The 57,671-nt window shown below is 66.0% G+C and carries 30 protein-coding genes (1 of these 30 running past the window's edge); 8 read left to right on the forward strand and 22 right to left on the reverse strand.

All coding sequences use genetic code 11. The annotated features are described in order from the left end of the window. The 6 genes from VM621_RS00375 to VM621_RS00400 all read right to left on the reverse strand — a co-directional run. A partial coding sequence (locus VM621_RS00375; protein WP_325467010.1) for an SDR family NAD(P)-dependent oxidoreductase occupies window positions 1-12,054 on the reverse strand: 12,054 nt, incomplete at its 3' end. 36 nt (window positions 12,055-12,090) lie between these two features. Continuing rightward, entirely contained in the window at window positions 12,091-15,339 is a 3,249-nt protein-coding gene (gene fabD, locus VM621_RS00380) for an ACP S-malonyltransferase (protein WP_325467011.1), read from the reverse strand. A gap of 119 nt (window positions 15,340-15,458) precedes the next feature. Continuing rightward, entirely contained in the window at window positions 15,459-15,680 is a 222-nt protein-coding gene (locus tag VM621_RS00385) for an MbtH family protein (RefSeq protein ID WP_325467012.1), read from the reverse strand. Between the two features lie 824 nt (window positions 15,681-16,504). After that, on the reverse strand, window positions 16,505-17,827 hold the full coding sequence (locus VM621_RS00390) for an epoxide hydrolase (protein ID WP_325467013.1): 1,323 nt from the start codon (window positions 17,825-17,827) through the stop codon (window positions 16,505-16,507). A 160-nt stretch (window positions 17,828-17,987) separates the two neighbouring features. Then, window positions 17,988-18,785, reverse strand: a complete 798-nt coding sequence (locus VM621_RS00395) for a family 1 encapsulin nanocompartment shell protein (protein WP_325467014.1) — start codon at window positions 18,783-18,785, stop codon at window positions 17,988-17,990. Next, window positions 18,778-19,821 (reverse strand): Dyp-type peroxidase, encoded by a 1,044-nt coding sequence (locus VM621_RS00400; protein WP_325467015.1) that lies wholly within the window; start codon window positions 19,819-19,821, stop codon window positions 18,778-18,780. The genes VM621_RS00395 and VM621_RS00400 overlap by 8 nt, the downstream gene beginning before the upstream one ends. 133 nt (window positions 19,822-19,954) lie before the next feature. Here VM621_RS00400 and VM621_RS00405 point away from each other — a divergent pair, with 133 nt between their 5' ends. Next, window positions 19,955-20,515 carry a DUF1003 domain-containing protein gene (locus tag VM621_RS00405; protein ID WP_325467016.1) on the forward strand — a complete coding sequence of 187 codons (561 nt, stop codon included), beginning with the start codon at window positions 19,955-19,957 and terminating at the stop codon, window positions 20,513-20,515. Between the two features lie 7 nt (window positions 20,516-20,522). Here VM621_RS00405 and VM621_RS00410 read toward each other — a convergent pair whose 3' ends face one another. The 7 genes from VM621_RS00410 to VM621_RS00440 all read right to left on the reverse strand — a co-directional run bounded on the left by VM621_RS00410 (window position 20,523) and on the right by VM621_RS00440 (window position 33,009). Further along, window positions 20,523-21,011, reverse strand: coding sequence for an OsmC family protein (locus VM621_RS00410; RefSeq protein ID WP_325467017.1), 489 nt, complete (start codon window positions 21,009-21,011; stop codon window positions 20,523-20,525). Further along, entirely contained in the window at window positions 21,008-22,735 is a 1,728-nt protein-coding gene (dhaL, locus tag VM621_RS00415; protein WP_325467018.1) for a dihydroxyacetone kinase subunit DhaL, read from the reverse strand. The genes VM621_RS00410 and dhaL overlap by 4 nt, the downstream gene beginning before the upstream one ends. A 21-nt stretch (window positions 22,736-22,756) precedes the next feature. Beyond that, window positions 22,757-23,866, reverse strand: a complete 1,110-nt coding sequence (locus VM621_RS00420) for a calcium:proton antiporter (protein WP_325467019.1) — start codon at window positions 23,864-23,866, stop codon at window positions 22,757-22,759. Between the two features lie 79 nt (window positions 23,867-23,945). Continuing rightward, a complete protein-coding gene (locus VM621_RS00425) occupies window positions 23,946-25,376 on the reverse strand; it encodes an efflux transporter outer membrane subunit (protein WP_325467020.1) in 1,431 nt (476 codons plus the stop codon). Then, window positions 25,373-28,678 carry an efflux RND transporter permease subunit gene (locus tag VM621_RS00430; protein WP_325467021.1) on the reverse strand — a complete coding sequence of 1,102 codons (3,306 nt, stop codon included), beginning with the start codon at window positions 28,676-28,678 and terminating at the stop codon, window positions 25,373-25,375. The genes VM621_RS00425 and VM621_RS00430 overlap by 4 nt, the downstream gene beginning before the upstream one ends. Then, window positions 28,675-31,785: an efflux RND transporter permease subunit gene (locus tag VM621_RS00435; RefSeq protein WP_325467022.1), complete on the reverse strand. Its 3,111-nt coding sequence runs from the start codon at window positions 31,783-31,785 to the stop codon at window positions 28,675-28,677. Before VM621_RS00435 ends, VM621_RS00430 begins: the two co-directional genes overlap by 4 nt. An 18-nt stretch (window positions 31,786-31,803) precedes the next feature. Then, complete coding sequence (locus tag VM621_RS00440; RefSeq protein ID WP_325467023.1) at window positions 31,804-33,009, reverse strand: efflux RND transporter periplasmic adaptor subunit; 1,206 nt, start codon at window positions 33,007-33,009, stop codon at window positions 31,804-31,806. 188 nt (window positions 33,010-33,197) lie between these two features. Here VM621_RS00440 and VM621_RS00445 point away from each other — a divergent pair, with 188 nt between their 5' ends. The 3 genes from VM621_RS00445 (at window position 33,198) to VM621_RS00455 (ending at window position 38,400) form a co-directional block, all read left to right on the forward strand. Then, window positions 33,198-33,641: a hypothetical protein gene (locus tag VM621_RS00445; protein ID WP_325467024.1), complete on the forward strand. Its 444-nt coding sequence runs from the start codon at window positions 33,198-33,200 to the stop codon at window positions 33,639-33,641. A gap of 80 nt (window positions 33,642-33,721) precedes the next feature. After that, entirely contained in the window at window positions 33,722-35,089 is a 1,368-nt protein-coding gene (locus VM621_RS00450) for a hypothetical protein (protein ID WP_325467025.1), read from the forward strand. A gap of 272 nt (window positions 35,090-35,361) precedes the next feature. Next, complete coding sequence (locus tag VM621_RS00455) at window positions 35,362-38,400, forward strand: TonB-dependent receptor (protein ID WP_325467026.1); 3,039 nt, start codon at window positions 35,362-35,364, stop codon at window positions 38,398-38,400. A gap of 7 nt (window positions 38,401-38,407) precedes the next feature. Here VM621_RS00455 and VM621_RS00460 read toward each other — a convergent pair whose 3' ends face one another. The 5 genes from VM621_RS00460 to VM621_RS00480 all read right to left on the reverse strand — a co-directional run bounded on the left by VM621_RS00460 (window position 38,408) and on the right by VM621_RS00480 (window position 48,944). After that, a complete protein-coding gene (locus VM621_RS00460) occupies window positions 38,408-38,608 on the reverse strand; it encodes a hypothetical protein (protein ID WP_325467027.1) in 201 nt (66 codons plus the stop codon). 22 nt (window positions 38,609-38,630) lie between these two features. Then, entirely contained in the window at window positions 38,631-38,867 is a 237-nt protein-coding gene (locus VM621_RS00465) for a hypothetical protein (protein WP_325467028.1), read from the reverse strand. Between the two features lie 74 nt (window positions 38,868-38,941). Beyond that, window positions 38,942-47,374, reverse strand: a complete 8,433-nt coding sequence (locus tag VM621_RS00470; RefSeq protein WP_325467029.1) for a GH36-type glycosyl hydrolase domain-containing protein — start codon at window positions 47,372-47,374, stop codon at window positions 38,942-38,944. Window positions 47,375-47,551: 177 nt separating this feature from the next. Beyond that, window positions 47,552-48,205 carry a DNA oxidative demethylase AlkB gene (gene alkB / locus VM621_RS00475; protein ID WP_325467030.1) on the reverse strand — a complete coding sequence of 218 codons (654 nt, stop codon included), beginning with the start codon at window positions 48,203-48,205 and terminating at the stop codon, window positions 47,552-47,554. A gap of 49 nt (window positions 48,206-48,254) precedes the next feature. Next, a complete protein-coding gene (locus tag VM621_RS00480) occupies window positions 48,255-48,944 on the reverse strand; it encodes a MarC family protein (RefSeq protein ID WP_325467031.1) in 690 nt (229 codons plus the stop codon). A gap of 191 nt (window positions 48,945-49,135) precedes the next feature. Between VM621_RS00480 and VM621_RS00485 the strand changes: the two genes are divergently transcribed. Together VM621_RS00485 and VM621_RS00490 are read left to right on the forward strand one after the other, a co-directional pair. Next, window positions 49,136-52,039 carry a TonB-dependent receptor gene (locus tag VM621_RS00485; protein ID WP_325467032.1) on the forward strand — a complete coding sequence of 968 codons (2,904 nt, stop codon included), beginning with the start codon at window positions 49,136-49,138 and terminating at the stop codon, window positions 52,037-52,039. A gap of 21 nt (window positions 52,040-52,060) precedes the next feature. Next, window positions 52,061-52,819: a TIGR02117 family protein gene (locus VM621_RS00490; RefSeq protein WP_325467033.1), complete on the forward strand. Its 759-nt coding sequence runs from the start codon at window positions 52,061-52,063 to the stop codon at window positions 52,817-52,819. Window positions 52,820-52,849: 30 nt separating this feature from the next. On the opposite strand, the gene VM621_RS00495 is transcribed toward VM621_RS00490, so the two are convergent. The 3 genes from VM621_RS00495 to VM621_RS00505 all read right to left on the reverse strand — a co-directional run bounded on the left by VM621_RS00495 (window position 52,850) and on the right by VM621_RS00505 (window position 55,015). Continuing rightward, window positions 52,850-53,317, reverse strand: coding sequence for a DUF1203 domain-containing protein (locus VM621_RS00495; protein ID WP_325467034.1), 468 nt, complete (start codon window positions 53,315-53,317; stop codon window positions 52,850-52,852). Between the two features lie 70 nt (window positions 53,318-53,387). After that, a complete protein-coding gene (locus tag VM621_RS00500) occupies window positions 53,388-54,308 on the reverse strand; it encodes an AraC family transcriptional regulator (protein WP_325467035.1) in 921 nt (306 codons plus the stop codon). Between the two features lie 89 nt (window positions 54,309-54,397). Beyond that, window positions 54,398-55,015 carry an OmpW/AlkL family protein gene (locus VM621_RS00505; RefSeq protein WP_325467036.1) on the reverse strand — a complete coding sequence of 206 codons (618 nt, stop codon included), beginning with the start codon at window positions 55,013-55,015 and terminating at the stop codon, window positions 54,398-54,400. A 245-nt stretch (window positions 55,016-55,260) separates the two neighbouring features. On the opposite strand from VM621_RS00505, the gene VM621_RS00510 reads away from it, so the two are divergent. Beyond that, complete coding sequence (locus VM621_RS00510) at window positions 55,261-55,602, forward strand: carboxymuconolactone decarboxylase family protein (protein WP_325467037.1); 342 nt, start codon at window positions 55,261-55,263, stop codon at window positions 55,600-55,602. Between the two features lie 101 nt (window positions 55,603-55,703). Here VM621_RS00510 and argS read toward each other — a convergent pair whose 3' ends face one another. Continuing rightward, a complete protein-coding gene (gene argS / locus VM621_RS00515) occupies window positions 55,704-57,467 on the reverse strand; it encodes an arginine--tRNA ligase (RefSeq protein WP_325467038.1) in 1,764 nt (587 codons plus the stop codon). A gap of 185 nt (window positions 57,468-57,652) precedes the next feature. On the opposite strand from argS, the gene VM621_RS00520 reads away from it, so the two are divergent. After that, window positions 57,653-57,671 carry the start of an NAD(P)/FAD-dependent oxidoreductase gene (locus tag VM621_RS00520; RefSeq protein ID WP_325467039.1) on the forward strand. The gene runs 1,286 nt beyond the window's last position, so 19 of the gene's 1,305 nt are visible here — the first part of the coding sequence; the start codon lies at window positions 57,653-57,655; its stop codon lies off the right edge, out of view.

Here is a 57,671-nt window from a genome sequence, read left to right on the forward strand (position 1 = left end):
CTTGCTGCGGTCTTCGTCGAAGTAGAGGGTGTGGTCCCAGCGCTCGGACGGAATCTCCGTGATGCTGTCCTTGCCCTGGCTGAGGTTCGCCCAGAATTCCTCGAGGTTCCGCGCCTGCGGATAGCGGCCGGCCACGCCGACGATCGCGATCTCACCGATCTCGGCCCTGACCTGGCCGACCTGGCTGCTCTTCTTCGCATAGGCCGGCGACGCGGAGCGCGTTGCCGTCGGGACGCTCACCGTCGACGCAACAGCCCGGCGCTCGCCCAGCAAGGCCGCCATCGCCGTGGCGTGCTGCTGCACGAAATAGCCACTCAGCGCGGCGATCGTCTGGTATTCGAAGAACAAGGTTTTCGGCAGCGGTCCGAACGTCTTCTCGAGCGAACGGGTCAGGTCCAGCACCAGCAGCGAGTCGATACCGTAGTTTTCCATACGTGCCAGCGGATCGATCCGCTGGGTGGGCAGCTTCAGGGTGGAAGACAGGAAGCGCACGAAATAGCGCGTGGCTCGCTCGAGGAGATCGGCGGCCTCGTCCGTCGAACCGGTGACAGCCGCAACCGCGGCCGGACCCGGCACCGGCTCACTCTCGGCCTCGGCGGCGCGCGTAGCGCGGAACGTCAGCGATCGCATGCGCACACACACCATCCCGCTGTCGTCGCAAAGATCGATATCGACGGTGCGGGAGGTCTTATTCTCCAACGAGTCGATGCAAGGTCGGACGACGGCCCACATCGCCGCCGTGCAAGGGGCGAACATCTCCAACGAGCCCAGCGAGAATGGCAGCATCAGACCCGGCGGTTGCGATCCGTGGTCCAGGGCCAGGCCGATCGAAGCCTGTAGCGCGGCGTCGAGAACGCTCGGATGCAGTACGTAGGCATCGCTCGCGGAGGCGACGGAGGCTGGCCGCGTCACGCGAGCCAGCGACAGGCCGTCACCCGGGAACAGCTCGTCGATACCCTGGAATCCGGGACCGTAGTGCAGTCCCAGCGCGGCGAACGTGGCATAGAGCTGCTCGGCGGCGACATGCCCGCGAACGCATCTTTGCCGAAGCTCGGCGAGGTCGTGCCTCTCGGGCGCGACGAGGGCTCCGATCGGCGTCGCCACGCCACGGCCATGCACGGTCTCGTCGTCACCGGATCCGGAGTGGATCCGATAGGCGACATCGCCGTTGTCCTGCGGATGCAGCGACACATGGATATCGCTACCGCCCGCACCCACCACGGCGGGGCGCGACCAGACGATGTCCGTCAGGCGAATCCCGGCCTCCCCACCCATGGCCTCGCTCACGGCAAAACGTGCCATCTCCAGTTGGGCGACGCCCGGGAGCACGCGTTCGTCCCGAACGACATGGTCGGCAAGAACGAATTCGCTGCCGTCGAAGTGGCTGCTGAAGCGCGGACCCGCCAGGTTCGATGTGTTGCGCTGAACCAGCGGGTGCAGCCGGTCGATCGCCGGCGATGTCGTACGCAAGCCGCCGTTCGCGGCGGCAACCCAGTAGCGTTCCCTGGCGAAGGGATACGTCGGCAGGCTGATACGCCGCGGCTTCCGGCCGGCGTACAGGTCGCCCCACGGGATCTCGTGGCCCTCGACCCAGCGCTCGATCAGGCGGCCCACGTCGTGGCTCATGGCGCCGTCGGTCGCGACCACGTCTGTCGCATCCTTGTCGCGCCCGGCCCGGCCCGCGTACAGGCCGTCGATCGTCCGGTCGCCGGCCAGATAGCGCGCGAGCTTCTCGCGCAGCTCGCCGTTCGAGCTCACCGTCATGCCGATGCGGTACTCCATCGGCTCCCGGCCGACTTGCAGCGTATAGGCGAGTTCGGTCAGGTCGGCATGCGCCCCCGCGTGCGGCGGCGACACGAAGTCCAGGAGTTCGCGCACCTGCTCGCGAACGCGCTCCTCGCTACGCGCCGACAGCAGGACGGCGACCGGGCCGTTCGCCGGTGCGGCGCTCGCTAGCGGTACCGGCGGGACGTACTCCTCAAGCACGACGTGCGCGTTGACACCGCCGAAGCCGAACGAACTGACGCCCGCCCGGCGAGGTAGCGGACGTCCGGTCGCGTCGTGTGCGACCGCCCATTCCCGCGTCTCGCGTACGACATAGAAAGGACTGCCGGCGAGGTCGATATAGGGATTGAGGTGTTCGCTGTGCAGGCTCTCGACCAGCGTGCCGTGCTTCATCTGCAACAGCACCTTGACCACGCCGGCCACGCCGGCAGCGAGCTCCAGATGACCGATGTTCGTCTTCACCGACCCCAGCCCGCAATGCGGCGCGCCGATATCGCCGCCGGCCGTACCGGCATAAAGCTGCTTGAACGCGGCCTTGAGACCGTTGATCTCCACCGGATCGCCGAGCGGGGTGCCTGTGCCATGTGCTTCGATGTAGCCAACCGTGCGTGGATCGACGCCGGCATCCTCATGCGCCTGTCGTATCACCGCCGCCTGCGCCTGCGGGTTCGGCGCGGTCAGTGAATTGGCACGACCACCATGGTTTTCGGCGGTGCCGCGGATCAGGCCGTGGATGGGATCGCCGTCGCGCTCGGCGGCCGAGAGTGGCTTGAGCACGAGCATGGCGACACCTTCGCCACGCACGTACCCGTTCGCATCGCGCGAGAACGTCTTGCAGCGCGCATCCTCGCTGAGCATGCCGGCCCGGCCGAAACTGATGTGCAGTTCGGGATTGACCAGCGTATTGACACCGCCCGCGACGGCGATCGCACAGTCCCCACGCCGGATGGCGAGGACGGCGCGGCGCAGTGCCACCAGCGAACTGGAGCACGCCGTTTCCACAGGCTCGCTCGGTCCGTGGAAGTCGAGGTAGTAGCTCATCCGGTTGGGACCGACGGAGGCGACGGCACCCGTCGACGAATAGCCTTCGATCGCCGTGCCGGCGCGACTGACCAGGCTGCCGTAGCCGCTGGGCATGGTTCCGACATAGATGCCGGTGTCGCTGCCGGCAAGCGACGGGCCAGCATAGCCGGCGTCTTCGAGCGCCTTCCAGATGTGGATCATCATCAGGCGCTGCTGAGGATCCATCAGCTCCGCCTCCCTCGGCGAGATGCCGAAGAACATCGGATCGAACTCGTCCACGCCATCGATGAAGCCACCGCGCGTCACGCGATCGGCCGCGCCGTCCGGCGCCCTCTCGGCGTGCCAGCGTTGCCAGTCGTCGCGTGCCGAGGGCATATCGCCGATGCAGTCCTTGCCGTGGAGCAGGTTCTGCCAGAAGGCGTCGATGTCGCGAGCCTGCGGGAATTGCCCGCTCATGCCGATGATCGCGATGGGTTCGTTCGCGGGCCGCGTGCGGGTGCGCGGCGCCCCGCGCATGCGAGCGCGTGTGAGGACGGGAGAAGCCGCGACGACATCGCGATCCGGGATGCGGTCGCCCTTCGCCACCGCGAACACCGCCGCGTGCTCGCGTGCCAGATAGCCAGACAGTCCGTCGAGCGTCGGGTACTCGAAAAAGATGGTCGGCGTGAGCGCGAGCCGATATTGCTGGTTCAGCGCGTTGCTGAACTCGGTCAACGAGATCGAATCGAAGCCGTATTCGCTCAGCGCCGTATCGCCGTCGATATCCTCCGGCTTGACCTTGATCAGCGACGAGACCATCGCGGTGAGCGCGCGCCTGACCTGGACGGGCAAGTCCTGCGCGGACGCAGGGTGATCGTGCATCGCCGACACCGTGGCTGGCGCCGATATGGCATCGTGGCGAACCTCGCCCATCACGGTCTCGCGAATACGCGCCGCATCGCCCGCGATCACCATCACCTGGCTCAGTCCACTGGCCAGCGACTGCCGCAAGGCCAGCAAGCCGGGTTCGGTGGCGAGCGCATGCATGCCCCACTGCCGGGCCAGCATCTCGCGCGTGGCGGCGTCGGCCTGCATGCCGCCCTCATCCCATAGCGGCCAATTCACGGAAAGGCTGCGGCCGTGGCGCTCGCCCCGTGCGACCTGGGCGGCACGGTGGTGCACGAAGGCGTCCATGAAGGCATTGGCGGCGGCGTAGTCGGCCTGCCCCACGTTGCCCAACGCCCCGGCGATGGACGAGAAGCAGATGAAGAAGTCCAGCGCCATCTCGCGACTGGCCTCGTCGAGGTTCACCGTGCCGGCGAGCTTGGCGGCGAACACCTCGTGCAGCTGCTGGCGCGTCTTCCGGGCAACGAAGCTGTCACGAACGACGCCTGCGCTGTGGATGATGCCGTCGAGACTTTCGAAGTCCTCCGGAATGGAACGGACCAGCTCGCCAAGGGCCGCCGCGTCGGTCACATCCACCGCGTGATAGCGGACCTCGGCACCGAGCGTTTCAAGGCGGCGGATACTCGCCTTGATCGTTTCGTCGAGCGGCGAGCGTCCTGTGAGGACGAGCACAGGATGACGAACCTGGCTCGCGATCTCGTGCGCGAAGATCAAGCCAAGACCGCCCGCGCCGCCGGTGATGAGGTAGACGCCGTGGGCCTTCCACGGCAGCGCTGCCTCCGATGGCGGCAGTCGCTCGGCCCAGGCCGATACCTCGCGCCGGCCACCGACATGGCGCACGTCATGGGCGCTGTCGCCAAGGTTCTCGCGCAGGAGTCGAACGATGTCCTGCCCGGATTCGACGGCAATCACCTGACCGACGATGCGAGGGTTCTCGCGTTGTGCGCTGCGTAGCATGCCGCCCAGGCCGCGCATGACCTGGCCCGGCCCCACGGCGGGAACGACTACCTGGATCAGGTGTCTGCCGCTGCGGCTACCCAGTGACTGCAGGTGCTCCAGGAGTGCGCCTGCCGCCGCTTCGAAACGATGCGCCAGATCGGGCCCGGTGGCGGGCCTCAGCCAGGTCGCTTCCGGAAGCGGGTCGCCGTCGACGACATCCACGTCGCATAGCACCACGGCATGGCTGGCGTAGCCGGCGTCGGCAACCGCGGAGGGCGCCGCCGCCGTCCACGTCGGCTCCAGCAGCAGGGGCGCCGGCGACACGGCACGGGACGGCTTGCGCGGCGTGACGACCGGCGTCGCCGCCGATGCCCTGAGATTGAATCCGGCGAAACGCACGCAGACGCGACCCTGCTCGTCACAGAGGTCGACATCGAGTCGCTGCACCGCATCACCGGGCAGGCTACCGTCGCTGGGCCGCACGAAGGCCCACATCGCGTCCGTGCAAGGCGCGAATACCTCGAGCCCGCCAAGGGCGAAGGGCAGCATCACGCTCGCGGCGGCCGCATCCTTCGTCGCCGGCACCTGCAAGCCGAGCGTCGCCTGCAAGGCCGCGTCGAGCAGGCTCGGATGCAAGACAAAGCCGTTCGCGGGTGCCGACGCCGGCAACGCGATGCGCGCGAGCACCCGGTCCGCGCCGATGTACATGTCGCCCACACCCTGGAATGCCGGGCCGTAATGCAGCCCGAGGTTTTCGAACAACGCGTAGCATGACGCTGCGGCCAGGTGGACGGCGTCGCATTGCGAGCGAAGCGCGGCCAGGTCGTGCGCCGGTATGGCATCGTCGCCGATCGCCTCGACAGGCAGCACCGAGCCCTGGCTGTAGGTCACGATATCGCCGTTTTCCTCCTCGCTATAGAGGTCGAAACCGATCTCGCCGCTCTCTTCGGGATAAAGAGCGATGTGCAGCTCGAGGCCGTCGGCACCGACGGTCACCGGGCGGATCCAGGCGACGTGCCTGAGCGACAATGGGCTGTCGACATCGCCCATGACCAGGCGTGCGGCCTGCCGCGCCATCTCCAGTTGAGCGACGCCGGGAAGCATCCGCTCACCGCGGACGACATGGTCGGCGAGGAAGAATTCACTGCCGCCCAGCCGCGTGCTGAAGCGCAACCCGGCAACGTCGGAGGTGTTCCGGTGCAACAACGGATGCAGGCTTTCCGCGGCATCCGACGTCGCGATCGCTGCCGGGGCGACCGCTACCCAGTACCTCTCGCGCGCGAACGGGTAGGTCGGCAGGCTGATCCGACGCGGCCTGTCTCCGGCATACAAGCGCTGCCAGTCGACACTCAGACCCTTGACCCACAGGTCGAGCAACTTGCCGAACTTGCCCTTGGCGATCCACGCCTGGGCGATGTCGTCCATGTCCTCGTCATGGCTCAAGGCCGCGAGGGCATCCTTGTTCTTCTTGACCTGACCGCGATAGAGATCGTCGATGACCGTATCGCCCGCCGCGTAGGCGGACAGCTTCTCGCGTAACGCGGCCACCGAATCGACGACCAAGGCAAGGCGTTCTTCCATGGGCTCACGCCCAACCTGCAAGGTGTATGCAAGGTCGGCGAGCGCGATCTCGGGGTTGCTCGCCAGTGCGGCGAGCAGCTGTTGCACCTGCTCGCGCAGACGATCTTCGTGGCGCGAGGACAACACGACGAGCGCCGGACCACGCGCGACAGTCGACACCGCGGGCGCCACGTATTCCTCGATCACCACATGCGCGTTCGCGCCGCCGGCACCGAACGAAGAGATTCCCGCGATGCGTGTGCCATGCGCGGGCCGCGGCCACGGCGCGAGATCCTGCTGGACCACGAACGGCGTGCCGTCGAAGTCGATGTTCGGATTGAGTACGCTCGAATGCAGGCTCGGTGCCAGTTGCCCGTGCTTCATCTGCAGCAGGACCTTGGTCACGCCGGCGATACCGGCCGCGCTCTCGCAGTGGCCGATGTTCGACTTGGCCGAACCGATCGCGCAGAACCTCGTGTCCGGGGTCCAGTGGCGGAACGCCTTCGCCAGACCGGCGATCTCGATCGGATCGCCCAAGCTGGTGCCGGTGCCGTGAGCTTCGATGTAGCTCACCGCCCGCGCATCGATGCCGCCCTCGCGCAGGGCCTGTTCGATCACTTTCGCCTGCGCGTTGGGGTTGGGCACGGTGTAACCGTTGGTCTTGCCGCCGTGGTTCACCGCCGTGGCCTTGATCACACCGTAGATGTGGTCGCCATCGGCGATCGCCTGGGCCAGCGGCTTCAACAGCACCGAGCCCACGCCCTCGCCCGGTACGTAGCCTTCCCCGCCCTCGCCGAAACTCTCGCAGCGGCCCTTACCGGAAATGAACTTGCCCTGGGCGAGCATCAGGTACTTGTTGGGATGAATCGACACATTGACGCCGCCGGCGATCGCGACCTCGCAGCCACCCGCGCGCAGGCTCTGGCAGGCCAGGTGAATCGCCGTGAGCGACGACGAGCACATGGTGTCCAGCGCCATGCTCGGGCCGTGGAAGTTACTGAAATACGAGATGCGGTTGGCCACCGACGCCGAGCTGTTCAACAACGCCAGGTGACGCCCCCTCGCCTGCTCCTGGGCGCCATAGAGCTGGTATTCCTCATACATCACGCCGACGAACACGCCGACGTTGCCATCGTCGGCTACGTTGTCACGTGTGTAGCCGGCGTCTTCCAGCGTCGCGTGCACGCATTCGAGGAACAAGCGCTCCTGCGGATCCATCAACTCGGCTTCGCGTGGGGAGATGTTGAAGAACAGCGGATCGAAGCGATCCACGCCGTCGATGAAGCCGCCCCATTTGCTATACGTCTTGCCAGGCTTGGCACGATCTTCGTCGTAGTAAAGCCGATAGTCCCAACGCTCGGACGGAATCTCGGTGATGCTGTCCTTGCCCTGGCTGAGGTTCGCCCAGAATTCCTCGAGGTTCCGCGCCTGTGGGTAGCGGCCGGCCACGCCGATGATCGCGACATCGCCGGGGTCGGAGCTCTTGTTCGCCATGCGCGAACGGGGTTCCTCCCGTGGGCCGCGCGAATCGCTGCCAAAGCGGGGGCGCCGGTGCGCCACGACAGCGGCGGCGACCTCGGGCTGCGCCTCGGTCGCCAGGGTCTCTTGCCGCGCGTCCGGCGCCGTGTCTCCCAGCACCTCGGCCAGGCGGCCCGCGTGCTGCTCGAGAAAATGCCCGGCCAGGGCCGCGATGGTCTGGTATTCGAACAGCAGCGTCTTCGAAAGCGGACCGAAGACCTGCTCGAGCGCGCGGGTCAGGTCCATCACCAGGATGGAATCGATACCGTACGCCTCCATCGCCACGCGCGCGTCGATACTATGAGCCGGCCGCTTCAGGGTGGTCGAAAGCAGACGGATGAAATAGCGCACCGCCTTCTCGCGGAATTCATCGGACGGCATGGCCGGCGTCGCCGTCGATACCTCTGTGACCGGTCGCGCGACCGGGGACAGGCTGCTCTTGAAGCGACGTATGTCGCCCTCGGCGACGAGCACCTGCGGCAGGCCACTTGCCAGGGCTTCGCCGAGTGCCGTGCAACCTGTCGCGCTGCGCAGGGGAATCAGTCCGGTTTCCTCCGCCATGCGTCGGCGCGTGGCGGCGTCGACCTGCATGCCCCCGTCTTCCCACAACGGCCAGTCGATGGAAAGCGTGCGTCCGCGACGCTCCCCACACCCGACCAGCGTGGCGCGATGCCGGGCAAACGCGTCCATGAACGCGTTGGCTGCCGCGTAGTCGGCCTGGCCTACGTTGCCCAGTGCACCCGAGGTCGACGAGAAGCAGATGAAGCAGTCGAGCGCCAGGTCGCGACTCGCTTCGTCGAGGTGGAGCGTTCCGGCCACCTTGGCGGCAAAGACATCGCGAAGCTCCTCGGGCGTCTTTCGCGACAGGAAGCTGTCGCGCAGAACGCCGGCCGCGTGCACGATGCCATTCAGGCCAGCGGAACCGGCATCGATCTCACGCAGCAGGGCCGTCACCGCCGCGCTGTCGCTCATATCGGTCTGGCGATAGGTGAGCGACGCACCGAGTGCTTCGAGGCCGGCGATGCTCTGCCGCGCCGCGTCGGACAAGGCCGAGCGCCCGGTGAGGATCAGCCTGACGCCGGGCGCTCGCATCGCGATGTCGCGTGCGACGATCAGACCCAGGCCGCCCGCGCCGCCGGTGATCAGGTAGGTACCCCGCGCTTTCCAGGGCGATGGCGAATCGGTCGGTGGCTGCCATTCGGTCCAGATGCCAACCTCACGCACACCGTCTCGGTAGGCGATCTCGGTGACCGGGCTATCGCGGTTCTCGCGCAGCGCCTGCAGGACATCCTGTCCTTCGTCCACGTGGACGATCTGGCCAAGCAAGTCGGGGTTCTCCCGGCGCGCCGTGCGCAACATGCCGGCGAGGCCCGCCATCGGGCTGAGCGGCCCGCTCGCGGGGACGACGATCTGGACCAGGTGCGAACCCGGCCGGCCGCCTACGGATTGCAGATGCGCGAGCAAGATGTTCGCTGCAGACTCATAGACGTTCGCGAGGGACTCGCTAGGTTCGACGACGACGCAGTTCGCACCGGGAAGCGCCGACAGCACCTCGGACGCATCCGGGCGGAAAGCCCTTGCGCTGTCACAAAGCATGACCAAGTGGCTCGCGTGAAGCGTCGCATCCCCACCGGCGACGGGTTGCGGAACCCATTCGGATCGCAGCAAGGCCTTCCTCGCCGGCTCGTCGACGGAAGCCACGGCGCTGGCGCGGACGACGAAGTCGCCGAGTTGCGCGCAGACCGTTCCCGCCTCGTCGCACAGGTCGATATCGAACACGTGCCGAGCACGACGACGGATCACGGCCCATGTATCGCCGGTGACCGGGGCCAGCACGTCCAGCGACCCCAGCGCGAATGGCAACACGGCGACCGGGTCGTTCCAGGCGTCCGTCGTGTCGGCCTCGAAGGCGATCGTCGCTTGCAGGGCGGCATCGACGATACTGGGATGGAGCACGTACTCGGCACTCGACGACATGACCGACGCGGGAAGCGTCAGGCGCGCCACGGCTACATCCTCGCCGACGAACAGGTCGGCCAGGCCGCGGTGTCCGGGACCGTAGGCAAGACCGATACGATCGAAGAGCGTATAGCAAGCGTCGTGCGCCCTGTGCGAACGGACGCATCGCCGACGCAGCTCCACCAGGTCATGTGGCTTCACGGGCACGCGGCTTCCGACCGCGGCGAACGAACCTTCGCCGTAGACGACCGCGTCGTCGCCGTCGGTCTCGTCGTAGAGCTCGAAGCTGAAGGCGCCATCGTTCTCGGGGAACAGCGCGATATGCAGGTCCTTCGGTTCGACGCCTACCGTAACGGGACGAAGCCAAAGGACGTCCTTCAGCCGGTAGTCCGCATCCACGACGGCATGGGCCATCGCGCAACGGGCCATTTCGAGTTGGGCGGCGGCCGGCAAGGTCGCCTGGCCATGGACGACATGGTCGCCAAGGAAGCATTCGGCGCCGGTGAACCGGCTGCTGAAGCGCAGACCCGAGGCGGTCGAGGTATTGCGGTGAACGAGGGGATGAATCGCAGCCTGCGTGGTCGTCCGCTCGCCCACCTTCCTTTCCACCCAGTGCCGCTCCCTGACGAAGGGATAGGTCGGCAAGGCAAGGCGACGGCGTGCGCCTGCGTCGTAGTGTGCGGCCCAGTCGACGCCATGGCCGACGACCCAACGCCGGGCGACGGCCACGAGGTCGTCTCCTGCAAGCTCCGAGGCGGCGGCGTCGACGCGGTCGAGGCCCACCTCACCGGTGAACACGATCTCCGGCTGGGAGGCACCGGCGACCCATCCTTCCAACGCCGATCGCAGTGCATCGAACGAGTCGACGACCATGGCCAGGCGTACCGCCATACCCTGGCGACCCACTTGCAACGTATAGGCCAGGTCGCCGAGCGCACAGGCACGAAGGTCCGGCGTCGACATCGCCGCGAGCAACTGCCGCGCCCGCTCGCGAAGCACCGGCATCGTGCGCGCGGAGAGGACGATGAGCTCGGGGCCGATCGATGCGTCCACGTCCACGCGCGGCGGCTCGACATGCTCTTCGACCACCACGTGGGAATTCACCCCACCGAAACCGAAGGAACTGATGCCGGCACGGCGCGGCAAATCGCCTTCCTCGCCCGGCAACGCAGGCCAGGGCTGCGCCGTGTCGACGATGAAGAACGGGCTGTCGTCGAACGATATGCGTGGATTGAGCTTCTGGTAATGCACCAGCGGCGGAAACATGCGGTGCTTCATGCACAGCACCGTCTTGATCAGGCCCGCCAGCCCGGCGACCGATTCCAGGTGACCGATATTGGTCTTGACGCTGCCGATACCGCAGGCATGTTCGGCAAGCACTTCGCCGCGTTCCTCGGCCACCCGCGCGAAGGCCAGCTTGAGTCCTTCGACTTCGATCGGATCGCCCTTCGGCGTGCCCGTGCCATGGGCTTCCACGTAGCCGACCGTCGCGACGGGAACCCGGGCTTGCCGCAACGCCTCGGCAACCACGTTGGACTGCGCGAGCGAACCGGGATAGGTCACCGTTCGTGCGTGGCCGCCATGGTTCATCGCCGTACCGCGCACGACGGCGACGATTCGGTCGTTATCGCCGATGGCCTTGTCCAGCGGCTTGAGCAGCAACATCGCCGCGCCCTCGCCGCGCACGTATCCATTGGCCCGTTCGTCGAAGCTCTTGCAGCTGCCGTCCGGCGAGAGCATGCCGGTCTTGGAGAAGGAGATGAAATGCGTGGGGCTGCATAGCACGCTCACCCCGCCGACCAACGCGTGGTCGCATTCGCCGCGGCGGATCGCATGCGCGGCCTTGTGCAGGGCGACGAGCGAACTCGAGCAGGCGGTATCGATCGGCAGGCTGGGGCCGTGCAGGTTGAGGAAGTGCGAGATCCGGTTCGGAATGAGCGCCGTGTGGGTACCTGTCGATACATGCCCCTCGATCGCCTCAAGCTCGCGACCGAGATGGTCCCTGTAGTCGAAATTGAACACCCCGATATAGACGCCGGTATTGCTTCCACTGAACACCGCCGGGTCGTATCCGGCATCTTCGAAGCAGTTCCACGCCTGCTCCAGCATGATCCGCTGCTGCGGATCCATCACTTCGGCTTCGCGGGCCGATACGCCGAAGAAGTCGGCGTCGAAGTACTCCACCCCATCGACGAAACCGCCCCACTTGCTGATCGTCTTGTTCTTTTCCCGCACGTCACGGGAATAGAACGCGTCGCGATCCCAGCGGCCCTCCGGAACCTCGCCGACACTGGACAACCCGCTACTGAGGTTTTCCCAAAAGCGCGCATAGTTCTCCGCACCCGGAAAGCGGCATGACATGCCGATGATGGCGATATCTTTCATGAGCGAGCCTTTCCTGTATGCGTGCTTCGAGTGGCATCAATGGCGATGAAAGCGGGCGTACGACCGCGTGAGGTGATCCGCCGCGGCTTCCATGATTTTCAGTGCGATGTCGTCGACGTGCCGGTTGGTCCACGGTTCGAGCTCCGTGCCCTTGACCCACTGGTTGAACGAGCCGAGAGCAGGCCCCGTGTGGATCTGGTAGTTCACCCGATCGGTTCCGGCGCCCTCCATGGCGACGCGCGTGCAGTGCGTGAAGTACCAACGAAACACCAGGGCCATCTTGTGTTTCGGGTTCGCCTCGGCCTTGGCCACCTCGTGCTCCATCTGTGCCGAGCGCAAGTACCCCGCCGTCTCGTGCCAGATCTCATCGAACGTCTTCTTGAAAAACGTACCCTCCAGCTGCTGCCGCGTCCGGGCCGGGATATCGTCCAGGCTCTCATGATGGCGATAGAGCGAAAGCAGCTTGTTCGCACGCGCCGGGAAGAACACCGACTTCTTCAGCACCTGCACCTGAGCGCCCATCTCGAACATGTCGCCTGCCGGCGCGTACTCGGTGTCCTGGATATCCATCTCCTGGAGCATCGACTTGCCATCGGCGCTCATGCCGGCTTCCACCGTGCACTGGTTGATCGAACCGGTGACGATAAAATCGGCGCCGAGCAGGAAAGCCGCCGACGCAGCCTCGGGACCGCCGATGCCACCTGCCAGGCCCATGCATATCGGCTCCGCATAGCGGTGCCGACGCTGCATCTCGTCACGCAGGCGCAGCATCGGCGGCAGCATGACGGCGGCGATACCGCCGTCGGTATGTCCGCCCGAATCCGCTTCCACGCAGATGTCGTCGCTGACCGGAACGCGCTGCGACCACTCCGCTTGCTGTGGCGTGATCTGACGCCGTTCCAGAAGACTCTCGACGATGGCGCGCGGCGCCGGGCTCATGAAAGCGGTGGCGACCTCCGGTCGCGACACCTTCGCCACGATCCGGTGGTCGCAGACCAGTTCGTTGCGCTCGTTCATGCGCAAGCCCTGCAAGCGGAACCTGACCAGGGCGGGCGTCATCTGCATGAAGGCCGCGGCTTCGACGTTCTTCACCCCATGGCGGAGGTAGAGATCGACCACTGCCTCCTCCCTGGCCGGGTATTCGTAGTTCGCCAACAGGTTCATACCGTAGGGTTGCCCCGCCGCGAGCTCGGCCTGGATGCGGACGAGGTTCGTCTCGATCTTCGCCGGCGAAAGGCCACCGGCGCCGAAGAAGCTCAGCAGTCCGGCCTTGCCCATGCGGATGACGAGATCGGCCGAAGCGACGCCGCGGTACATCGCGCCCGCCATATAGGCGTACTTGAGTCCGAAGCGGCGCTGGAATACAGGGCTGCCGAGCGACGTCGCGGGGATCGCCGTCGATGCCTCCTTCGGAGCCGGGCCGACCGCTGGCTCGATGGAAGACTCCGAGCGCGCCATGCCATCCAACGGTCGCGTCGACGGCGCGTCCTCCACGATCGGCGCTTCGGTGCGGCGTATTTCGGAGACCATTTTCGACAGGACACTGGCGCCCACTTCATGAAACTCGATATCGCCTTTCCCCATCACATAGCGAATCGAGTCCACCCACTGCACCGGCGTGGCTATCTGCCTGGCGAGCGTCTCGGCAACGCGTGAGCCGTCGTAGGGTCGCGCGGTCGCGTTAGCGATGACGGTCACTTCGGGAGCGGCGAACGAGAACTGGTCGAGAAACGCCGCGAACTCCGCATGGGCAGCCTGCATGTGCCGCGAATGGAACGGTGCGCTCACGTTCAAGGTGACGCAGCGCACGTCCATCCGGGCGAACAGGTCCGTGGCGGCAGCGAGCGCTTCCTTGTCGCCGGCGATCACGGTCTGGGTCGGCGTGTTGAAGTTGGCGATGTCGATCTTCGTCAGGCCGTGCTCGTCGAGCATGGCCCTGACCTCGCTGGCCGGCACACCGAGCACCGCCGCCATGCCGCCGCCGCTGGCCTTGCCCATCAGCTCGCCGCGCTTCTTCACCAGGCGCACGCCGGTCTCGAACGAGAACACTCCGGCGGCGAGCAAGGCGTTGTACTCGCCAAGGCTGTGTCCGGCGAAGAAGTCCGGTGCCATATCGGGCTGCTGCGCGCGCTGCCGATAATGATGCAGCGCATTGACCACGAACAACGCCGGCTGGGTGTACTGGGTCTGCGAAAGAAGCCCCTGGCGGTCGTTGACGCAGAGGTCTTCGATCGAATAACCGAGGATCTCGGATGCCTGCCCGACTTCTTCCGGGAACAGCGGAAAGAGATCCTTGCCCATACCCCTGAACTGCGAACCCTGTCCGGGAAAAATGACTGCCTTCATCTTGCGTGGCTCCAGCGCGGCCAAACGAACCATGTCGCCTCCGAAAGGCGACATGACGTGGTGAATCCGGGAGGTCGACTCTGCCGGCAAGGCGTACTTCAGGAACGTCCCCATCGTTCCGGCCGGGCTTACATCGATATAGCGATAGCTGCCCTGCGATTCGAGCAGTTCGAGCGTCTTGAGAAGGAGAACCGGATCACGAACAGCCGACCAGAAGTGATCTTCCGGCAGAGCGTCGGAGACCGTGCCAGTGGCACAGCAAGCCACAGGAAGCGCGCCTCGTCGAAGCGGCATGCCGCGAAGGAATCGCGCGAACGGTTCCCTGGCGCCGTCTATCCAGCGCGAGTGGAAGGCATACCTGACCGGAAGGCGATGGCATGCCAGGCCCTGCCGACGCAGATGGTCCTCGACGGCAACGAGGTTCGCTTCGGGCGCAGAGAGGACCGCATGCGTGGCGAAGTTGCGCGCTCCCACCTCGCACAAGGCGAGCAACTCGGGCGTGAGGTAGTTTTCCGGCTCACCCATCACCGCGATCATGCCGCCGGCCTCGCCGTGGGCCTCGACCGCCAGCGCCTGCGCGACAACGGCCGACAAGGCCGTCTCGGGGTCGACACAGCCCGCCACCGCGGCGGCGGCGAAAGCGCCAAGGCTCGCGCCCAACACGAGGTCGACCCGCACGCCTCGCGCGATCAGCGACATCGCCAGCGCGTACTCCACCATGAAGATGGCGCAATGGCTGTGCAGAAGGCGGTCGAACGCCAACTCGCGAACGTTGCCATCGGCGAAAACGACGCCGACCACCGACTCGCCGCCATGCTTTTGCAGCAGGCTATCCAGGTGAAGCACGGTGGAACGAAACACGGGATCGCGCTCGAACAACTCCCGCCCCATCTGGAAGTGATGGGATCCCTGTCCCGCAAAAAGAAGGATGGTCTTCACAAACGTATCCGTACCGGGCCGTGAGTCCGCCTCCAGTTCGCGACGCGAACCGGACGTCATGGCATACCGCGCATCCACTCCCCCCGGGGGCGTGCGGACAACCTGCTACCGCGTCGCCACTAATGTGGCGGCATGGACTCCATCTGGCGGCGAAGTGACAGCGGACGCATGTCGGTCCAGACCTCGCTGATGAAGGCGAGACAGGCGTCCTTCGGACCCTGTTTGCCTGCTTTCGTCCAGCCTTCGGGCAACGCCTTGGGTGCCGGCCAGATCGAATACTGCCCTTCCTGGTTGACGACCACTTCGTACGTCGCTTCTGACGGACTCACACTGGTAGACATGCGTACTCCTCTGCAAACGAAAGCCGCAATCGCGATGGCATGCGATTGGCGCATCACTACATGGAAACGATGACTTGATAGGAATGACGGTTGCCGCGAGAACCATGTTCCGCCGGAATCATGTCGCTTTGTTGGCAGTGCCACCCCTGAATCCCTTCACGAATCGGCGCGCTTCAGGACTGCGCCGCTGCTCCCCTGACGTTCTTATTCTTCGAAGAAGAGCGACGGCTTTGCAAGCAGCAAGTTCTTGCGAACTTCACACACGCGAATTCGGCAAACACCATGCAAATACGGCAATTCACTTGCTTTTATGCGACGCGTGTCACGGCACTAAATCGCAAGGACGTGGCGGAAAAGCGTATCGCTCACCGGCGTCGCGCCGGTTGAGAAGGCCACCATCCGACACCGTTGGGGGACGATGCACCGCGAGAAGGCCGAGGCAGGCACGCGCTACTTCGACCACGTGTTGAAGGCGCAGCCGTATGTCGCTGGCGATAATTTCTCGAGGGCCGCTACCACGGTGATCGGTGATGGGGCTGGGTGCGTGGAAGGCGCGGGGGATGCTCGGGAGAGTGGGAGGCTTGCTTGCGCCGGTTGGAGCATCGCCGATGAATCGGCTCCCACATGGAGCAGCGCCGATGAAGCGGCTCCTACATGGGGCATTGCCGCTGAAGCGGCTCCTACATGGGGCATCGCCGATGAATCGGCTCCTACATGGGGCATCGCCGCTGAAGCGGGTCATACATGGGGCATCGCCGATGGATCGGCTCCTGCGGACAGCGCGGGAGCCGATTCGTTGGATGCGCGTTACTTTGGATGCGCGGTTACTTCGGACGCACGGACTTGAACGACGTCCTGATTTCGGAGACGTACTCGTCCGGCTGCTCCCAGGCGGCGAAGTGGCCGCCCTTCGGCAGCGTGTTGAAGTGGATGAGCTTCGGGAAAGCCTTCACCGCCCAGCTCTTGGGTGCCGCATATATCTCGTCGGGGAAGACGCTGACCGCCACCGGAATAGCGACGTGTTTCGGCTCGAAGAAGGCCAGTTTGTTCTCCCAGTACAGCCGTGCCGAGGAGACGGCCGTATGCGTCAACCAATACAGCGTGATGTTGTCCAGGACATCGTCGCGCGACAGTCCTTCGGGCTTGCCGTCGAAGACGCGGACGATCATGGCGTAGCTGCGGGCATCGTGGTCGAGCATCCAGGCGGCAAGGCCGACCGGCGAATCCTCCAGGCCGTAGAGTGTCTGCGGACGATTGGTCATTTCCTGCGCGTAGCCAAGACCGTGCTTGTAGAAGAAGTCGAGCATCTCGTAGGCGTTCTTTTCGTCGGGTGCCAGACCCGCCGGGGCGGGCGCGCCTGCCGCGAGGTCCTTGGCGATATCGTCCGGCACCGTCGCCGGCATATTGGTGTGGATAGCGAGCAGCTCCGGTGGCGCCTGCACGCCCATCTGCTCGGTCACGGCATCGCCCCAGTCACCGCCCTGGGCGACGAAGTGCTTATAGCCCAGGCGTTTCATCAGCGTGGTCCAGGCGCGTGCGATGTGCTGTGGATCCCAGCCGACAACGGTCGGCTTACCGGAGAAGCCATAACCCGGCAGGGATGGAACCACCACATCGAAGGCATCCGATGCCTTGCCGCCGTGGGCCGTCGGGTTGGCCAACGGATCGATGACTTTCATCTGCTCGATAATCGAGCCCGGCCAGCCGTGGGTGATGATGATCGGCAAGGCGTTCTTGTTCTTCGACTTGACGTGGATGAAGTGGATATCGACACCGTCGATGGTGGTGACGAACTGCGGAAGCGCGTTCAGCCGGTCCTCGACCTTTCGCCAGTCGTATCCGGATTGCCAGTAATCGGCCAGTTTGCGCAGCGTCGCGATCTGCACGCCTTGCGTCGCATCCGGCACCAGTTCCGGACTCGGCCAGCTGGTGGCCGCAATCCGCCGATGCAGGTCCTGGAGGGCCTCGTCGGAAAAATGGATCTTCGGGAAAGAACGGATCGACGTGTCCTCCGCCGTCGATGCCGCTTGCACGGGGGAGACGCCGGCGGCGTGGCTGGGTGTCGGCAGGATGGAGCAAAGGGTTCCGGCGATGGCAGCCGCCGTGAGGAACTGCAAACGCGTGGACCGCATGAAATGTGACGCCATGACAATACCCCTCCGTTGGAGAACAGGTCTGCTTGCCAGGATCTGGGCGTCAGGAACCGTCTAAGCGCTCGCGACGCGCTTAGCAGCCTCTCCGATGACGTCGGGGACGGTATTGAACCCGTCCCCGATGGTTTGAACGTGACGATCTCGCCGACGGGGCCTAAGCGGTGAGGTTCACCGAGGCCTCGGTCGTCAGCGACAGGAAGGTAAAGGTCTCCTGCAAGTACAGGCGTACTTCCGCGGCGTCGTGCGAGTCGTAGCCGATGGAGACGTCCTGGCCCAGGTGCAGTTCGAAGTCGCCGCCGCGAGACGTGGTCAGCACGCCACCCTCGATCGCCGGGGCCCAGACGATGCCGCCATCGAGCATGGCTTGTAGCTCGCGGAACACCGGGTAGCCCTCGTCGGTCGCCCCGTTGAGGTCCGCGTAGGCCTTGGCGCCGATAGCCAGCTTGTAAGGTCCGTTCACGCCGGCGAGCCGGAGCTCGTTCAAGGCCTGCGCCACCGCCACCGGATACGCCGTGAGGTCGGCGGGCAGCGCGATCGCCCGGTTGCTCGTGGTGTTGCGGATACCGGCGATGCCGCCGGCGGCATAGCCGTCGAATACGGCGCGATCTTCCGAAAAAGCGAGCTTCCTCGCGGCATCCTTCAGCGGCTGCAAGTCCGGATCGTTGGAGCCGCGGGCTACGTCGTCGATATCCTCCCGTGAAAGCACGAAGGGAACGCGCAGTTCCACCATCGCGGCGACCTGCCGCTGACGCACCTGGACACCACTCTCGGGCGTTTCGATCGAACGGGTATGACCCGTGCCCACACCGGGATAGTCGTAGCCCTTGGGTCCGACCACGTCGACGATGCGACGCGCCGCCATGTATTCCTTCAGCGTGCGCCTGGCCTCGTCTTCGATCTGCTCCCAGGCGCCACCACCGATCGGCGCGAGTTCGCGAAACAGGTTATTCATGGGTGTTCTCCATTTTTAGCGAACCGATACCGAGTGAACCATCCGATGCGCGAGGGGTGTCGTCTTGGTCGTTCGCATCGTCCTGGCTGGCCGTCCGCGGCGAGGGACCGTCCGGAATATCGTCGAGGAACGTCGCCGACGGTACGAAGAAGAGACTGCCGGTGACGGCCGTGCTGAAGTCGAGCAGGCGATCGTAGTTGCCTGGTGGCTTGCCGATGAACATGTTGTCGAGCATCTGCTCCGTGCGCGACGGCGAACGCGCGTAGCCGATGAAATAGGTGCCGAACTCGCCCTTCCCCACTTCGCCGAACGGCATGTTGTCACGCACGATGTCCAGCTCCACACCGTTCTCGACGATGGAGGTGAGCACGTTGTGCGCGTAGGAGGGCTTGGCCGCGTCGTCAAGCTCGATGTTGGTCTGCTTGTGCCGGCCGACAATGCGTTCCTGCGTTTCCACCGGCACGGCATTCCAGGCCTTGAGGTCGTGCAGGTACTTCTGCACGATGACATAGCTGCCACCGACGAACGCCGCATCTTCCTCGCCGATGACCGCGGCCTCGATGGCATCGGCATCCTGCGGGTTCTCCGTACCGTCGACGAAACCGATCAGGTCGCGGTCGTCGAAGTACTTGAAGCCGTGTACCTCGTCGAGCGCGGTCACCGCATCGCCAAGACGCGACATGACCTGCGTGGCCAGCTCGAAACAGAGATCCTCGCGGTTGGCGCGGATATGCAGCAGGATGTCGCCGGGCGTGGACACCGCCCGATGGACGCCGACGATTTCCCTGAACGTATGCAGCTCGGCGGGCCGCGGACCGCCGAACAGACGATCCCACACCTCCGAGCCGAAGCCCATCACGCACGTGAGCCGGCCGTCGAGGTCGCGAAAGCCCACGGCGCGAAGCAGGCCGGCAAGGTCGCCACAGAACGAACGCACCGCCTCTTCGGCCTGCCTGCCCGGATTGACCTTGAGCACGAGAAAGATGGCCGAGCGCGTGAGCGTGGCGACGACGGGTTGCGCAACGACGGTAGCCACGAAGGCTCCTTTCCACGGAAGGACGTAAAGCGAGCATTCTCGTCCGAGCTGGAGCCAACAGACAAGACATCGGCGCGACAGCAGGGTAATTTCCACCAAATGCAGTGACATCCCCACCATCTGGAGCAAGCCCATGAGCCACCTGCCGCCCTTCGACTACCTGACCTCGTCCGCACGCTGGTTCGGCACGGAAGGCGCGAAGCTCAACCAGACCGCCCGGCGCGTTCTCGAGCGGGCGACCCGGCGCGCGACGGTCACCGAAGATATCAACGAGCGGATCGACGCCAAGACCACGTTCGGCCAGCGCCTGGCGGACAAGGTCGCGGCCTTCGGCGGCTCGTGGACCTTCATCATCGTGTTCGTCGCCATCCTCGTGGCGTGGGTGGTGCTGAACAGCCTGCTGTTGGGCCGCTCGGCCGTCGATCCCTACCCGTACATCTTCCTCAACCTGATGCTCTCGATGCTGGCAGCCTTCCAGGCACCGGTGATCATGATGAGCCAGAACCGCCAGTCGTCGAAGGATCGCGAGATGGCCGCCTACGATTACGAGGTCAACCTCAAGGCCGAGGTCGAGATCCTCGCCTTGCACGAAAAGCTCGATTCGCTGCGTAACGAGCAGGTCATGCAGCTGCTCACCCAGCAGCAGGCCCAGATCGACCTGCTGACCCGCCTGATCAAGGAAGGCGGTAAATGAGTCGGCGTCAGGCGTCCATGTCCTCGCAAGCCTGGACCATCGCACCCGGATGCGTCTGGTCGCAGGGGCGGTTCGGCAGCACGGGCTCGGTCTTGGGTGCCAGGTGGGTGACGATGTCCGCACCGACGCTGAGCGTCTTGCCGACGGGGCAGCGGTCCGCCATCGCGAGCAGGCGTGCGGCCTGTGCGTCGTCCAGCGAACCCTCGATATAAAGCGCCCGCTCGAAGGTATCGCGACCGGTGATCGCATCGCGCCGATGTGTCACCGAGACCTGCACGTCGGTCAGCGACAGTCCCTTTCGTCGCGCATACAAGCCCAGCGTCATCGCCGTGCAGGCGCCGAGGGCTGCACTGAGCAGATCGTAAGGCGTCGGCCCCGTGGCGAGGCCGCCCATGGCGATGGGTTCATCGACGAAGAACGAGGGGCCCTGCGCGCTCACCCGCACCTGGAATTCCCCTTGCCCGGTGGGCTGGACGATAACCGGTTGCGACGTCATGGCGTGGTTGCTCCCTGTGCCGAGCCGATCGCTCCAAGCCACAGCGCCACCGCGAAGGCACCGGGGTCCGCGTGGCCCAGCGCACGCTCGCCGAGATAGGACGAACGGCCCAGGCGCGGACGCATCCGTTTCGTTGCCTCGACACCGGCCTGCGCCGCCGCGATCGCGGCTTGCAGGATCGCGGGGTTGGCCTCGCCACGCCCGATCGCGGCGTCGATCGCATCGGCGGCGGGAATCAGCGCGTCGAGCATGGTCCGGTCGCCGGCCTTGCCGCCGCCCAGCGTCTGCACGCCTTCCACCGCGGCACGGAAGGCCGCCGCCCAGGCGGCCGCGGAATCGACCTCGTCGCCCTCGGCAAGCTGGCTCGCCCCGCGCACGACGAACGCCGCGTACAACGGACCGGACGTACCACCCAGTTCACGACGCAGGATCGAGGCGATGGCCTGCAACGCGGCCGCAGGGTGCGCGTTGTCGAGAGTCGGCAGCGCCGCCTCGACGGCCCGCGACCCGCGCGCCAGGCTCAGGCCGATATCGCCGTCACCGACCACCGAATCCAGCTCGGTCAGTTCATGCTCCGCCTCCTGCAAGGCGGCGGTGATCGCACGGAGGGCGGCGACGAAGCCTTCCGGGTCTCCCGGCGTCTTCCATGCCGGCCCCGCCGGCAACGCCGCCTGTGTCGCGGTACGCGCCGCGACACTGGGTGCCTGGGTGACAGGGTGTGTCGGCGCGCTCCAAGCACCCGCCGTCGCCGGCGCGAGCAGGCGCTCACGGCGCTGCTCGTCCAGGCGCATCAGGCTGAGCGAGCAGCCAGGCATCTCCAGTGCGGTCAGGAAGGTACCGACCTGGACCATCGCGACCTCGATATTCGCACTGGCCAGTCGCTGGAGCGCGTGGCGGGCGACGATTCCCAGCTCCTGCACGGCCGTGCCGCCGAGGTTGTTCACCAGCAGCGCGACACGCTCGTTCGCGCGCAGGCCGCCGCGCTCGAGCAGACGATCGAGCAAGGTATCGAGCATCGTGTCGGCAGCGGCGATCGGACCGCGCTTCGCACCACGCTCGCCATGGATACCGAGGCCGTACTCCACCTCCGTCTCGGACAAGTCGAAACCCGGCGTCCCGGCGGCCGGCACGATACACGCGCCCAGGCCCAGACCCATGCTGAAGACGGCGTCGATGGCAGCCTGCGCTTCCCTCTTGACCTCGGCCAGCGAGAGACCGGCTTCCGCCGCGGCACCGGCGACCTTGTGCACGAGGACGGTGCCGGCGATGCCGCGGGCACCTACCGCGCCATCGCCGGTATCCAGCGCGACGTCGTCGGCGACGACGACCAGGTCGACGGTCACGCCGGCGGCGCGCGCGAGCTCCGCGGCGAGACCGAAGTTGAGTCGGTCGCCGGTGTAATTCTTCACGATGAGCAGGACGCCGCCCGGCCCGGCCACGGCGAGGATGGCAGCGAGCACGGCGTCCACGCTGGGCGAGGTAAAGACTTCGCCCACCACGGCGGCGGTAAGCATGCCCTGCCCGATATAACCGGCGTGGGCCGGTTCGTGCCCCGCGCCCCCGCCCGAAACGAGGGCCACCTTGCCCGACCCGGCATGCTGCGCGTAGTCGGCGCGAAGAACGACATTTTCACCGGCGATGCGGGTGAGGCGGTCGTCGGCCAGAACGAGGCCCTCGATCATTTCGCTCACGACCTGGAGCGGATCGTTGATGAGTTTTTTCACGTGTCGTTCCTCGAGGCAGGTTCAGGGAGAAAACAGGAAATAGACGAAGCACACGAAGATCGTCAGGTGCACCGCGCCTTGCAGCAGGTGCGTCCTGGCGCTCGAGAACGTGAGCAGCGAGAGCATCAGGGTCAGGACGAACAGGACCAGGTCCGTGCGCTCCAGCCCCAGGATCACCGGGTGATGCGTCAGCTGGCCGATCAGCAGGATCGCCGGAATGGTCAGGCCGATGGTGGAGAGCACCGAGCCGAGGAAGATGTTGACCGCGCGCTGCAGGTCGTTGCGGCTTGCCGCGCGGATCGCGCCCATACCTTCGGGCAGGGCGACCAGCATAGCCATGGCCAGACCGCCCAGTGCGGCGGGCGCGTGGAGCGTCTCCACGACGTAGTCGACGGGGATGGCGAGCTGGTCGACGAGGAAGACCACGGGAATCATGTAGGCGACGAGCAGTACGGCGGATGCCACCGGGCCGTATGTCGTCGCTATCGCCGCATCGCTGTCGACCGTCGCGGATGCATCCGTGGCGAAGTACCCCTTCATGCGCTTCGTCTGCAGGCCGATGAAGGTCGCGTACAAGGTGAGTATCGCGACCACGATGAACATCTGGTGTGCGAAAGGTAGCGGCGCACCATCGGCGACGTTGGTGAACCGCGGCAACACCAGGCCCAGCACGCCCAAGGGGATGATCAGGCCGAGATATGCGTTCGCGCCCTGCAGGTTGTAGGCCTGCTCGCGGTGCTTCCACCCGCCCCATAGCAGCGACAGCCCGACCATGCCGTTGAGCACGATCATGGCGACCGAGAACAGCGTGTCGCGGGCCAGGGTGGGATTGTTCTCGCCATGCAGCATCACCGCCGAGATGCTCATGATCTCGATGGACGTCACCGCGATGGTCAGCACCAGGGTGCCGATGGGTTCGCCCAGGTGGCGGGCCAGCCCCTCGGCATGCCGCAGCACGGCGAGCGCGGAGCCGAGAATCACCACGAACAGCCAGACGAACATCAGAACGAGCCAGGCCCGCGATTCGAGACCGGCCAGGAGCGAATCGTGCATGCGCAGGAACACCAGGCAGGTCGGCACGGTGACGACCAGGAACCATTCCTCTCGCGCAAACGCGGTCGGTGTGCTCATGCGTGCTCCACGAAGGACGGCAGGCGGACCGGCCTAACCTGCCCGACCGCGCAGCGGTTGGCAAGTCAATCCGGCGATCCTACCTGGGTTCGGAAGGCCCGGTGTTCGCGACCGGGCCGCCCGTATCGCCGATCAGCGACACCGCGTCGAGCAGTCGCTGCTCGCGGACGTCGAGCGCGTTCTGCTGGGTGCCGTACAGCGTGGTCTGCGCCGTGATCGCGGTGGTGTAGTCGACCGTGCCTGCCTTGTATTCGTTGAAGGCGATCTCCGAGCCCCGCGTAGCATCGCTTACCGCGGTATCGAGCACCTCGGCCTGCCGGGCAAGGATTCGAATGCCGGCCAGATCGTCCTCGACGTTCTGCAAGGCGGTCAGCACCGTACCCCGGTAGTTGGCCACCGCCGACTCGTAGGACGCACGCGCCGCGGCGACCTGGCCGTGCCGGGCGCCGGCATCGAAGATCGTCTCGCTCACATCCGCGCCCAACGACCAGACGTGGTTGGCCACGTGCAGCAAACCGGCCAGCGGCGATTGCGAAAACCCATCCGCACCCGAGAGGGTGATGTCCGGGTAGTACGCGGCCACGGCGACACCGATGGCGGCATTCTGCGCGGCCATCTCGCGCTCGGCGACGGCGATGTCCGGCCGGCGCTGTAACAGCGTCGACGGCATGCCGACCGGAAGCGAGGGCAAGGTCGGCAGTGCGGTGCTGTGCGGAATGTCGAGGTCCTCGGGATTCTTGCCGACCAGCACGGCGATCGCATGCGCGTACCGCGCACGCGACACGCCCAGCGCGATCAGGTTCGACTGCGCATTCTCCAGCTGGGTGCGCGCCGCGATGACGTCGGAGGGTGGCGTGATGCCCGCGTTCCCCTGGTTGGCGACCACGCGCAGGAATTCCTTGTATGCATCCACCGTATGGGTGAGCAGGTCGATATTGGCATCGGTGACCCGCAGGTCGATCACCGCCGTGGCCAGCGCCACCTGCTCGGTCAGCGTCGCGTTGGCCAGCGTCGCGGCACCGGCTTCGGCGGTTGCCTTGTTCTGCTCGACCGTACGGCGCGTCTTGCCCCAGAAATCCGGGGCCCAACTCACGTTCCCTTCGAGCGACCCGGCCGTGCGGATACCGGGATTCACCGAGACACTGTTGCCCGAGCCGTTGCTCGCACTGCGCTGCTTGGTCGCGGAACCGGTGATGCCGATGGTCGGGAACAGCGCGCTACGCGCGACCTGCACCTCGGCCAGGGCCTCCTGGTAGTTCGCGTAGCTCTGGCGCACGGTCTGGTTGCTTACCGTCACCATGGGCTCCAGCTGGTCTAGCAGGGGATCGTGGAACACCGACCACCAGTCGCCCTTGGGCGCGGCATCGGCCGGCTCGGCCGGATGCCAGCCCGGCAGTTCCTTATAGGCGACAGGCATGGCGACATCGGGCTTCTTGTAATCGGGACCGACCATGCAGCCATGCAGCAACCACGCAACCGAAGCGACGAGGAAGGTACGGGAAGTCTTCATAGGGATGTACTCGCGTCGACATGGTTCCATGGCAGGCGGGCGTTCCACGCTGCCAGCCTGGCACGGAAGCCGTCCAGGTAGAGATAGATCACCGGCGTGGTGTAGAGCGTGACGATCTGGCTGAGGATCAGGCCACCCATGACGGTGATGCCGAGCGGCTGGCGCAGCGAAGCGCCCTGCCCGATGCCGATCGCCAGCGGCACGGCGCCGAGCACCGCGGCGGCCGTGGTCATCATGATGGGACGCAGGCGGATCACCGCCGCGTTATGGATCGCTTCGCGCGCGTCCAGACCCTCATCGCGCTGCAGATGGATCGCCACGTCGATCATCATGATCGCGTTCTTCTTCACGATACCGATCAGCAGGATGATGCCGATCATCGCGATCACGGAGAACGGCGTGCCGAAGATGAGTAAGGCGAGCGTCGCGCCGATCCCCGCCGACGGGAGCGTGGACAGGATCGTCAACGGATGCACGGTGTTCTCGTAGAGGATGCCGAGCACGATGTACACCGCCACCAGTGCCGCGACGATCAGCAAGGGCATGGTCGACATCGACTGCCCGTAGACCTGCGCCGCGCCGGCAAAGCTGCCGTGGACGGAAGCCGGCAGTCCGATCTGCCGGGATACCTGGCCGATGATCGCCGACGCCTGGCTGAGCGAGCCGCCCGGCGGCAGGTTGAACGAGATGGTCGCGGCGACCAATCCATCCTGGTGGCTCACCTGGGTAGCCGTGTGATTGCTGACGTAGCTGGCGATCGCCGGAAACGGCACCAGGGTCTCCGCCGCGGTACTGTCCGCACTGCCGCTGGAGCCGCCGCCCTTGGCATTGGCAATGGCATTGGTAAGCAGGTTGGCTTCGGCATCGGCATTCTTCGCATTGGTCGTCGAGGTACCCTGCGCCGTGGTCGTCACCGTGGTCGCCGCGACACCCTTCACCAGCGAACCCGACATCTGCGTCTGCTGCGTGCCGCTCGCGTTGCCCGCCGCCGTGCTGAAACGTATCCGTTCGAGCATCTGCGGGTATTGCCAGTACGCCGGCGCCACTTCCATGACGACGTAATACTGGTTGAGCTCGTTGTAGACCGTGGATACCGTTCGCTGACCGAAGGCGTCGTACAGGCCGGTGTCGATCTGGTTCGGCGCGAAGCCGTAGCGCGCGGCCGTGGCGCGATCGAAGTTGACGAAGATCTGCAGGCCGTGTTGTTGCAGATCGGAATTGACGTCGGAAAGGCGCTCCTTGCCGAGCGCCGCCACCAGCTTGGGTACCCAGGCGAACAAGGTATCCGGATCGTCGCTGGTCAGGGTGTATTGGTACTCCGCGGCGGACTGGCGTCCACCGATGCGAAGATCCTGTGCCGCCTGGAGTAGAAGCCGCGCCCCCGAGACCGCGTTGAGCTTCGGGCGCAGGCGCTCGACCACCTGGGCGGCGGAGATCTTGCGCTCCGCCAACGGCTTCAGCTCGATGAAGACATTCGCCGTGTTCAGCGCACGGCCACCGGTGAAGCCCGCGACCGACGCCACCGCGGGGTCCTTCTGCACGATCGCCTGCAACTGGGCGAGCTTCTTCTCCATCGCCTGGAAGGAGATGCTCTGGTCGGCGATGATCTGGCCCTGGAGAATGCCGTTGTCCTGCTCCGGGAAGAAGGTCGACGGCACGAAACGGATGAGGAAGACATTGAGCACGATCAGACCGATGAGCACGAGCGCCACCAGCAGGCGGTGGTCCAGTGCCGTCGCGAGCGAGCGGTCGTAACCCTGCTTGAAGCGCTCGAACTGACGCTCCGACCAGGCGGCGACCCGCCCCTGCGTCTTCGCCGCGCCGCGTCGACGCAACACGAAGGCCGCCATCGTCGGCGTCACCGTGAGAGAAATCACCAGCGACAGCAGGATCGCGATCGACAGGGTCACCGCGAACTCATGGAACAACAGACCGACGATGCCCGGCATGAGCAGGATCGGCAGGAACACCGCGATCAGCGAAAGGCTCATCGAGATCACCGTGAAGCTGACCTCGGCACTGCCGACAAGGGCGGCCTCATGCACATCCATGCCTTCGTCCACGTGGCGGACGATATTTTCCAGCACCACCACCGCGTCATCCACGACGAAGCCGGTGCCAATGGTTAGGGCCATGAGCGAGAGGTTGTCGAGGCTGTAGCCGAGCAGGTACATCGGCCCGAACGTGCCGACGATGGACAGCGGCAAGGCGACCGCCGGGACCAGTACGGCGCGTGGCGATTGCAGGAAGATGAAGACCACGCCGATGACCAGGAGCACGGCGATGAACAGCGTTCGCTCGGTATCGCCCACCGCGGCGTTCACCGACTGCGAGCGATCGACCGCGATGCCCACGTGGACGTCGTGCGGCAAGGTGGCTTCGACGTTGGGCAACACCTGGCGGATCTGTCCCACCGTCTTGACGATATTGCTCCCCGGCAACGGGTAGACGATGACCAGGACCGCGTCCTTGCCATTGTAGAGGCCGGCATTACGCAGGTTTTCCGCCGAATCGCTTACCTGGGCGACATCGCGAAGGAACACCGGTGCGCCCTGTCGATACGCCACCACGATGTCGCGATACGGCGCGGCCTTGCTGATCTGGTCGTTGGAAAGGACCTCGAAGCGCTGGTCGCCCTGGTCGATATGGCCCTTGGCGCTGTTGGCATTGGCCGAACCGAGCGCGGCGCGGACATCCTCCAGGCCGATGCCGTAGCTGTTGAGCTGGTCGGGCTGCAACTCCACGCGAACCGACGGCAAGGCGCTGCCACCGAGGGTGATCTGGCCTACGCCATCCACCTGTGACAGCTGCTGCTGGAGAATGGAGTTCGCCGAATCGTAGAGCTGCGCGCGTGTGAGGGTGGCCGAGGTCAGCGCCAGCACCATGATCGGTGCGTCCGAAGGGTTGTACTGCCGGTAGGTGGGGTTGTTGCGCAACGTGCTCGGCAGGTCGGCACGCGCCGCCTGGATCGCCGCCTGCACGTCGCGCGCGGCACCGTTGATGTCGCGACCGAGACCGAACTGGATCACCACCTGCGCCGAGCCGACCGAGCTGTTCGACGTCAGCTCGGAAACATCGGCGATCGCGCCCAACCGTCGCTCCAGCGGCGCCGCCACCGTCGAGGCCATGATGTCCGGACTTGCGCCGGCCATGCTCGCCTGCACCACGATGACCGGGAAGGTGACGTTGGGCAGCGGCGCCACCGGCAGCTTGAAATACCCCAGCGCGCCGGACAACAGGATCGCCACCGCCAACAAGGTGGTCGCCACCGGCCGCCGGATGAACAGGCCAGGGATACTCATGGCGCGTCGTGCCCGATCAGCTTCTGTTCCGGCTTAGGCCGCATGCGCAGGGCGAGACGGTCGAAGAACAGGTAAATCACCGGCGTGGTGAACAGGGTCAGCAGCTGGCTCAGCGCCAGGCCACCGATGATCGCCAGGCCGAGCGGCCGGCGCAGCTCCGAACCTGTGCCGTTGCCGACCAGCATCGGCAAGGCGCCGAGCATCGCGGCCAGTGTCGTCATCAGGATGGGGCGGAAACGCAGCAACGATGCTTCGAAGATCGCTTCCTCCGGCGGCTTGCCGTGTTCACGCTCCGCCTCCAAGGCGAAGTCGACGATCATGATCGCGTTCTTCTTCACGATACCGATCAGCAGGACGATGCCGATGATGCCGATCACGTCGAGGTCGTGCCCGGCCACCATCAGCGCCAGCAACGCGCCGATACCAGCCGACGGCAGGGTCGAGAGAATGGTCAGCGGATGAACGAAGCTCTCGTACAGCACGCCCAGCACGATGTAGACGGCGACCAGCGCGGCGATCAGCAGGTATACCTCGCTGGACAACGAATCCTGGAACGCCTGCGCGGCGCCCTGGAACGACGAGGTGACCGAGGCTGGCAGGTGGACCGCCTGCTCCGCCGCCGTGATGTCCTTGACCGCCGAACTCAGCGAAGCATCGGGTGTCAGGTTGAAGGACACCGTCACGGCGGGGAACTGGGCCAGGTGACTGATCACCAGCGGCGACTTCACGATCTGGATAGCCGCGATGCCCTTCAGCGGCACCTGTCCGCTGCTGCCGGTCTGGCTGGGCAGGTAGATATCGCCGAGCGAGGCCACGGTCGGCAGGCTCTCCGGCTTGGCCACGAGGATGACGCGGTACTGCCCGGACTGTTCGAAGATAGTCGATACGATGCGCTGGCCCAGCGCGTCGTAGAGGGCATTGTCGATCGTCGCCGGGGTGATGCCGTAGCGCGCGGCGAGCTGCCGGTTGACCTCCACGTTCACGGCCAGGCCGTCGTTGTCGAGGTCGCTGGTGACGTCGGTGATCGAATCGATCTTGCGCATGCGCTCGAGCAACGCGGGAACGTACTTGCCCAGTTCCTGCAACGACGATCCGCGCAGCACGAACTGGTACTGGTTGGGCGATACCGTGGTGTCCAGTGTCAGGTCCTGCTCCGGCTGCACGAACAGGCGGATACCCGGCACGTCGGCCGTTTCGCTCTGCAGGTTGCGCGCGATCTCCGAGGCGCTGAGCGAGCGATCGGCCTTGGCCTTCAGGCCAATCAGGAAACGACCGTTGTTGAGCGTCTTGTTGGTGCCGTCGATGCCGACGTAGGAGGTCAGTCCCGTCACGTTCGGATCCTTCAGGATGGCGTCGGCCAGTTCGGCCTGCCGCTTCACCATGGCGCCATAGGACACCGAATTGTCGGCTACGCTGATGCCTTCGACGGCGCCGACGTCCTGGGTCGGAAACAATCCCTTGGGGATGACGATATAGAGGATGACGGTCAGCGCGACGGTGGCGAGGAACACGATCAGCGTCAGCGTCTGGCGAGCCATGACGAAGCGCAGGCCGCGCTCGTACGCGGCAAGCGTCTTGTCGAACAAGCCCTCGCTGATCCGTTCGAAGCGGCTGGGATGGCGATCCGCCTGCGCGCGCAGGATGCGCGCACAGAGCATGGGCACCAGGGTCAGCGAGACGATGCCCGAGATCACGATGGTAACCGCGAGGGTCACCGCGAACTCGTTGAACAACCGGCCGATAACGCCGCCCATGAACAGCAGCGGGATCAGCACGGCGATCAGCGACACGGTCAGCGATACGATGGTGAAACCGATCTGCCCGGCACCTTCCAATGCCGCCTCGAGCGGCGCCATTCCCTCCTCGAGATAACGCACGATGTTCTCGATCATCACGATGGAGTCGTCCACCACGAAGCCGGTCGCGATGATCAGGGCCATCAGCGAGAGGTTGTCGATGGAGTAGCCCAGCTCGTACATCGCCGCGAGTGTGCCGATCAGCGACACCGGCACCGAGATGCTCGGGATGATCGTGGCGGGCACGTTGCGCAGGAAGACGAAGATCACCAGCACCACCAGCACGATGGCCAGGCCGAGCTCGAACGCCGCATCGGACACGGACGAACGGATCACGCCCGTGCTGTCGGCGACCACTTCCACCTTCATGCCGGCGGGCAGCGTGGATTCGAGCTGGGGCAGCTTCGCCTTGATCTGGTCGACCGTGGCGATCACGTTGGCCCCCGGCTGGCGCTGTACGTTGAGCACGATCGCCTGGGTCTTGCCGTACCAGGCGCCCTGCTCGGTGTTCTGCGCGGACTGGGTTACCCGGGCGATGTCGCGCAGGTAGACCGGTGCACCGTTCTGGTATGAGACCACGGTGGCCAGGTAGTCCTTGGGATCGCGGATCTGGTCGTTGCCGTTGATGGTGTAATCGAGTTCGGGTCCGTCGAAGTTTCCCTTGGGCTGGCTGACATTGACGTTGGCCAGCAGCGAACGCAGGTCGTCGATGTTGAGCCCGTAGGCGGCGAGTTTCTTCGGATCCGCCTCGACGCGGATGGCGGGTACGTTGCCGCCGGCGGGCACCACCAGGCCGACGCCCGGCACCTCGGCGATCTTCGAGCCCAGGCGGTTGTTCGCGACGTCCTCCAACTGCGGCAGCGACATCGATGTCGAGGTCACGGCAAGGGTCAGGATCGGCAGGTCGGCCGGGTTGACCTTGGCATAGGTGGGCGGCGCAGGCAGACCGGAGGGCAACAGGCTGTTCGCGGCGTTGATCGCCTCCTGCACGTTCTGCTCGGCCACGTCCAGGCTGAGCGAGAGATCGAACTGCAACGTGATCACGGAAGCGCCGGCGGAGCTGTTCGAGGTCATCTGCTGCAGACCGGGAATCTCACCCAACTGCACTTCCAGCGGTGCCGTCACCGTGTTCGCCATCACCGAAGGACTGGCGCCGGGATAGAAGGTCTGCACCTGGATCACGGGATAGTCGACCGCCGGCAGCGACGACACCGGCAGGAACCGCACCGACACCAGGCCGACGAGGACGAGCGCGAGCATCAGGAGCGCGGTGGCTACCGGCCTGAGTACGAACAAACGGGAGATGTTCATCGGATCGCGTGCCCGCCTTTACGACGCGTGGTGTCTGGCAGGCGCGGCCGAGGTCGATGAGCCGGCGGGGCCCTTCGCACCGGCAAGCTTCACCTTGGCACCGTCGGTAAGGCGATCCATGCCGTCGGTGACCACCGTCTGCCCGGCGCTGAGGCCGGCGGCGATCACCGTGTTCTTGCCGTCGCTGGGGCCGAGCGTGACCTTGTGCACCGAGACCGTCTGGTCCGCGTTGACCAGGTAGACGAAGTCGCCGGGGGCACCGCTCTGCACGGCAGGGGTCGGTACCAGCACGGCCTGCTTCAACGTGTCCACTAACAGCCGCACGTTCACGAACTCGTTCGGATACAGCGCTTCGTCGTCGTTGTCGAAGGTCGCACGCAGGGTGACCGTGCCGGTGGCCGTGGCCATCTGGTTGCCCAGCGCATAGAGCTTGCCGGTGGCGATCTGGCGGCTGTTGTCGCTGCTGAAGGCGGTAACCGGCAAGGTCGTATCCGCCGTGCCGAAGCGTTTCAACACATTGGCCAGCGAGTTCTGCGGCACGGTGAACTGCACCGTGGTCGGCTTCATTGTCGTAATGGTGACGATCCCGGGCGAGGTCGACTGGGTCACGTAGTTGCCGGGATCGACGAGGCGCAGGCCGACGCGACCGGACACGGGTGCGGTGATATGGCAGTAGGCCAGATCGAGATCGAACTGGGCGACGTTCGCTTCGTCCGCCTTCACCGCCGCTTCGTCCTGCTGCACGGCGAACTTCTGGTCGGCGAAGGTCTGCTCCGCGATGGACTTCTGCTCGTTCAGCGTGGTGAAGCGGGCGAGGTCGGAGCGGGCCTGCGCCAGGGTGGCCTTGTCCTTGGCCATCTGCGCCTCGGCCTGGCGCTTGTCGATCTCGTACTGGCGTGGGTCGATCTGGGCGAGGAACTGGCCCTTCTCCACATCCTGACCTTCCTTGTAGCCCACTTCGGTGAGGTAGCCGCTGAGCTGGGGCAGGACATTGACCGTGGCGACCGGGGTAACGGTGCCGAGCTCGTCGAGCAGTTCGGGCATGTCGCCGAGCGTGGCCTTGGCCGCGCTGACCAGTTGGGGTGGGGTCACCGGCTTCTTTTTGCCGGCACCGCTCATGACATGGAACAGCACGAGGGCGACGATTACGACGGCGACGAGCGAGGCGATCAGCAGACGCCGCCCCTTGTGAGGCGAACGGTGGGCTTGTGTCGCATCGCTCATGAATCGATCTCCTGGCTTATCCGTTCAGACTTGCTAACAGGAACGCACGAGGTCGCAATACGTTTAATCGAGGCAGCGCGTGCTTAACGTACGCTCATTCATGTCGGTTCGCAGGATTTCGCGACGTAAACCCCTACGATGGGCGATGCGTTGTAGTAGGCATGTCCACGTCGCCCAAGGTGATCGCCATGAACACGCTCCGCTCCCTCACCCTCGCTGTGCTGGTTACGGTCGGTGCCGCCGCAGGCGCCCCGTCGGCAGCCGCGCAGGTATATGTCGATGAAAGCGTGGACATCGGCCCCGAGCCTGCCTGCCCTTACGGCTACTACGATTACGCGCCCTACCCCTGCGCGCCCTATGGCTACTACGGTGCCGAATGGTTCGCGGCCGGCGTGTTCATCGGCGCGGGCCCCTGGTTCCGCGGCCCTCACGACTTCCGCGGGCACGTCGATCCGCGCTTCGACGCGCGTCGCGGCTATGCCCGTCCCCTGCCCCAGGTACACGAACGTCCCGCGCCCGGTACGCGGTTCGATCGCATCCCCAATTTCCACGGCGACGAGTGGCATGACGGCCGCGGCAACCCGGGGCGTGGCGACGGCCACGGCGAAGGTCACGGCGACGATCGTCGCTGACGCCTGACTCGCCTCCCGCCTCAAGTTCCTGCGCTTTTTGCCGTTATCCGGTGAATGGAACAGGGACGAGGGGCGGAAGGATGACAATATCTTCATCGAGTGCATTGGGCCCGGCGGTCGACCCGGTCACCCAGCGTAACAGTCTGTCCGCGCCGTCGACGTCATCGGTCCCGGACTCCGCCATCGCCGCGCCGGCATCGTCGGTTTCCCCGCCGCCGTCGGTCATCGTCACGCTCAGTGGCGCGACGACCGCTCCGCCACCGATCGTATACAGCCCGGCACCGTATACGCCGCCACCGGTCTGGCAGGACGCCTCCCTCGCCGTCAAGACGGCCAGCGGGCGCACCCTCACCCTCGGTCTGCCGGGCAACGGCGGCGACATGGTCGTCGAAGCCGACGGCGATGCGCCACTGAGCGACGCCGAGACGGCCGCCATCGGCATGTTGTCGAAGGCCTTCAAGAGCGCCCTCGACGGCATGGCCTCGGCGCCACCGCGCCTGGATCTCACCGGCCTCGCACAACTGGACCCCAGCGTTCTTCGTTCGGTGCACCTCACCGCGCAGGCATCGGATAGCCACCAGATGGTGCAGACGATCGAGTTCACCGCCGATGCCACCTCGCGCAGCGTGAAGATCGACGGCCCTGCCGGCAAGATCGACGTCAGCGTGGACCTGAGCACGCCGGCCTTTGCCGGCAGCAAGGCTCAGCAGGCATCGGCGATCGACAACTATCTCAAGCAGTTCGATCGGGCTGCCGCGCGTGGTCACGCCGACCGCGAGCTGATGTCCGTGTTCAAGAGCGCCTTCACGCAGATGAACGCGCCCGCCGGCGCCGACACGCCCACCCTCACGCGTCCGGTCTCGTGGCTGAGCGACACCGATCATTCCCTGCTGAGTGGCCTGGCGGACTTCAACGCGTCGATCACGCAGACACCGACCGCGTCGAATCCTTATCGGTCCGACGAGCGCGACGGGTTCACGTTCCAGGTGGCGCAGACCACGCGGATGTCCGGGCGCGATCCGTCGGAGCGCAGCATCGCGCAGACCTCGTCGTCGCAGCTCCATGCAAGCTACCACTCGGCCATCTGGGCCGACTCCCCCCTCCATCTTACGGAGGATCCGAGGTCGCAGAATTACTACTTCACCCAGATCGACGACTCGGCACGGAGCGACATGAGCATCGGCTATCGGAAAGGCAAACTCGTGCAGGCTCAACTCGATCGCACGGCGAGCCAGAACACCGAGGTGTCGAAGTTCATCATGGGGCGGAAAGTCGAGGACGTGACGACGCCGCTGCATCGAACCCAGCAGCGCGACCTGCTTTCGATGCTGACGGACATGGAACGGCATCCACCGCAGACGGCGAAGGAACGCGACGCGCGTACGCGCGACCTGGCGACCCTCCACGCCAGTGTCGGACTGCAGTCCGACCCGGTCGGCCTCGCCTAGCCCGGACCGGCATCTCGAAAGAGATGTATAGAGGGCTATACATTCGAAATTAGTTTCGATATAACTGGCTCACGTGCTGCAACGCAGCACGTTTGTCACATCAGGGATGTAGCCGGCGCCAGCCCGGTTACCGGCACCCTGCCCCGGCGATTTTCGCCGGAGCAGCGGTCGCGCCTTTGGGGGAATTCTTCCATCACTCGTCATGCCCGGTCCTGCGGCAGCAGCGACCGTGCGCGCTTACGCCCAGATTCGGTCCGAGGAGAGCGTCGTACATGTCCAGCAAGACTTCCATCATCCCGCGCGCCCTCACCGCAGCCGTCGCACTGGCGATCGGTTCCGGTGCCCTGGCGCAGTCCACCACCGGCAGTCTTTTCGGGCAGGCACCCGCCGCCGCGGGAGAATCCGTGACGGTGACCAGCGATACCGGCTTGAGTCGCGATATTCCCGTCGACGACCGCGGGCGCTTCTCGGCCGGCCAGTTGCCGTTGGGCACGTATACGGTAAGCCTGAAGGTCGGCGGCAAGATCGTCGACACGCGCCAGAACATCGCGCTCAAGGTGGGCGCGGGTACCGAGGTGTCGTTCGCCGCCACCCAGGCGCAGGCCCTCGAGGGTGTGACCGTGTCCGCCGCGGCGCTGCCCAGTATCGACGTCTCGACGGTGGATTCGCGCACCGTCGTGACCTCCGAACAGCTGGCGCGCCTGCCCCTGGGTCGCAACTCCGAGGCGATCGCTCTGCTCGCCCCCGGCGTAGTCAACAACGGGGGAAGCTTCAAGGGTCCCACCGGGAATTCCCTGGTCAGCTTCGGCGGTTCCGCGGCAAGCGAGAATGCGTACTACGTCAATGGCTTTTCCACGACGGATCCCCTGCGTGGCTTCGGCGGCCTGTCGCTGCCGTATGGCGCGATCGACCAGCAGGAGGTCTATACAGGCGGTTACAGCGCCCAATACGGCCGATCGGATGGCGGCGTGATCAACGTCGTCGGCAAGCGCGGCACCAACGAGTGGCACTTCGGCACCCAGGTGCTATGGGAGCCGAGCTTCGCCCGCTCCGACCAGCGTAACCGCTACTTCGAGAACGGTCTGCCGGCCTCGCCGAAGGCGGGCCAGCTGTACTCGCCCGACAGCAAGGACGCCTATAGCAGCACCACGGTCAGCGCCTATGCCGGTGGTCCGCTGATCAAGGACAAGCTGTTCATCTTCATCGCCGGCGAGTACGAACGGCAGCAAGGCGACACCGTGAATCCCGTCAGCGGGTTCACCAGCACCAAGCCCTACGTGGACTACCGGTACAACGAGCCGCGTTGGTACGGCAAGCTGGACTGGAACATCACCGATAACAACATCGTCGAACTCACCGGCGCCTCGGACAAGTACGAAACCTCCGGTACGGTCTATGGCTACGACTACCAGACGCGGACGCGCCAGCAACGGATCGGTAGCGACGACAACATCAAGACCGGCGGCGACCTGTGGACGGCCAAATACACCGGCTATCTCACCGACAGCCTCACGCTCACGGCGCAGTACGGCAAGCTGAAAAGCAACGACTACGATGCCCCCGCCGGCTACAACCCCGATCTGACCTATGTGGACGGGCTGACCAACCAGAACCCGGCGCTCAACGGCGGCGCGCCACGCGGTAACAACCAGACCGTTTCCAGCCTGAGTCCCGCCGGCCGCGGCAACCGCACCACGAATACCCGGATCGACCTGACCTACAAGATCGGCGATCACACGATCACCGCCGGCATCGACAACCAGACGGCGAAGGCGCTCGACCAGGGCACGATCACCTCCGGTCCCAACGGCTACTCCTGGACCTACGGCCAGGGCGATCCGAACACGCCGATTTCCACCGGGCTCGGCGTGCCGGCCACGGGTGGATTCCCGAACGGCGCGCAGGGCTACTACGTCATCCAGAACATCAACAGCAGCCTGGCCACGGTGCGCTCCACGCAACGCGCGCAGTACATCGAGGACAAGTGGCAGATCGACGATCGCTGGCTGCTCTCGGTCGGCGTTCGTAACGACCAGTTCGAGAACTTCAACAGCGACGGCAAGGCCTTCGTCACCCAGCACAAGCCGCAGTGGGCGCCACGGCTGGGCGCGAGCTGGGACGTGAACGGCGATGCGACGTTCAAGGTCTACGCGAATGCCGGCCGTTACTACCTCGGCCTTCCGCTCAACCCCGCGCTCAACGCAGCCGGTGGCGCACTGACCACCTCGCAGTACTACACCTACGGCGGCATCGCCGGCGACGGCACGCCAACCGGGCTGCTCGCCATTTCGCCGCCGGTCGCCGCCAACAACACATTCGGACAGCTGCCGGATCCCTCCACCGTGACGACCAAGGGACTGAAATCCGAATACCAGGACGAATTCATCCTCGGCTTTACCAAGACCCTGGGCTCGAAGTGGGTCTACGGTGCCAAGGCCACGCAACGCATCCTGCGCAATGCGATCGACGACTACTGCGATATCGACCTGGTGCTGGCCAAGGCGCAATCGCTGGGCTATGACGTGACCACTTCGAGCAATCCGGTCAGCTGCTGGTTGTTCAACCCCGGCAAGGCGAACACTTTCAACCTGGTCGATACCGCCGGAAACCACGTGAGCGTGCCGCTGACCAACAAGGAGTTCGGTTTCGACCGCCTGAAGCGTCGCTATTACTCACTGGAGTCCTTCCTCGAGCATCCGTTCGACGGCACCTGGTATGCACGGGCCACTTACACGTTCTCGCGCAGCTACGGCAATACGGAAGGACAGTTGCGTTCGGACCTTTATCGCGAATCGCGCGGCACCGGGCAGACCGCGGTCTCGACCACGCAGGACTGGGACAACTCGTACATCATGGTCAACACCAACGGGCCGCAGAACAACGACCACAAACACCAGCTGAAGATCTTCGGCTATTACCAGATCACCCCCGAGTGGCTGGTCAGCGGCAACCTGAGCATGATTTCGGGCGCACCCAAGCCCTGCCTCGGCTACTTCGGCCCCGATCGCGAGGACCCGGCCGGCTACGGCAACAGCTACCACTTCTGCAACGGCCTGCCCTCCCCGCCGGGAAGCCACGGCCGCCTGCCATGGGTGCGGCAGCTCGACGTGGGCGCGACCTACCGGCCCGCTTTCGCCGATGCGAAACTGGCATTCAACGTGAACGTGTTCAACGTGCTGAACGAGCAGCGCGTGACGGGCATCTTCCCTAACGCGGAGTCCAGTCCGAACCTGGCCAACCCGCTCTACGGCACGCCCACGTCACGCCAGTTGCCACGTTACCTGCGACTGAGCGCCAACTACGACTTCTGACGGCGTATCAGCCATCGTCCTCGGGCGCCTCGAACGGTACATCGTCTTCGGGGCGCCCTTCGCTGGAATAGGCCTCGTCGGCCGCTTCGTCGTCGGCGTCGCGTTTGGATGGCGCCGGTTTGGGCACGTACTCGGTCGGCACCTCGCCGCGGCTTTTCCGCAGATCGTCGATGATGCGCTGGTTGATGCTCTGGAACGGGCTGCTCATCGTGGACCTCGAAGGCCGTTCGTCATTGCCGCGAGGTTCGCGGCGGGAAGTGCTCCGGTTCGCTGATCACCGAATCGGGCGCGGCGACGGATTGGCGTCGCCTCAGCTGCCTTGCGGTGAGCGGCAGGCACTCACCCTTCTCGTTGATTTCGCGTATCGCACAAGCGGCCGGATGGGTGGCCGCTGCGATGTCGTACGCCTCGAGCAGCGAGCGCCGGGTCTCGAGGTAGGACGGTCGATCCTTGGAAATCGCGCTCATGGCTCGTTTCTCCCGTGGACGCCGCGAAGCGCGCCGCCATGGGCGAGGCTGCGCCCCGCGGCGTTACCCTGGCGTTAGGTTCGTGGGTACACCACATGCACCTTGTGCTCCGTAGCGTCGTCGCGCAACGGCAGGCAATCGCCGTCGATCGATCTGCCGTCCAGCAGCAGGCCGGCCGTTTCGCCGTCTCGCGCCGGCCGGAGATCGATCTCGTAGGTCGAATGGCCGAACACATAGCGCAAGCTGTAACCCGCCCACGAGGTCGGTACACGAGGACGAATGCGCAGCTGGCCTTCCTGCAGGCTCAGTCCCAGCAAGGACTCGACCAGCAACCGGTACATCCAGCCGGCCGAGCCGGTGTACCAGCTCCAGCCGCCACGGCCGACATGCGGAGCCACCGAGTACACGTCCGCCGCCAGCACGTAGGGTTCGATCTTGTAGCGCTGCACCGCCTCGGCGTCGCCGGTATGGCTACCCGGATTGATCATGCGCGCCAGTTCCCACGCACGATCGTGACGGCCCATATGGGCGAAGGCCATCGCGGCCCACACGGCGGCGTGCGTGTACTGCCCGCCGTTCTCGCGCACGCCCGGGACGTAGCCCTTGATGTAACCGGGGTCCATGGCCGAGCGGTCGAACGGCGGGTCGAGCAGGCGGATCAGGCCGACGTCGTCCTGCACGAGATGGGCATCGAGCGAGGCCATGGCCTGGGATCGACGCGCGTCCCCCGCCACGTCGGACAACACCGACCAGCTCTGCGCGATCGCGTCGATACGGCATTCGTCGTTGACCGCCGAGCCCAGCGGCGTACCGTCGTCGAACCAGGCACGGCGGTACCACTCGCCGTCCCAGGCATGTGCCTCGAGGGCCGCGGAGAGCGCGACCACCTCGGCCGCGCAGCGATCGGCGAAAATCGTATCGCCGCGCGCTCGCGCGGTGACCGAGAACTCGCGCAGCACGTAGACGAGGAAGAAGCCGAGCCAGACGCTCTCGCCCTTGCCGCCCTCGCCCACTTTGTTCATGCCGTCGTTCCAGTCGCCGCTGCCCATCAGGGGCAGGCCGTTCCGGCCGCGCGGCATGGAGTGCTCGATGGCCCGCACGCAGTGCTCGTAGAGGCTGGCGCGAATGCCCGAAGGGCGAGGCAGGTCGTAGTAGGACTCTTCGCCCGGACGCAGCGGACGGCCCTCGAGGTATTCGACCGATTCGTCCAGTACCCCCGCGTCCATGCTTGCGTGCACATAGCGGCTGGTGGCCAGGGGCAACCACAGGTAATCGTCCGAGCAGGCGGTGCGCACACCGCGTTCGATCGGCGGATGCCACCAGTGCAGCACATCGCCTTCGACGAACTGATGCGCGGCGCAGAGCAGGATCTGGGCGCGAGCCATCGCCGGCGCCGCGTGCTGCGTAGCCATGGAATCCTGCAGCTGGTCACGGAAACCGATGGCACCGCCGGACTGGTAGTAGCCACTGCGTGCGAACAGCCGGCTGGCGATCGTCTGGTAAAGCAGCCAGCCGTTGGCCATGGTATCCATGGCGGGCTCGGGTGTCCTCGCCTGCACCACGCCGAGCACGCCGCGCCAATGCGCACGGACATCGGCGAGCACCCTCGCGGCCGAGCCATCGAGGCGAAAACGCTGGACCAGCTGACGCGCCTCGGTCGCGTTGCCGCCCATGCCCAGCCGGACCACGATCTCGCGCGATTCGCCGGGTTCGAGCAGGAAAGCGACGCGCAAGACGCCGCAAGGGTCCAGTCCGGCGCCGATGCGGTTGCTCCAGCCCTGGCGACGCATGCCCAGCGGCGAGTCCATCCGGCCGTTACGGCCGAGGAATTCGGTCCGATCGCCGCCGACCGAACGCTCGCGGCTGCCGACGTCGAAGAAGGCCACCCGGCCGGGAAAGTCGCTGTTATAGGCATTGCGTGCGAAGAGCGCACCGGTGATCGGATCGACCTCGGTCACCACGTGCATCGAACTCTTCTCGCGCACATCGCCCAGCAACCATTCCACGTAGGCGGTGATCGACAGACGACGCGCCTCGTCGCCGCGGTTGGTCACCGTGACGACCTGGAACTTCACCGGCGCATCGAGGGCGACGAAGGTCTCCAGCTTCGAATGCAGCGTTTCCTCGTCGTGCTCGAACGTGCTGTAGCCGAAGCCATGCCGTGTGGTGTAACTGCCCTTGCCGCGCATGGGCAATGGGGTCGGCGACCAGGCGCGTCCGCTCGCCTCGTCGCGCAGGTAGACGGCTTCGCCGCTCGCGTCCTCGACCGGATCGTTGTGCCAGGGCGTGATCCGGCAGCCATGGGCGTTCTCGGCCCAGGTATAGGCCCCGCCACTTTCGGAAACCACCGTGCCAAAGGACGGATTGGCGATGACATTGCACCAGGGGGCCGGCGTTTCCGCGCCGGGTTCCAGCACGATGACGTATTCGCTGCCGTCGGCCGAAAAGGCACCGGTAGGCGGCTTCGCCGCGGACATGTCGGGACGCGGGAGCCGTGGCCACGCTGCCGGCTCGGCGGCGGCGGGCCGCGCATCCAGGCGATGGCGCTCCATCTGCTCGGCGAGCGAGCCAAGGCTGTCGACGACCACGATGCGCGCGCTGGCTTCCATCACCAGGCGGTCTTCGTAGGAGAGCGGCTGCGCCGCGCGAATGTAGACGCCACCGGGCCGGTCGAGCAGGTTCGATTCGGTGCCGGAGGCGAGCAGGCCGGTCAGGGCGTCGTGCAGGGTCTGCCGGTAGCCGGTCGTGTCTTCGTTCCAGATGACCAGGTCCACGGCCAGGCCGCGGAGGCGCCAGTACGCCGCCGCGCGCACGAGGTCGCGCGCAACGTCGAGCCGGGCGATATCGCCGATCCGCAGGAGCACGATCGGCAGGTCGCCCGATACCGCCTGTCCCCATAGACCCGACTGCCCGCGTGCATTGGCGGCGATGAGCGCCGGCTCCGCGCGCAGGGCCAGGTTCGGATAGACCACCGATGTCGCCATGTGTTCGTAGAGCTGCGCGTCGGCCAGGGTATTGTTGGCCTGGCGCAGGGATACCTGGCTATGGGTCCATGCCAGGTCGAACACGCGATCGGAGAGATGGCGGTCGCGATACTTCTCGATCAGGCGCATGCAGCCGTCGCGCGTGTCCGCCACACCGGTGACGAAATCCAGCGTCGCCGTCTGCTCGGGATCGAGCGTGATGCGGACCCGGATGGCGACAATGGGATCGAGCACCGCGCCGGCTGTGTCGGTCAGTTTTTGCACGCCGGCATCGAGTGCCGCCGGCTGCGCGGTGTTGCGCCCACGACCGATGAAGCTCGCGCGGTCGGTTTCGTAGGAGATCTCATCCACGTCGGCGTCGTGCACCGCCACCAGGTGGCACATCCATGGCGGCTGTTCATCGGCCGAACGTGGACGTCGTGCGCACAGCAGGGCCTGCATCGCCGCGACGATTTCCGTCGTGACGAAGAGCTTGCTGAAAGCCGGATGCGCCATGTCTCCGTTCGGGTCGGTCAGCACCACTTCCGCATAGCTGGTCAGTTCGATGGTCCGCCGCGTCCGCCCGCGATTGGTGACCCGGGTGCGGCGCAGTTCGATATCGTCTTCGGGCGAGACCACGATCTCGGCATGGGTCTCGAAGCCGCGCTGACGCACGCGGAATTCGGCGCGGGACTCCGAGAAAATCGCCTCGAACAGTTCGGTGCGCCGAGCGACCGGTTGGTACGCCGTCGTCCACACATCGCCCGACTCGGGATCGCGCACGTAGCAGAACATGCCGTGGTTATCGCGGGTGATGTCTTCGCGCCAGCGGGTGACCGCCATCGCGTCGCGCCGGCTGTAGCCGCCACCGGCGCTGCTGACCATGACGTGGTAGCGCCCGTTGGAGAGCAACTGCACGGCAGGACGAGGACGATCCGGATCGGTGAACAGGCGCAGACGCGCTTCCGGTGTCGAGGGCGCCGTGGCGTCGTCGCCAAGGCCGGCCGTGTGCAGGTACTCGGTCGCGCTGCGCGGCACGCGCTCCTGCAGGAGCAGCGTCGTCGCCATGACGTGCGGGTCCGATTCGAAGCGCCGCACCATCGGCTGACCGAGCAGCAGGTGATCGATCGCCAACAGCGACATGCCCTGGTGGTGCGCCATGTACGAGCGCACGATCACAGCGTCCTGCCCTGGCGGCAGCCGCGATGGCGTGTAATCGACGGCTTCGTACAGGCCGAAGCGACCGGCGACACCGGCGTCCGTAAGGCGTCGCAGGTTGGCGCTAGCGGCGGCCGGCGCCACCATGAGCGCAAGCACGCTGGCGTAAGGAGCGACGACCAGGTCGTCGCCGAGGCCGCGCTTGAGACCCAGCCCGGGCACGCCGAAGGCCCGGTACTGGTACGTATGGTGGGCGTCTACCGCGTTGTAGCCCGACTCGGATACGCCCCAGGGAAGGCTGCGCTGCTTACCGTATTCGATCTGCCTGGCGACGGCCGCACGACAGGTCTGGTCGAGCAGGCTGCCTTCGTAGGACGGCATCACCAGCATCGGCATCAGGTACTCGAACATCGATCCCGTCCACGACAGCAGGACGGGCGAGCCGCCGGTGGTCGTCAGCAGGCGGCCGAGCGAGAACCACGCTTCCTGCGGAATCTGCCCCTGGGCGATCGCCACGAAGGCGGTGAGTCGGGCCTCGGAAGCCAGCAGATCGTAGAACGAGACATCCAGCGTGCGCCGCTCGATGTCGTAGCCGATCGACATCAGGTGGCGGTTGTCGTCGTACAGGAATGCGTGATCCATGATGGCCAGCTCGCCGGCCAGCGCAGCGGTGTCGGCCAGGGCCTCGATCCGGGCGCGTGCCGCGGCTCGGACCGCGGTGTCGGAAGCGTCGGCGTGGCCGAGCTGCCACAGGGTCGGCACGCCTTCCTGCGCACCGTCGCCCTGCCATTGCTCCGCCTCCGTCACCAGGTCGTCGCACTGCGCCGTCAACCGCGAAAGCCAGAACACCGCCTCCTCGGAAAGCTCGCGCGCGAGTGCCGGTGCCACGAGGCACAGACGGTCGGCCTGCCCCAGCGCGAAGGCAAGCACCTCGGTCATCGTACGCGGCGGGGCAGCGACGGCGTCGCGCAGTTCGTCGGACCACGCTTCGAGTGCAGGGCGATCGGCATCGTGAAGGTGTTGCACGAGCACGCCGAGCGTGTCGCGCAAGCCTTCGATCGTCGTCGCGCGGAACACCGGCGCATGCGCCAGCGCGAGCAACCCGCGCTGGAGCGTCAGCAGGTGACCGGCCAGGTTGCCGCTATCCACGCTGGACACGTAGAGCGGTCGCAGCGGCGTGAGCGTTTCGGTGTCGTACCAGTTGTAGAAGTGACCGCGGTAGCGCTCGAGCGAATGCATCGTCGCCAGCGTCGCCGCCGTGCGACGGATGACGCCACCGATGCCGAGGTAGCCGAAATCGTACGCGGCAAGGCTGGCCAGCAGCCCAAGCCCCATGTTGGTCGGCGAGGTGCGCCGCGCCACCCGGGTATCGGGGGTCAGCTGTATGTTGTCCGGTGGCAGCCAATGGTCGTCGGGTCCCACGTGCGCCTCGAAGAACGACCAGGTGCGGCGAGCCAACTGGCGCAGGAAGCTCCGATCGACGGCGCTCGGCGCGTAGGCATGACTGACATCGGGACGACTGACCCACCAGGCGAACACCGGCGAGAAGAACCAGAGCAGCAGCACCGGCGTCGCGATGGCGAGCACCATCGGGCGCTCGGCGGCGAGCAGGAGGGCGAGCACCACCGCGACGGCGGGCCCGGCCCAGAGCGCGCGCCAGGGCACGGCACGATTGCCCCGGCCGCCGCGTTCGACCTCGCTGGAGGAACGCCACTGCAGCAGGTGGCGATGACTGATCGCGATGCGCCACAACGACCGCGCTACGGCGTCGACGCTTACCCAGGCCTCGTGCGGCAACCAGGCCATGGAGAGCACCAGGCGCAGTCCATGCTGGCCCGTGGCGACGAGCGATGCGCGCGCATGTTGTCGCCAGCCGATGTCGCGCGGCTTGCGCGCGGCTTCCATCAAGGCCTGCAGGAGCACCGGCACGAAGGCCATGGAGAGGACGGCCAGCGTCCAGGTCAGGACCGGCGCCACCCACAACCAGCCCGTCACGAGCAGGGCCAGGGCGGCGGGCGCGCCGACGCTGCGGCGAAGGTTGTCGAAGATCTTCCAACGCGACAGGTTGCCGAGGTCGTTGCGTCGCCAGCCATCGCGCGTCGGCACGGTCGGCATCAGCCAGGGCAGCAGTTGCCAGTCGCCACGCATCCAGCGATGGCGACGGATGCTGTCGTCGACATAGCGTTCGGGATTCTCCTCGAACACCAGCACATCGCTGAGCAGCGCCGTGCGCGCGAAACAGCCTTCGATCAGATCGTGACTCAGTACGCGCTCGTCACGCAGGCGGCCGGCGAGCGCATGTTCGAAGGCATCGACATCGTAGATGCCCTTGCCGATGAACGAGCCCTCGTGGAAAAGATCCTGGTAAACGTCGGAGACGGCACGGGTGTAGGGGTCGATGCCGGCATCGGCACCGTAAAGGCGCGCATACGCCGAGCGTGCCTGGGCCGGCAGGCCGATACCGACACGCGGCTGCATGATGCCGTAGCCGGAGACGACGACACCGCGACGCTCGTCGAACACCGGACGATTCAGCGGATGGTCCATCGCCGCGACGAGCAGGTGTGCCGTGTCGCGCGGCAGTTGGGTATCGGTGTCCAGCGTGATCACGTACCGCACCGGCGGCAGGCTCTCGATCCGGCCGACGATCAGCAGGAAGCGATCGGCACCCTCGCCCCGAAGCAGGCCATTCATCGCGGCCAGCTTGCCGCGCTTGCGGTCGGCACCGATCCAGCGCTGCTCCGTCTCGCTCCATTCGCGCGGGCGATGGAACAGATAGAAGCGGTCGACGTCCGGCGAGGGATACTTCGCATTGAGTGCCGCGATGCGTTCACTGGCGCGTTCGAGGATCGCGGCATCGCCGGGCGTGGACTTCGCGTCAGCGTCCATGAAATCGGTCAACAGGGCGAAGTGCAGAACCTCGTCGCGATTGGCGAGGAATCGCACTTCGAGCGCTTCGACGACGTCGTCGACATCGGCGGGGCTGCCGAGCAGGGTCGGCACGGCCACCAGGGTGCGCGCCTGCGCCGGAATGCCCTCGGCGTAGTCCATGCGCGGCAGGTGATCGGGCGTGGTGACCAGCACGGCGACGAGATTGAGCAGGCTCAGCGTGAGCTGGCTGGCCACGATCAGCGCGGCGAAGGCCAGCGCCGCCACCGCCCAACCGGAGCCGGCCGGCAACGACGCGCTTTCGACCAGGCCCGTGGTCAGGCCCGCCAGCAGCAGCAGGAATGCCGCGAGCGAGAAACCGAAGGGCGCGCGGTCGAACACGCGTCGACAGCGCGCGGCGAACGTCGGCCGCGTGCCAAGGCGACGTTCCAGCGCGGCGAGGCCGGGTCCGACGAGATGGTAGCCGACATGGGTGATCGCACCGTCGCGCGGCTCGCCCGGGTCGGGACAGCTTGCCGTCAAGGCGGCACGCGCGGTGGCCACTTCGCCGATGTGGCCGGCGCGGGCCAGCCGCTCGACGACATGGCGATAGCGATCGCGGCTGGCAAAATCCATCGCCGCGTAGATGCCGGCGGGGTCCTCGCGCAGGCAGGCCTCGACCAGGCTGGCATGCTCGACGAAGTCGCGCCAGTCGACGGTCACCAGCGCGCGCAGGCTGCCGATGCTGTTGCCGACCGACACCTGATGCGCCGCCTGTTGCTGCGACTCCATCTGCACGAGATAGTCGATGCTGCGGCCCGATTCGGCGAGACGCTGTTCGACCCAGCCCAACGGCATGGCCAAGGCGGGCCCCTGCCCTTGCAGGCGGCGGACGAGCTCGGCGACGAAGGGTGCGCTCATCACCGGCGACGAGCGCGCCATGTCGGCAACGACAAGCACGACGTTCTTCGGGTCTTCCGCCGCCATGCGGGTCATCGCATCGGCCCAGCGCGTCGCCCGGCGGCGCCGCGCCTTGTCGAGCATGACGCGGGCGGCGATACGCCGGAGGTTCTCGATCAGCGCGAGGCGCAGCATGATCGGGATGGCCCACAGTTCCCCGAGCTTGAGCGGCACGACGGACTGGTAGGCCTGCAGGAAGCGCGCGAGGCCGGCCGCGTCGATGCGACCGTCCCCATGGGAAATGACTTCGAGCGCGATGTCGTAGACGCGTGGCAATCCGCGCGAGGGACCATCCTCCAACTGCACCAGTTCGCGGCTGTACCCCTTGGGGAAATCCTTGTTGGCAATGCGGATGTGTTCTTCGATGAGGTAGAGGTTGTCCAGCAACCACTCCCCCGCCGGCGTCGTTCCCGCGCCCCGCCGCCCGGCCGCCATCAGTGCGCGGCAGACCTCCAGGATGACGCGTTCGTTATCCGCCAGCCTCGGCAACAGCCACTCGGCCGAGTGTCGCGTCGCCACCTGGTGGCGCCTGGCGAGCACCAGCCCATGGGCCTCCATCTGGTCTGCGTTGAAAAGTTCCGCCCGCAGTGCGGGCTCACGCTCCGGACCCGGAGCGTCATGAATACGTGCGCGCCTGAAAAGCTCTATATCCTGCCCCTCGGGGGTGGTGGGACTCGTTTCATGGATCGGCGCTGAGGCCCCGGTGTGGGGCGCCGACCCAGTCTACGCTCTCCGCTACCGCGCCGTGCGAAAGGTCAGGTTGAGCCGGTCCATGCCCGTCAACGGGTGGTGCGAGGCCTTCAGCGGCAGCACGCCGTGGTAATTCATCCGCGAGGGACCGCCCCAGACGACGACGTCGCCGTGGACCAGGGGGATTTTCAGCGGCGTGACGCCCTTGCCCTGCCCACCGAACTGGAACATGGCGGGCACGCCGAGCGACACGGACACGATCGGCTCGGAATCGCGCCTTTCGTTCCTATCCTGGTGCATGGTCAGGCGCGAGCCGGTCACGTAGCGGTTGACCAGACACGCATCCGGCACGAAACGCTGGAAACCGGCCTCTGCGGCCGCCTCCGCCGCCAGGCGCATGAACAGCGCGGGCATGGCCGGCCACGGCTGGCCGGTCTCGGGGTCGATCGCGTCGTAACGGTAGCCGCGCCGGTCGCTCACCCAGCCCACGTCGCCGCAGTTGGTCATCGCCACGCTCATGGTGTGGCCGCCGGGCGTGACCAGATGGCGGAAAGGCGAGATCGCGGCAAGCGCGTGGATCGCCGACACCAGTTCCGCGCCCTGCGCCAGCGCGAACGCGCGGAGCACGACGGCGCCCGGGCCGAGCGGCTCGTTGCGCCGGTCGCTGGCAGGGGTATCGGCAAACAGGTCTGCGGTCATGTCGACATTGTCCCACCTATTCGCCGAGTGGGATCGGGGTGCTGCCGGGTCAGGGTGGCGCGTGCGCGGCGGCCGGCGCATTGGCGACGATCCCGAACAACTCCGATGCGCCCAACCAGAGAATCTGCAAGCCGATGCAGAAGATGAAGAACGCGAACAGGCGCATCACCACCTGTGTGCCCGCCGTACCCAGCCCTCGCTCGATCCGCTCGGCGAAGCGCATGCACAGGTAGATGCTCGCCGTGATGACCACCAGCGCGATGAACACCGCGGCGAAGTGAACGAGCGTCGGTCCTTCCCGCGGCGATCCCGTGCCGAGCGCGATGGCCACGGCAATCGAGCCGGGACCGACGGTAAGCGGCAGTGTCAACGGGTAGAACGACGGATCGCGCCGGCCATGGTGGTGATCCACCGCCGCCGCCTCGTTGTCCTGCTCTTCCTCGACGTCATCGGGGGCATCGAGCAGGCGCCAGCCGGCCATGGCCACGACCAGGCCACCGGCCACGCGCAGCACCGGTATCGAGATACCGAAGAAGCCGAGCACGTAGGCGCCGACAAGCAGCGAAGCCAGCAGCAGCGCAAAGCTGTTCACGGCGACGCGGCGCGCCATGTCGGCACGCTCGGCGTCGGTCGCGTGCGGCACGATGCTGATCGCCATGAACGCGGATGCGGGCGGATTCACGATCGGAAACAGGCTTGCGACGATCAACAGGACGGTCTTGGTCAGCTCTTCCCACATGGGCACTCCAGGGTTTCCAAGGAACGATGGCCGGGAGGATCGCAGCTTGTCCGCCGTACGGATTGCAGCTTTGCCGCGTGCTGCGACGCAGGATGACAGATTCGTGTCACTTCGATCATCCTCGCCGCCGGTGCGTCAGGGGGCGCGTCGTTCCATCATTGAACGCAGGGATACCGATGAATCGCCGACGCATGACGCCGTGTCTTACCGCGCCCGCTCTGCAGCCCCGCCCATTGGCCCTGGCCTGTGCCGCGGCCTTCCTCCTGCTCTCCGGGGGCAACGCCGCCGCGCAGGAGCAGTCGTCGCCGGCGGCCGCGCCGCAAAGTGAGACGCCGTCCACAAAACCGGCAAAGCCTGCCAAGGACGCGGACAAGCGCGCCGCCAACCCGGACGCCGCGAGCAACCTCGACGCCATTGTCGTCACCGGTATCCAGGGCAGTATCCAGAACTCGCTGAAGGCGAAGCAGACCTCCGACAACATCATCGAGGCGATCTCCGCCGAGGACATCGGCAAGCTGCCGGACAGCAGCATCGCGGAGAGCCTCGCCCGCCTCTCCGGCCTGGCGACCCAGCGCGTGGATGGCCGCGCCAACCAGATCTCGATTCGCGGCCTTTCGCCCGACTTCGCCGGGACCACGCTGAACGGCCGGGAGCAGGCCACCATCGGCGAGAACCGTGGCGTGGACTTCGACCAGTACCCGTCGGAACTCATCAGCGGCGCCGCCGTCTACAAGACACCGGACGCCAGCCTGATCGGCCAGGGCCTTTCCGGTACGGTGGATCTGCACACGATCAAACCGCTCGACCTGCCACAGCGCACCTTCGCCGCCAACCTGCGCGGCGAGAACACGTCCAACGGCAGCCTCAACCACGGCACCGGTGTCGGCGACGCCGGCCACCGCGCCAGCTTCTCGTATATCGACCAGTTCTTCGATCACACACTCGGCCTGGCCGTCGGCTTTGCACAGCTCGACTCGCCGGTTCAGGAAAAGCAGTACCAGGCCTGGTGGTGGAGCAACAACAACGGTCCCAACGGTGCCGAGGGGCAGTGGGGCGCGCCGCACACGCCGGGCCTGCCCGACGACGTCCTCTCCCAGGAAGGCGCCCAGTTGCGCGCCAAATCCGAAAGCCAGTTGCGCAACGGCCTGATGACCGTGCTCGAGTGGGCGCCCGACGATCACTACCATTCCACGCTCGACCTCTACTACTCCACGTTCGATCAGAAGACGTACCTCAACGGCGCGCAGTGGTCGAGCAGTCCGTATGACAACGTCTCCTACTCGAACATCGGCCAGGTGCCGGCACAGCCCTATCCGATCGTCACCTCGGGTCATATCGACGGCCTGAAAACGGTCCTGCAGAACGAGTACACCAAGGAACGCGACAAGCTGTTCTCGGTGGGCTGGAACAACCAGTACGACTTCGGCAACGGCTGGAACGCCACCGCCGACCTCTCCTATTCCAGCGCGAAGAAGCGCCTGCACGACGCCTACCTGTTCGCCGGCCTGCCGGGCCAGGCGACGTCGTCGACCGATTTCCAGATCAAGCGCGACGAAGGCTTTCCCGACTTCTCGCCAGGCACGGACTGGTCGGATACCTCGGCGGTAAACTTCACCGATCCGAACAACTACGGCTACGACGGCCGCGAGGAATACGACAAGCAGCGCGATACGATCAAGGCCGTTCGCCTGGAGATCAGCCATCCGGTGGGCTGGATTTTCAGCGACTTCAACGTCGGCGTGAACTACTCCGATCGCGAGAAGACCAAGCAGGCCGACGTGCTGTTCGCCTGGCTCAACGGCAACGGTTCGACATCCACCGATTACCTGCCCGGCTTCGCCGCACCGATCGATCCGTCCTCGCTTCGCGGGATCACCGATCTCGGCTACGGCGGTATCCCCGGCATCGTGAACTACAACGTGCTGCGGGCGTTGGAGAACCAGTACTACCTCACCGAGCGGAATGCGCAGGGCGACTGGAGCCGCAACTACACGGTGCGCGAGAAGGTGCCGGTCGTGTACCTGAAGTTCAACATCGACACGATGCTGGGCGACATCCCGCTACGCGGAAACATGGGCGTGCAGGCAGTGCGGACGCTGCAGTCCTCCGCAGCCCTGCAGACCAACGGCAACGTACTGGTCGGGCGCATCGCCGACGGCACGAACTACACCAAGGTCCTGCCCAGCCTGAACCTCGTCGCCGAAGTGTCCGACAAGCAGTACCTGCGTTTCGGCCTGGCCAAGACCATGGCACGCGGTCGCATCGACGACGAGAAGGTGGCCACCTCGGCCGGCGTCGCGCTGGTCACGGATGGTCCCGGCGCCGGTCAGGTGCTGTGGTCCGGCAGCGGCGGCAATCCGAAACTGAAACCGTATATCGCGGTAGGCGCGGATCTTTCGTGGGAGAAGTATTTCGGTACGGCGAGCTATGTCGCCGCGGCCGTGTTCAACAAGAACCTGCTCAACTACATCTACAACGAAACCACGCTCGACTACGACTTCTCGCGCTACACCAACGACACGCCGACGCTCACGCCCACCAGCACGATCGGCTCGTTCACCCGGCCGGAGAACGGCACGGGCGGCAGGATGCAGGGGCTGGAGCTGTCCGGCTCCTTCGAAGGCGGCCTGCTGGCACATGCGCTCGACGGCTTCGGCGTGCAGGCCAATTTCTCGCTGACCAACAGTTCACTGCCGGTGAGCGCGGTGTCGACCATTCCGGGCAGCCCGTCCACCCTGCCCGGCCTGTCGCGCAAGGTGGCTAACCTCGCGTTCTACTACGAAAAGCATGGCTGGTCGGCGCGCATCGCCGAGCGCTATCGCTCCTCGTTCACCGGCGAGGCCGTCGCCTTGTTCGACCAGCTCGGTTACACGCAGGTCCTGGCCGACAAGCAGACCGACTTGCAGCTCGGCTACGCCTTCACCGAAGGACGCTGGAGCGGCTTGTCGGTCCTGTTCCAGGTCAACAACCTGACCAACTCGCCGATGAAGACCCAGCAGATCGCCTCGCTGCCGAACAACCTTAAGATCGCCCGGCCGCTGGAGTACGACACGTATGGTCGCACCATGATGTTCGGGCTGAACTACAAGCTCTGATAACGACCGGTCCGGGAGGTCGTGTTATACCCTCCAGCCATGCTCAAGGACCACCGTTCCGGCCCCGACATCGTCCGGCCCTCGCCCCTGCGGCGTCTGGTCTGGACGATCGTCGGCGTGTGCATCCTCGCCCCCCTCGTCTATCTCGCCGCCGCCCTCGTCCTCGGCGCCGTTCCGACGAACCGGCACTGGCAACCTGCCAGCGATGGCGTGACGGTCTGGCTGACGACCAACGGCGTTCATGCGGGCCTGGCGCTGCCGGCCAGGCACGCGACGATGGACTGGACGACGCTGTTCCCGCCGGTGCACAACGCGCACGGCAAGGATGCGGTTGCCGACGACTACGTGACCCTCGGCTGGGGCGATCGCACATTCTTCCTCGATGTGCCCCAATGGCGCGACCTCGGCGCATCGACGGCGCTCAAGGCCATCGTCGGGCGCGACGCTGCCGCGATGCACGTCGAGTACGGTCCGGCACCGGCCGGCGACCCGACGGCCCTGCGACTCACCGTGACACCGGCAGCCTATGCCAGGCTCGTGGCGTTCATCCGCCGCAGCGTCGCCGTCGACGATGCAGGCGCCTCGGTGTGGATCCCCGGCCATCACTACGATGTGAACGACGCCTTCTACGAAGCCAATGGCCGCTACAGTCTCTTCGTCACCTGCAACCAGTGGACGCGAAATGCGCTCGCCGCGGCCGGCGTGCGGGCACCGGTCTGGTCGCCGTTCGACAAAGCCCTGTTCTGGCAGTTGCGGGGCAGCGTCGTCGCAAGCCCCTAGGCTGACGCTCCTTTGGCGAGTTCGCGCCGCTCAGGCGCGGTCGATGCGCGCGGCGTAGCAGCCGTAGGCGGCGTAATGCGCATGCGCGTAACGCACCGACGACATCGCGAACATCCGTTCGATCGCTTCGTCCAACTGCTTACCGTCGACAAGCACCGCGCTGGCGATGTGGTCGCGCTCGTCGAAACCGCGTAGCGAAAGCATACGGGTGCGCAGTACCTCGGGTACCTCGTCACTCACCGCGCAGGCTTCGGTCGCCCCTTCGCGGATGAAGATCGCATGGCTCGAGCGATACGGCGAGCTGGCCGGCTGGTGCGTATGGTTGAGCAGGAGCAAGGCCTCGCCACGGCGTGCGTTGCGCAGCTCGATACGTTCGGGGTAACCCGTATCGTTCTCGGCGACGACGCGGATCACGCCACGCTTGGCGAGCTGTTGCTCGTTCAGCCCGTAGAGCGAGGTGAAGGGCTTCGGATCGATACCGGTGATGCGAAAAGACATGGCGTGGCTCCGTGGGGGGTATGAGGCCATGCTCCGCCGATGCGGCGCACCCCACCATCCGGATCTTGCGTCAGTCCGACGCCCGGCCTTCGCGACGAAAGCGCGCCGGCGTGCTGCCCATCACGCGCGTAAAGGCCTTGCCGAAGGCGGATTCCGACCGATAGCCGACACGATCGGCCACGGCGCCAGCCGTGAGTCCGCCACGACGCAGCAGATCGGCCGCGAGATGCATGCGCAGCAGGGTCAGCACTTCGTGAGGTGCAAGGTCTCCGCGTGCTTCGAAATGCCGCGCGAACGTGGCACGCGACATCGCCGCCTGCTCCGCGAGCGCCGCGACGGTCCAGTCACGTTCGGGCTCGCGCAGCATGGCGAGCAACGCGCGGCTGAGCCGCGGATCGACCATCAGCCCGAGCAGCGACGGCGGCATGATCCCGTCACGAAGCTGCGCCCGTAACGCGAAGACGAACAAGGCCTGCGTCAACGATGTCACCACGGCCAGCGCGCCCGGCTCCATGCGCGCCACCTCGTTGCGGAACATGGCGACGATACCGGAAAGCGCGTCGATCCCGTGCTCGCCGCCGAGCCTCACATGAAGCACCTCCGGCAAGGCGCCGAACAGCAACCGGCCTGCGTCGGGCGCGAAGGTGAAACGACCGCAGAGCAGGTCCAGTTCGGGCTCGCCGTCGGTGTTTCGCTTGATGCTGAACGGGCCGACATGGTCGAGCGACATGGTCGTCGTCACATCCCGTCCGCGCAGGTCATGAACGCGGTGACGGGTTCCCCTGGGCAGTATCAGCAAGTCGCCCGGCTCCATCACCACGGTGTGTCCGGGCAACTCCATCGCCGCGCTGCCACCGAGGACCAGATGGAAGGGCGCCTCGCCCGGTTCGGCATCGACATGGTCGAGGCTGAACCCGCCGGCCAACTGGCAGCGAAGATCGAGGGTGCCCTGCACCTGGGCGAGGTCGAGCACGCGGGTCAACGCATCCATGAGACGTTCGCGCCATTCATCGAGTGATATGAGTATTCATCCTCTCAGGCGCCTCGGCAACGCTTTCTTCATCGCTCTGCGAAGAACCGTCAGAACCGATAGCCGACGCTCACCCCGTACACCCAGGGATCGATGTGGGCGGTACCGACATCGGTGCCGCCAACCTTCACCTTGGAGTCGATATCGATCCAGCGCACGTCGGCGGTCACCGTCCAACGCGTATCGAGCGCGATGTCGACGCCACCGTGCCATGCGATACCCCAGCTATCGTCGAGGCTCACCCTGGTGCCTTGCAGGACGTTGCGACCCTTGGCGTCGAAGAAGTGCGTGTAGTTGACGCCGACACCGACGAACGGCGACACCTTCTGCCCGGCAAGGAAGTGGTAGTTGACGCCGACGACCGGCGGCAACTGCTTCACGCTCGCGGCGCGCTGGCCGTCCAGACGAACGTCGTGATGAAACGGCAATGCCGCCAGCGCCTCGATGCTCCACGACGGTGTCAACACGTACTCGATACTGACCGAGGGACGCATGCTCCGCGTGGTGCTCGCCGACATGCCGGCCAGGTCGCCCGTGTTCGACTTCGGATCGACCACATGCACGCCGACGTGCACGATCCACGGCGATTCCACGCTCTGCGCGATGGCGCCGCCAACGGGAGCGGCGCACAGGGCGCCGGCAACGATGAACTTCTTGAAGTGATACACGTCGAACTCCTGACCTGCTTGCGTCGGTAATGACCGGATGCGCACAGGTTAAGAATTCGGAAGGCGTCGCGTGGGGAATGTCGTGTCGACGCGACAATCTGCCGTGGATGCCCCGCGCGGCAGAGCGTGAGACGCACGAGCCAGAACTAGATCGTTTCGCGTATTTCCCGGCGCACGGACCAGGGCCATCATCTTCCTACCGACGGTACAATCTCGTGCCGCCGGATCGACCGGAGGATCATCCCATGCTCAACTGGCCTGAATATCGCGCCGAACTCGGCCCGCGTATCGCAGAAATCGCCAAGCTCAGCCCCGATACGATCAAGGGTTACCAGACCCTTTCCGGCGCCGGTGCCAAGACGAATCACCTCGACGCCAAGACGCGCGAACTCATCGCCCTGGCCGTTGCCGTCACCACCCGTTGCGACGGTTGTATCACGGTGCACACCGCCGAAGCCCTCAAGCACGGTGCCACCCGCGAGGAGATCGGCGAAGCCCTCGGTGTCGCCATCGCCCTCAACGCCGGCGCGGCGCTGGTCTATTCCGCCCGCGTCATGGACGCCACCGAAGCCTACTCGAAAGCCTGACCCAAGCCCCCGCCCCTTGTGGGAGCCGCTTCAGCGGCGATGGGTCCTGGAAAACCTTCGCCGCTGCCGCTGCCGCTGCCGCCGAATCGCCTGCGACACCGCTACATCCGCTCCGGCACCTCGATCGCGAGCAGGAACAGCGCCTTCTCCAGCACACGCAACGCAAGCAGGCAAAACCCCAATCGCGTGGTGCGAACGCCAACGTCGGGCTCGACCAGCACCGGGCACGCCGCATAGAACCGACTGAACCGTTGCGCCACTCCGAAGGCGTACTCCGCGATCACCCCCGGCTGCATCAGGCGCGCCGCTTCGGCCACGGCATCGCCCAGGCCCAGGCAGGCCATGACCAGTGCCCGTTCGCTATCGGCCTGGGGAACACCCGGCTCAGCCGCGCTACCGCCAGCCTTGGCCAACAACGACCGCAACCGCACGCAGGCATATTGCAGGTAGGGCCCGGTACGCCCTTCGAAGGCCACGAGCCGCTCGACATCGAACACGTACCCCGACAGCCGGTCACCGGAGAGGTCGGCGAACTTCACCGCGCCGATTCCGATACGCCGGGCCAGGGCCAGCTTGCCCGCACCGTCAAGACCCGCCCCGTAACCGGACCCTTCGATCCGCTCGACGGCCTTCGCCACGGCTTCGTCGAGCAGATCCGTAAGCCGGGCGACACCCCCGTCACGCGTCTTGAACGGCCTTCCATCGCGTCCGTTCACCGTGCCGAAGCCGACGTGGATCAACTCGACGCCGGCGGCGATTCCGGCTTTCGCCGCCGCGCGGAACACTTGCTCGAAGTGCAGCGCCTGTCGCTGGTCGACGACGTACACGACGCGCGCAAGGCCGGCCTGCGCGGCCCGCGCTTCCAGCGTTGCCAGATCGGTCGTTGCATACAGCGCCGCGCCATCGCGTTTGGCGAGCAGCAGAGGCGGCACCGCGAACGCGTCTTCCGGCGCGGCCACGTCGATCACCAGCGCGCCCTCGCTTTCCCTCGCGATGCCACTGGCGCGAAGCCGCTCGACCAGCGGAGCGATGGCATCGCGCACATCGCTCTCGCCATCGAGCCTGTCGAAAACGACGCCGAGTTCGCGAAAATCGGCTACCTGCGAGGCCAGGCTCAATGCACGCAGCGAATGCCATAAGGCAAGCAGACCCGGATCGCCGGCCTGCAGGGCCGCGGTATCGGCGCGCGCCTCGGCCATGCGCGCGGGATCTGTCCGGCAGGCCGCCGCTGCTTCGGGATAGAGCCGTTCCAGCTCATCGAGGTTCACTGGCGCGACCGCCGGCAAGGCCTCATGCGCCATTCGACCGCGGAAAAACGGTAGCGAGGGATCGCGCCGGCGTATCGCGGCGCTCAGCATTCCCATCTGCAGACCCCAATCGCCCAGGTGCGCGTCGCCCAGTGTCCGCCAGCCCAGGGCCGCATGGACACGACGCAGGCTTTCCCCGAGCACCAGCGAGCGGAGGTGCCCGACGTGCAAGGGTTTGGCGACGTTGGGCCCGCCGAAATCGAGGATCGCCAGGCGGCCACGGCCTGGTTCCGGGATACCCAGACGCGCGTGGCCGGCCATGCCGCGCGCCAGGCTGGCCAGGAAGGCGCCGGCCAGGGTCAGGTTGACGAAGCCCGGACCGGCGATCTCCACCGTCGAGAACATCGGCAGTTGTCGAAGCTGGCCGGCGATGTCCTCGGCAACGGCGCGCGGCGGCCGGCCAAGCTCGCGCGCGAGGACCAGGGCCGCGTTGCATTGGAAATCGCCGAATTCGGGTCGTGTGGACGGCTGGGCGCGAGCCAGGGCGACAGGCAGGCCGAGGCTCTCGAACGCGCTCACGAGCGAGGCGTCGATCTGCGACGCCAGGGGCAGGAACATGGACTTCTCCGTAAACGATTGGCACGGGCGCGCGCCATGCGGCGCCGGCTGGCATCAGCGCGTCGTACGTCGTCGGAGCAGTCTTGTAGAAGGCATGCGTCCGATTAGGCCGAAAAAGGCCAGTCTTCGCAAGCAAGCAACGAATCCCTGCGTATCCTCGAAGCCAGGTTATCGAGGAGACTCCTATGACGGCTTCAAAGCGAC

The sequence above is a fragment of the Luteibacter sp. genome, from assembly GCF_035539195.1.
In the GTDB taxonomy this organism is placed as follows: domain Bacteria; phylum Pseudomonadota; class Gammaproteobacteria; order Xanthomonadales; family Rhodanobacteraceae; genus Luteibacter.

Coding starts and splice junctions, on each gene's coding strand:
- VM621_RS00385 (WP_325467012.1), bottom strand. CDS start 15,680: ATGTCTACCAGTGTGAGTCCGTCAGAAGCGACGTACGAAGTGGTCGTC.
- VM621_RS00390 (WP_325467013.1), bottom strand. CDS start 17,827: ATGGCGTCACATTTCATGCGGTCCACGCGTTTGCAGTTCCTCACGGCG.
- VM621_RS00395 (WP_325467014.1), bottom strand. CDS start 18,785: ATGAATAACCTGTTTCGCGAACTCGCGCCGATCGGTGGTGGCGCCTGG.
- VM621_RS00405 (WP_325467016.1), top strand. CDS start 19,955: ATGAGCCACCTGCCGCCCTTCGACTACCTGACCTCGTCCGCACGCTGG.
- VM621_RS00410 (WP_325467017.1), bottom strand. CDS start 21,011: ATGACGTCGCAACCGGTTATCGTCCAGCCCACCGGGCAAGGGGAATTC.
- VM621_RS00420 (WP_325467019.1), bottom strand. CDS start 23,866: ATGAGCACACCGACCGCGTTTGCGCGAGAGGAATGGTTCCTGGTCGTC.
- VM621_RS00425 (WP_325467020.1), bottom strand. CDS start 25,376: ATGAAGACTTCCCGTACCTTCCTCGTCGCTTCGGTTGCGTGGTTGCTG.
- VM621_RS00430 (WP_325467021.1), bottom strand. CDS start 28,678: ATGAGTATCCCTGGCCTGTTCATCCGGCGGCCGGTGGCGACCACCTTG.
- VM621_RS00435 (WP_325467022.1), bottom strand. CDS start 31,785: ATGAACATCTCCCGTTTGTTCGTACTCAGGCCGGTAGCCACCGCGCTC.
- VM621_RS00440 (WP_325467023.1), bottom strand. CDS start 33,009: ATGAGCGATGCGACACAAGCCCACCGTTCGCCTCACAAGGGGCGGCGT.
- VM621_RS00445 (WP_325467024.1), top strand. CDS start 33,198: ATGAACACGCTCCGCTCCCTCACCCTCGCTGTGCTGGTTACGGTCGGT.
- VM621_RS00450 (WP_325467025.1), top strand. CDS start 33,722: ATGACAATATCTTCATCGAGTGCATTGGGCCCGGCGGTCGACCCGGTC.
- VM621_RS00455 (WP_325467026.1), top strand. CDS start 35,362: ATGTCCAGCAAGACTTCCATCATCCCGCGCGCCCTCACCGCAGCCGTC.
- VM621_RS00460 (WP_325467027.1), bottom strand. CDS start 38,608: ATGAGCAGCCCGTTCCAGAGCATCAACCAGCGCATCATCGACGATCTG.
- VM621_RS00465 (WP_325467028.1), bottom strand. CDS start 38,867: ATGAGCGCGATTTCCAAGGATCGACCGTCCTACCTCGAGACCCGGCGC.
- VM621_RS00470 (WP_325467029.1), bottom strand. CDS start 47,374: ATGGAGGCCCATGGGCTGGTGCTCGCCAGGCGCCACCAGGTGGCGACG.
- alkB (WP_325467030.1), bottom strand. CDS start 48,205: ATGACCGCAGACCTGTTTGCCGATACCCCTGCCAGCGACCGGCGCAAC.
- VM621_RS00480 (WP_325467031.1), bottom strand. CDS start 48,944: ATGTGGGAAGAGCTGACCAAGACCGTCCTGTTGATCGTCGCAAGCCTG.
- VM621_RS00485 (WP_325467032.1), top strand. CDS start 49,136: ATGACGCCGTGTCTTACCGCGCCCGCTCTGCAGCCCCGCCCATTGGCC.
- VM621_RS00495 (WP_325467034.1), bottom strand. CDS start 53,317: ATGTCTTTTCGCATCACCGGTATCGATCCGAAGCCCTTCACCTCGCTC.
- VM621_RS00500 (WP_325467035.1), bottom strand. CDS start 54,308: ATGGATGCGTTGACCCGCGTGCTCGACCTCGCCCAGGTGCAGGGCACC.
- VM621_RS00510 (WP_325467037.1), top strand. CDS start 55,261: ATGCTCAACTGGCCTGAATATCGCGCCGAACTCGGCCCGCGTATCGCA.
- argS (WP_325467038.1), bottom strand. CDS start 57,467: ATGTTCCTGCCCCTGGCGTCGCAGATCGACGCCTCGCTCGTGAGCGCG.